A 47,194-nucleotide genomic window follows, 5' to 3' on the forward strand; every position below is an offset into this window, starting at 1 on the left:
TGCCGCCCGGCGCGTAGGAGGCGAAGATCGAGGACGGGCCGCCGCGCACGACCTCGACGCGGTTCACGGTCTCGTCCATCCGGAACGAGAAGTCGGTGTTGAGGAAGCCCAGGCCGCCGTCGTGCTGCACGGGCAGGCCGTCTTCCTGCAGGGCGATGGCCGCGAAGCCCTCGATCGGGATGCCGCGGGCGCGGATGTTGGCGCCGCCGACGCCGCCCGAGGCTTCCACCCACAGGCCGGGCACATTCTTCAGCACCTCGGCCACGCTGGGCGGGGACTGCATGCGGATCTTCTCTTCCGAGACGGTCGTGATGGCGTACGAGGCCTCGACCTTCTTCTGTCCCTCGGTCCCGGCCCGGCCGGTGACCACCAGCTCCTCGACCGTGGAGGGGGCGTCCGCATCCGCCGCGAAGGCGGGAAGGGCGCAGGCCAGGGCCGATACGGCGGCCGCAGCGAAGAGAACTGGCTTCATCGAGATCCCCCTGGGAGCATTCAAAGGAGCTCTCTTAGGCTCCCCTGTTATCGATTACATGACAGGATGATGGAATATGCAATCCATGCTGCGTGGAGAATGGAAATATTCAGCCATGCTAATTTTGATACGAGGATGCCAAATGAGGGGGCGGGGCCGGCCTCTCGCCTGGCATCCCTCCGCAGTCGACGACGCGTCAAGGCGCGAGGCGCGACCGTGGATTCGTCGGTCGCGCCCGCCCTTGTCAGGCGATCTACGTCGAAGCGGCCCTAGGGCGCGTCGTTCGAGAAGATGATGGTGCCGGAGGCCGCGAACATCCCGCCGACGCCGTGGCAGACGCTGATCTTCGCGCCGTCCACCTGGGCCGGTGCGATCCCGCGCATCTGCCGGACGCTCTCCTGCAGGGCGTACATGCCGTACATCCCGGAGTGCATGTAGCTGAGCCCGCCGCCGTTGGTGTTGAGCGGCAGCCTGCCGCCCCCTTTTCCATCCTTGGGGGGCGCGGTGTTGCGCTCGCGGATGAACCCGGCCGCCTCGCCCGGCTTGCAGAAGCCCAGGTCCTCCAGGCCGTACAGCGGCAGGTGGGCGAAGGCGTCGTAGATCATCAGGTGGTCGATGTCGGCGTGGCCGATACCCGCCGTCTCGAACGCCTTCTTCCCCGAAACCCGGAACGCCTTGGACGAGGTGAAGTCCTCCATCTGGCTGACCATCGGCGTCTCGACGCTCTCGCCCGTGCCCAGCACGTAGACCGGCTTCTGGGGGAAGTCCTTGGCCCGCTCGGCCGACGTCAGGATCAGCGCCCCGCCGCCGTCGGTGACCAGGCAGCACATCAGCTTGGTGAAGGGCCAGGCGATCATGTCGGCGTTCATGACGTCGTCGACGCTCAGCGGGTCCTTGAAGCTGGCGCGCGGGTTTTTCGCCGCCCACTCCCGTTGGATGGTCGCCACCGGCGCCATGTCCTCGGGCTTCAGGCCATAGGTCTTCAGGTAGCGGAGCACGGGGATCGTGAACATGGTCGGCGGCCCGGCCACGCCATAGGGCATCTCGAATTGCCCCATCAGGCTGGACGGCGCCCGGCCGAACCCGCTGGAGCCTACCCGCGACCGCCCGCTCTCGCCGTGGGTGATCAGGATGGTGGTGGCCAGTCCGGCGTTGATCGCCGCCGCCGCATGGCGGACGTGCAGCATGAACGAGCACCCGCCGACGCTGGTGCCGTCGGCGTAGGTCGGTGTGATTCCCAGGTAGTGCGCCAGCTCGACGGGGCTGATCCCGGCGGTGGCGACGCCGTCGATGTCCGACGGCTTCAGGCCCGCGTCGGCCATGGCGTTCAGGGCGGCGTCGGCGTGCAGGCCGATCACGGAGACATCCGGGATCTTGCCCATCTTCGTGGTCTCGGCGGCGCCGACCACGGCGACTGATTTCGGCTTCATGTGGCTCAAGCTCCCGCCGGCGCGAACAGGGGAAGCGTGATCTCGTCGCTCTGCTTGGCGAACGCGACCTTGAGCGGCATGTCCAATTGCAGCGCCTCGGGCGTCTGCGGACAGTCCACGATGTTGGTCATCATGGTCGGCCCCTCGGCCAGCTTCACCACCGCGATGGCGTAGGGCTCGGTTCCCATGTCGGGCCGTGGCCGCTGGTTGATGACGTAGGACCAGAGCACGCCCGTGCCCGACGCCTTGTAGACCTCCACGTCACGGCTCCCGCACTTCGGGCAGAAGGGGCGCGGCGGGAAGTAGCTCTCGGCGCAGGCGGTGCAGCGCTGCAGGCGAAGCTCGCCGTCCCTGCACCCGTCCCAGAAATGGCGCGTCTCCGGAGTCGGCTCCGGCAACATACGTGGAGGCATACTGAAATCCGTCCCTTCGAAATCTCGGTCTGTTTTGGCGTGCGAAATAGCAGGCGCGCGCCAGCAAAGACGAGACCGCGGCGCTTGTCACGCGCCGAACGGGATCCCGCAGCGTGACCCTAGAAGCGGCTGGTCGGCGTCTGCCCGAACGCCTCGACGTCGGCGGCGGTGACGGGCTCCTTGTAGTCGTTGCCGAAGTGCGTGCGCAGGTAGGTGAGGAGCGCCTGGGCCTGCGCCTTGCTCAGCGCATCCTTGAACCAGGGCATGCCGCCCTTGCCATTCGCCACGATGTAGGCGGCGTAGCCGGTTGTCCCCAGCCGGGGATTGCTGGCCAGGGCCGGGAAGGCGCCCGCGCCTACCGCGCCCTTGGCGTCGGCCATGTGGCAGGCCTGGCAATAGGTCCGATAGACCTCCTCGCCGGTCTTCGCCACCGGCGGCTTGGAGCCTCCGGGGCCGGGCTCGTCGGCGAAGGCCGGGGCGGCCGTGAGGGCCAGGGCGGCGAGGGCGCCCAGGAAGAAGCGGTGCGACGTCATGCTCAGGCCTCCAGCGCGCGTTTGTGCAGGCGGGTGATGGCGTCCAGGGCGGAGAGCAGCGAGCCCTCCATCCAGCAGCCGACGTAGGACGCGTGCTCGCCGGCCAGCACGATGCGATCCTCCAGCGCGACCAGCTCCTGGTAGTGCTCGCGCCGCGTGTCCTCGTTCCACCGCGCGCAGCAGCCCATCACCCAGGGGACGCGGTTCCAGGCCACCGAGGCCCCGTTCATGAACTCCTTGCGGTATTGCTGCGGGTGGAAGACCGAACCCTGCGCCAGGGCGACCTCGATCCGCTGCTCGGGCGTCATCCCGCCCAGCCGGTAGCCGCCCGGCCCCCCGGCGAACGCGCCCAGCAGCACCGCTGGCCCATCCTGGAAGAAGTTGTTGTTGGGATACGAGATCAGGCCGATCTCCTGGCTGGTGAAGGAGTGGCCGCCGAAGATGTCCTGGTCCTCCTCCCAGAACCGCCGGCGCATCTCCAGCCCGATCTTCACCGAGTTGGAGTACGGCACGGCGGCGATGGCGGCCTGCTTCTTCTCCGACAGGTTGCTCTCGATCTGGCTCAGCACCGTCAGCGGGATGGTGCAGACGCAGTAGTCGGCCTTGGCCGTGGTCGCCACGCCCTTCACCGTGTCGGTATAGGTCACCGACACCCCGCTCTTGTCCTGGAAGAGCTTGGTGACCTTGGCGTTGTAGGTGACCAGCCGCCCGACCTGGCGGGCGAAGCCCTCGCCGATCTTGCCCATCCCGCCCACCGGCTGGAACATCGTGGTCTGGAACTCGTCGTTCATGAAGAACGACATGTTCGCCGCGATGCCCGATCTCAGCACCTGGTCGAACGGCAACAGGTCCGAGGGTTTGGGCGCGCCGTTGACGCCGCCGCCGGGCGGCAGCTCGAAGCCACGATGGCTCGAAGACGCCATGCCCTTCACATAGCGCATGTCCTTGTCGAGCATGCCCCAGCCGCGCAACGCCTCCTTGAGGCGGTCGGTGTCCTCGGGCGTCAGCTTGGCGTCCAGCGCCTTCTGGTCGATGGCCTTGCCCAGCAGCTCGGCGATGTTGCCCTCGAAGTCCGCGGCCAGCGAGCGGAACCGCTGCGGTTGGCCCCCGAACGCGTCGACGTTGTGGACATAGGTGTTGTGGTTGAACTGGATGAAGGGTTCCAGCGCCACGCCGAACGCCTTGCAGTAGTGCAGCAGGGTCTTGTGGTGGTGCGGGATCCGCCACGGGCCGGGGTTCAGATAGTTGCCCTTCGCGAAGCCCACGTTCTGGGTCGCCCCGCCCATCTCCGTGATCTTGTCGCCGCCGTAGATCGACCAGTTCCGGCCGCCGGGGCGGTTCTGGTACTCCAGGATCTGCACCTTGTAGCCGGCCTTCTCCAGCTCGTAGGCCGCCAGCATCCCCGCCAGGCCGGCCCCCAGCACGATCACGGTGGAGCCCTTGCGCGCGCCCTCCAGCTTCGGCGGGCCGGGGAAGCGGGTCTCGGCCGCGTGCCCGAAGGTGGTCATCATCTGATAGACCGCCGCCGTCCCGCCCATCAGCCCGATGGCGTTCAGCAACTGCCGCCGCGTCGGCGTCCGCCGTCCCGAATCCATGTCTGCCCCTCAATTCCGCCGTCTTGTCGCCCCGGCCTACAAAGCCACGGCGCGAAGGGGAGGGGGCGTCCGCCGCCCGACCCCCAGAATTGCGCGGCCTGCGCAGAAATGGGCGGCGAGTGTCTAGCGCGTGGGCGCCGGAGCCCTTGCAAGCCGGCCGGACGGCAGGCCAGATGCCGCCAAATCAGAAACCACGGGGACGGACATGTCTGGATATCGCGCGGACGACCGCAGCGTGGCGCAGCGGGGGATCTCGCGCCGCGGCCTCCTGGGGGCGGCGACGGGGATGGCGGCCGGCGCGCTGGCCGGGCCCGCGTTCGGCGCGCGGAAGCTGGGTCCGAGCGACAGGGTCAATGTCGCGGTGATCGGGGCCGGCGGCCAGGGCGCCGCCAACATGGCCAAGCTCACCGGCCAGAACATCGTGGCCATGACCGACGTCGACTACGGCAAGGTCAACCGCTCGCTGCTGGACAGCCAGTTCAAGATGATCCCGGACCGCCAGCCGCTGAAGGAGGCCTACGACAAGGCCGCGAAGTTCGGCGACTACCGCAAGATGTTCGACGCGCAGAAGGACATCGACGCCGTCGTTATCGCCACGCCCGACCATCACCACGCCGTGGCCGCCCGCATGGCCATGGAGCGCGGCATCCACGTCTATGTGCAGAAGCCGCTGACCTACACGGTCCAAGAGGGCCGCCTCCTCCTGGACCTGGCGCGGAAGAACCCCGGCCTGATCACCCAGATGGGCAACCAGGGCCATTCCGGCGACGACGGTCGCCGCGTGGTGGAGTTGATCCGCGGCGGGCTGATCGGCAAGGTCGCGGAGGTCCATGTCTGGACCAACCGGCCGGTGTGGCCGCAGGGCGTGCCTCGGCCGCAGGCCGTCCCCGCGCCCACCGGACTCGACTGGCAGACCTGGCTGGGCCCGGCCGACGTCGATTGGGGCTATCACCCCGACTACGCGCACTTCAACTGGCGCGGCTGGGTCCCGTTCGGCACCGGCGCGCTGGGCGACATGGGCGCCCACCTGATCGACTTCCCGGTCTGGGCGCTGGAGCCCGGCCTGCCCACCCGGATCGAGACCCGCCACTCGCGCTGGCCGGGTGGCGCCAGCCTCTGGGACTCCAAGCGCCCGGCCGAGCTCACCGGCTATCCGCTCGCCAGCGTCACCCACTACGAGTTCGGCAAGGCCAAGGGTGGCCCCATCCACATGACCTGGTACGACGGCGGCATCCTGCCGCCCACGCCCAAGGGTTTCCCCGCCGACCTCAAGATGAGCCCGGACGGCGGCGTCCTCTTCGTCGGGTCCAAGGGCATGCTGATGCACGAGACCTACGGTCAGAAGCCGACGCTCATCGGCGAGGGGCTGTCCGAGAAGGCGGCTCGCATCCCGCAGACCTTGCCCCGCATCACGGGCGGCATGGGCGGCCACGAGATGAACTGGATCCGCGCCATCCGCGGCGAGGAGAAGATCTCCTCTCCGTTCGAATATGCGGTCCCGCTGAACGAGACCATGATCCTGGGCGTCGTCGCGCTGCGCGCCGACCAGGCCATCGAGTACGACGGGGCGGCCAGCCGCGTCACCAACGTCGCCGACGCCAACCAGTACCTCAGTCGCGTCTACCGCAAGGGCTGGGAGCTGTAATTATCCGAGGGGCCCGGCGCGCGCCGTGCGTAGAGTCCTCAGAAGCCCAGCCATGAAGGACACACCCATGAGCTCGTTCGCCAAATCGGCCATCTTCGCCCTCGCCCTGACCTTCGTCGGCGGCGCCGCCCTAGCCGCCGAAGAGTGCTGCTGCTGCAAGGACGGCGAGAAGAAGATGGAGTGCTGCGACAAGATGAAGGACAAGGCCGCGGCCCACAAACACGGCGAGGCGAAGCCGGGCGAGACCAAGCCCGCCCAGCCCGAACACCAGCACCAGCACTAGCCGCGCGGCGACACCGGCTCCTCAGCCCCCTGGCGCCACCCGTCCAGGCGGCGTCGCGTGGGAACGCTGGTTGAGAACATGGGCGACTTCAAATGTTCGCGCGACGCGGCCTTGAGGTCGGCCGGGCAGCTTGGCGTCGTCGTCGGCCGGTCAGGCGGGCGGCGCGCCAACCTTGCAGGAGATCCCCATGTCCCGTTCCGCCAGCACGCCCGACCGCTATGTCTTCACCTTCGCCGACGACGGCGTCGTGACCTCCGTCGCCGAGGTCGAACGCGACGGGCGGCTCGACCATGAGCGGATCGAGAAGGACGAGAGCTATCGCCTGACCGACGGCCTGGTGGTCAGGACCGAACTGGACGGCCGCGAGCAGGAGTGGACCGTCTATGGCGACGCCGACGGCGACGGCTACTGGACTGAGATCGCCGAGGGCGAGGGCGCCCTGGACCCAGGCGTGCTGGCCCGCCTGCGCGGCGAGCCCGCCGAGACCACGCCGCCGCTGACGACCGCGGCGGGCGCCGATCAGTACGTCTTCGTATTCGACGACCTGGGCCGGATCGTCTCGGTCAGCGAAGTCGAGCGCGACGGCCGCCTGGAGCGCGAGGAGATCGAGCCTGGCGAGAGCTACGCCCTGTCGAACGGCCTGGTGATCAAGACCGAGCTGGACGATGGCCGCTTCGAGCAGACCGTGTACGCCGATCCCGAAGGCGACGGCCTCTGGTCCGAAGTGGCCCAGCTCCAGCCCGGCGCCGGCTGGTCCTACAGCGAACTCTGGTAGCGCCAGGTCCATCCCACGCGCGGGGGACGCCGCCGCGCGTGGGATGCTAGGTTGCGCCCATGGACCTCCAGCGGTTCCTCGACGCCCAGGATGCGCCGGCGGGCGGGATCACCGTCTACGAGCGTGCGCTCGCCGAGCTCACCGCCGGCGCCAAGCGCACCCACTGGATGTGGTTCGTCTTCCCGCAGCTGGCGGGGCTGGGCTCCAGCGCGATGGCCCAGCGGTACGCGATCGCCGGCCTGGACGAGGCTGCGGCCTATCTGGAGCACCCGGTGCTGGGGCCGCGCCTGCGGGCCTGCGTTGATGCGGTCAACGCGGTTCGGGGCAGGACCGCGCACGAGATCATGGGCAGTCCCGACGACTTGAAGCTGGGCTCCTGCCTGACCCTCTTCGCCGAGGCCACGGCGGACAACGCTGAGTTCCTGGCGGCGTTGGACCGCTACTACGGCGGCGAGCCCGATCCGCGGACGATGGCGGCGCTGCGGCGCTAACCGTCGAAGGCCCAGCGCGCCGCAGGCGCTGCCTTGACCCGTTCGTGTGGTTCGTGTGGTTCGTGGTCGAATCCCCCGGCGCTGGCGCGCCGCGGCCTGATCGTTAAGCCGCCGCCTGTTCTACGCCGCCCACGGGGCCGAAGGTCTGTTCGAAGCTGTGCAGGCCCGGCGCGCTGAAGGCCACGACGCGCGTGCCGTCGAGGCGCCGCGCCCAGCCGAGGGCGTAGATGCGGGTGAGCAGGCCCGCGCCCATCACGCCGGCCAGGTGGTTGCGTCGCACGCTCCAGTCGAGGCAGGCCTTGCACAGCGGCCGCCGGCCGCTCTCGTCCAGCGTCACGCCGAAGTCGCGGGCGAAGGCGCGGCCAGCCTCGGTCAACACCAGCGAGCCGGCCGCGTCGGCGATGCGGCCCTGGGCGACCAGCGCGTCCAGCATGGCCACGCCCGCGTCGCCGGCGAGGTGGTCGTAGCAGACGCGGGCCCTGCGCAGGGCCGGGTCCCTGGGGCCGGGGCGCGTGCGCATGTGCCCTGCGCGGCCGGCCAGCAGGGCCAGCTGCTCCATCACCGCGGCGACCTCGTGCCCGGCCAGGACGAAGTAGTTGTGACGGCCCTGACGGCGCCGCGTCAGCAGGCCGCCGGCCTCCAGCTTGGCCAGGTGGGCGCTGGCGGTCTGCGGCGTCACCCCGCCTTCCCGGGCCAGTTCCCCGGCGGTCAGCGCCTGGCCGCCCATCAGCGCCGACAATATGTTGGCCCGCGCCGGGTCGCCCAGCAGGGCGGCGATACGGGTGATGTCGGGGCCCAGTTTCATGCCGCCAACATAGCGCGCCCAGGCCTGGCATGCTTCGGCCGCGATCGAAGCCTGGGCGGGGCGCGGACGGCTATCCGGTCGGGCCAGACCCCGGAGCCTCCCATGACCGTCACCTGCTGCATCCGCTACGTCATCGACCCCTTCCAGCGCGACGCCTTCGAGGCCTATGCACGGAACTGGCTGACCATCATCCCGGCCTGCGGCGGCGACCTGCTCGGCTATTTCATGCCCCACGAGGGGACCAACAACGTCGCCCTCGCCATGATCTCGTTCGAGAGCCTGGCGGCCTACGAGGCCTATCGCGCGCGGCTGAAGACCGATCCCGCCGGATCGGCCAATTTCGCCACGGCGAGTGCGAAGCGGTTCATCCTGTCGGAGGAGCGGACGTTCCTGACCCCGGTGGAGCCGGCGGCCTGAGCGGGCATGCCCCTTGGCCGTCCGGCGCGGCGGTCAGGAGCGCAGGGTGTTCTCGGCCTTCATGGCGTCATAGGCGCGGCGCAGCACGGCGGTGGCTTCGTCGATGACGTCCTGGAACAGGTCGAGCTGGCGCTCGTACTCGCCGTTCTCCAGCTTCTCGATCACCGGGTCGCGCTCAAGCGTCTTCAGTTTCGGAACCGCCATCACCCACCTCTTTCTTGTTGAGGCGAGTTTGCGCCCGGGAGGACTTCCCCCCGATTAACAGGGCTGGACGGGCGCGGCGCCCGGCCTGCGGCGGCCTGTCGCAGGCGCCTCCGCTAGACGGGCGCGGTGGACAGCCTCCGTCGCTCGGTGGAGGCCACGAGCTCGACCCAGATGGCCGCCTGGCGCGCCCCGTCGCCCGCCGCCTCGGCCGCGGCGTGGGCGTCGATGAGGGCGGCGCGCAGCCGGTCGTTCTCGGCCTTCAGGACCGACAGGTGCAGGTCGGGGTCCTCGCCCGCCTCGCCCAACAGGATGCGGAGGGCGCGATTCTCCTCCACCAGGACATGGGCCTGTCGGTCCCAGATCTCGCCCACGACCATCAGCAGCATGGCCGACAGCGACAGGTCGCTGGCGCGCTCCGGCTCGGGCACGCCCGGCATGGCGTTCTTCAGCAGCAGGCCGGCCAGTTCGGCCAGGACCGGGGGCACGGGCGGGTTCATAGGCGTCCCATCACCTGCAGCATGGCGCGGTCCTGGGCGTTGATCAGCCACCAGGCCGGATAGATCATGATCGGGGCGCGGTTGCCGCCCCGGTTGAAGGCCGCCGCCGAGCCCACCCAGATGCCCTGGCCCTTCACGCAGTTGAACAGGATCCACCAGTGCAGGGCGGCGGGGTCGGCCTTCAGGCCCGAGGCGCGCTCCCAGATGGCGACGGCCTCGTCCGGGCTGCACAGGCCGCCGGCCTGGCCGGCCCGGCCGAAGGTCCAGATCGGCTGCAGGCTCCAGCCCAGGTCCTCCAGCGGATCGCCCAGGTGGCTCATTTCCCAATCGAGGATCCCGTGGATATCCCCCGCCTCGTCGAACAGGAAATTGCCGGTCCGGTAGTCGCCGTGGACGACGCTCAGCTTCTGGGCTGGCGGGGGTGGGTTGGCGCGCAGCCAGCGGATGGCGGCGCGGGTGACGGGCAGGGGCTCGGCTTGGTCCTTGTCGATCAGGGCTTCCCAGTGGTCGAGCTCGCGCTTCCAGCAGGCGTCGAGCGGCGGCGGCTCCATCCATCGGGTCAGGTCCAGGGCGCCGGGATCGGCCTTGGCGATCTCGCCCAGGATCGCCCACTTGGCCTCGGCCACCCTGGGCAGGACCGCATCGAACGCGCCCGACAGCAGCATCTGCGGCGAGGCCTGATAGCCACAGAGCTCCTCGGCGACGAAGAACGGGTGGTCGAGGGCGTCGGCGGCCTCCTCCAGCCACAGCATCTCGGGCACCGGGACGGCCGAGTTGTGAAAGGCGCGATAGGCCTCGAACTCCACGCGCCGCTCGGTGTCGATCAGGCTGGCCGGCGGGTCGCGGCGCAGGATCAGCCGGCGCGTCCGTTCGGCGCCGGCCTCCGTCCAGCTCAGGGTGAACCGGTAGGTCTCGCGGCTGGCCCCGCCCGAGATCCGCTCCAGGGCTGAGACGGCGACATCGGCCGCCTCCGGCATCCGCCCGGCGATATAGGCCGCCAGCCGCGGCTCCAGCGCGTGGCCCATTCAGGCCATCTTGAAGCGGATCGGCAGGCGCTTGGGGCCGTTGACGAACACGGCCTGGCTGTTGGCCGGCGCGCCCGCCAGCTCGACGGATTCGAGCCTGGGGATCAGCTCCTCCCAGAGGATCCGCATCTCCATCTTCGCCAGGTGCTGGCCCAGGCACAGGTGGGCGCCGTAGCCGAACGCCAGGTGCCTGTTGGGCTTGCGGTCCACCCGGAACTCGTCGGGCGCCTCAAACACCTCCTCGTCGCGGTTGCCCGAGGCGTAGCAGAGCATCAGCCAGTCGTTCTGCTTCATCTGGCGGCCGGCGAATTCGGTGTCGGCGGTGACGGTGCGCATGAAGGTCTTCACCGGGGTGGTCCAGCGGATGGACTCGTCCACCAGCCCCGGGATCAGCGACGGGTCGGCCTTCAGCTTGCGGAACTCGCCCGGATTCTCGGCCAGGGCCCACATGGCGCCGCCCGTCGAGGACGAGGTCGTGTCGTGTCCCGCGGTGGCGACGATGATGTAGTAGCTCATCGCCTCCAGGTCGGAGATCGGGGCCCCGTCGATCTGGCTGTTGGCGATGACGCTGGCCAGGTCGTCGGTCGGATCCTTGCGCCGCGCCTCGGACAGCGCCCGGAAGTAGTTCGAGAAATCGACGATCACCTGGAAGTCGAAGTCGCGGTCCGGGGCATTGACGAAGGTCGCCGCCTCGCCGCCGCGGCCCAGCTCCGGATCCGCCGCGCCGAACAGCTCCTGGGTCAGCTTCAGCATCCGGGGCTCGTCCCCCTCCGGCACGCCCAGGATCTCCATGATCACATGCAGCGGGAAGTGCAGGGCGACCTCGTTGACGAAATCGCACTCGCCCCCCTTGGCGGCCATCTTGTCGACCGCCCCGCGGGCGATCACCCGGATCCGATCCTCCAGTTTCTTCAGGTTCTGCGGCATGAACCAGGCCTGGGTCAGGGCGCGGTACTTGTGGTGATCCGGCGCGTCCATGTGGATCAGGGTCCGCAGCAGGTGCGGACTGCCGCCCATCATCTCCCGGACCTTCCTGTCCACGGCGATGCTGGTCAGGGTCGGCGAGCGGTCGCCGTTGTGGAACAGGTCGTTCTGGCGGCTGATCTCCAGGATGTCGGCGTGCCGGGTCGCGACCCAGAACGGGTCGACGCCCTCGATCTTGGCGACCCCCATCGGCTCGTTCTCGCGCAGCCAGCGATAGGTCTCGTAGATCGTGCCGTCGGCATAGGCCGCGGGCGTGCCCAGGCTGTCGGCCAGGGGTTGCGGAATCCGGTGGTCGGTGGCGGTCATGACGCCCATCGCAAATTCATCGCCGGCCTGACGCGAGGTCACGCGGGACGACGCCTCCCGTTGTTCTTATCGTGGGCCGAGTTGATACCCCCACGCGACGGCCCGCAAGCATGACCGCGCGTCAACCGGAGGCGCCAGACCGATGCTGACCAAGGGCGATGACTACCCGATCCACCAGACTCCGGAGCCCATCGCCTATGCGGGGTCGGACCGGAATTTCTACGACCGCTATTTCTTCAACGCCTACTCGGCCGACGGCTCGGCCTTCGTGGCGGTGGCCTACGGGGTCTATCCGGCGCTGAACGTGGCCGACGCCCACATCGCCATCGTCAAGGACGGCAAGGAGCGCTGCCTGCACGCCTCGCGCGTGCTGGGCCTGGAGCGGATGGACCTTCAGGTCGGGCCGATCGGCATCGACATCCTGGAGCCGCTGCAGAAGCTGAAGGTGACGGTGGCCAGGACCGAGGGGATCGCCGGCGAGATCGTCTTCGAGGGCCGCGCCTTCCCGATCGAGGAGCCGCGCTTCGTCAAGCGCAACGGCCCACGCCTGTTCATGGACTACACCCGCCTGACCCAGAACGTGCGGGCCTCGGGCTGGCTGGAGGTGGACGGCGAGCGGATCGAAGTCTCGGGCTGGGTCGGCACCCGCGACCGGTCCTGGGGCATCCGGCCGGTGGGCGCGCCCGATCCGCAGCCGACGCCGGGCGCCGGGATCACCGGCTTCTTCTGGCAGTGGTCGCCGCTGAACTTCGCGGACCGCTCGGTCTATTTCCACATCAACGCCGATCCGGACGGCAAGCCCTGGAACACCCGCGCGGTGATCCTGGAGGACGGCGCGGGGCCGGAGGGCGGCTATCACACCGACGCGGCCACCATGGCCACCGAGCTCATCCCCGGCACCCGGCACGCCAGAGGCGGGGTGCTGACCATCCCGATGGAACAGGGCGCGGCGACGGTGAAGATCGAGCCGGTGGCGACGTTCCTGATGCGCGGCATCGGCTACGGCGGCGAGTGGCGGCACGGGGCGCTGAAGGGCGAGCTGGCCGTGGCGCGCGAGGACTTCGATTGCGAGACCTTCGACCCCAACGACCCGGGCAACCTGCACATCCAGGCGATCAGCCGGGCGACCCTGTCGGTTCCCGGCCAGGAGGACCAGCAGGGGGTGGGCGTGTTCGAACAGCTGATCCTGGGGCCCTATCGGCCGCTCGGCTTCTAGCTAGCCGTTGGCCATTATCCTCATCACGCGGACGATGGCCGGCAGCATCAGGGAGCCCAGCAGCGCCGGGAAGATGAAGAGGATCAGCGGGACGGTCAGCTTGGCCGAGAGGCCCAGCGCCTTTTCCTCGGCGCGCAGCATGCGCTTCACCCGCATGTCGGCGGAGAACACCGAGAGCGTCTCGCCCAGGCTGGTGCCCATGTCCTCGGCCTGGCGCAGCATGGTGGCCAGGGCGCGGGCGTCCTCGATCCCCAGCCGCTCGGCGAAGGCGGTCCAGGCGTCCTTCCGCGCGCGGCCGGCGCGCAGTTCCAGGACCAGGAAACGCAGGTGGACCGTGAGGTTCGGGTAGCGGCGCTCCAGCTCCTCGGTCACCCGCGTCACCGCGGCGTCCAGCGACAGGCCGGCCTCGACCGAGGCCACCAGCAGGTCGAGCAGGTCGGGGAAGCCCTCGGAATACTCGCGCTCGCGCGTGGTCTTTCGGCTGTCCAGCACCTTGTCGGGGCCATAGAGCGCGACCAGCGAGACGGCCACGGCCATGGCCAGGGCGCCCAGGTTCCCGCCCTTGTGGTTGATCATCATCGGCAGGACGAGGATCACGGCCACGGTCGCCAGCGCCAGCGCCACGGCCTTCACGCCCAGGAAGATCACCGGGGCTTCCCGGCTGTAGAAGCCCGCCTGCGTCAGCCGTGAGCGCAGCACCGAGACCTTCGCCGGGTCGCGGACCGCGCTCTGCTGGCCCAGCCGGCGTACGGTCGAGAGGACCTGGGCGACGACGACGCCGCCGGTCTTCTCCACCAGGGGCTCGGCGCGGGACCGGCCCCCCGAACCCGTCGCGGCGCCCGACAGGCGGCTGCGACGCAGCGAACGGACCCGAAGTTCGCCGGCGCCCACGATGGCCAGGCCGCCGAGCGCGCCCACGGTGAGCACCAGGCCCACCACATAGATGATGGTTTCGAGATTCATCGGGTCAGACCCGCATGTCGATCATGCGCCGCATGATCATGTTGCCCAGGAAGACCCAGAAGCCGAGGCCGGCGAGGCTCCATCGCACCACCGGCTCGTCGATCACGTCGCCATAGAACTTGGGCGAAATCACCAGAATCGCGCCCAGGGCCACGAACGGCGCCGCGGTCAGGATCATCGCCGAAGCGCGGCCTTCCGACGAGGCCGCCTTGATCTTCAGGCGCATCTTGTGGCGTTCGCGCACGGTGTTGGCGTTGAGCTTCAGCAGGCCGGTGAGGTTCCCGCCCGTCTTCTCCTGCAGCCGCACGGTGGCGGCGAAGAGGTCGATGTCCGCATGCTGGCACCGCTCGGACATCCGCTCGACGGCCTGCTCCAGGGTGGCGCCATAGGCGATCTCGTCGGCGGCCATGCCGAACTCGGTGCCGATGGGGTCGCTCATCTCGCGTCCCACGAGGGTGACCGCGGTGGGCACCGGGTGGCCCGCCTCGAGCGAGCGGACGATGATGTCCAGGGCCTGCGGAAGCTGGTGCCCCAGGGCGGTGTTGCGCTTCCCCGCCTTGATCTTCAGGAAGCCCAACGGAACGATGACGCCGCCCAGGAGCGCGCCGCCGGCCAGGCCGATCGGCGTCCGCGTCAGAAGACCCAGGCCCACGCCGCCGACGATCGTGGCGGCCGCCACGTACATCAGCCACTTCCGCTGGTCGTAGGGCAGGCCCGAGGCGACGATGAGGCTGGAGAGCCAACGCAGGCTCTGCGAGCGCGACCCCGAGGCGGTCAGGCCGCGCTGCTTGCGCAACTCCACCACCAGGGCCGAGACGCCTTCGACCTTCTCGCCCACCCTCAGACGCTGGTTCAGCTTGCGCTTCTGCGTGGCGACCGACAGCACGCCGGTCAGGCCCTGCACCAGTGCGAACACGGCGGCGCCGATCATCACCATCACGATGGTCTTGGCGTCGATCTCCATCGTTCAGAGCACCTTGTTGGGATCGAAATTGGCGGTGTCGTACGGGATGCCCCGGCGGATCATCTCGTCCAGGCAGCGGGGCCGCAGGCCCGTGGCCCGGTGCTCGCCATGGACCGTGCCGTCCGCGTCGGTGTGGGTGCGGTTGAACAGGAAGATGTCCTGCATCTGCACCACGTTGCCCTCCATGCCGACGATCTCGGTCACGTGGGTCACCTTGCGCTTGCCGTCCGATAGGCGGTTCACCTGGACCACCAGCCCCACGGCGGCGGCGATCTGGTAGCGCACGGCCTCCGGGCCGATGTTCATCCCGCCCATGGCCACCATCTGCTCCAGGCGGCTGATGGCTTCGCGCGGGTTGTTGGAGTGGATCGTGGCCATCGAGCCTTCGTGGCCGGTGTTCATGGCCTGCAGCATGTCGAAGGCTTCTTCCGAGCGGACCTCGCCCAGGATGACGCGGTCGGGACGCATCCGCAGGGCGTTCTTGACCAGCTCGCGCTGGCGGATCTCGCCCTTGCCTTCGATGTTCGGCGGACGGGTCTCCATGCGCACCACGTGCGGCTGCTGGAGCTGCAGCTCCGCGGCGTCCTCGATGGTGATCAGGCGCTCGCCCTCGCTGATCGCCGCCGAGAGGGCGTTGAGCAGTGTGGTCTTGCCCGAGCCGGTGCCGCCGGAGATCACGGTCGAGACCCGGGAGCGCGAAGCGCCCCACAGGAAGTCGGCCATCGACTGGGTCATGGCCCCGAACTCGACCAGCTTCTCGAGCGTCAGCGGCTTCTTGGAGAATTTCCGGATCGAGACCGAGCAGCCGTCGATGGCGACCGGCGGGATGGCGGCGTTCACCCGGCTGCCGTCGGGCAGGCGGGCGTCGACCATGGGCTGGCTTTCGTCGATCCGGCGGCCGACGCCGGCGACGATGCGCTGGACGATGCGCAGCAGGTGGTCGTTGTCGCGGAAGCGGATGGGGGTGAGCTCAAGCTCGCCGCGCCGCTCCACATAAACCTGGAAGGGACCGTTGATCAGGATGTCGTTGATCGACTCGTCCTTGAGCAGGGGCTCGATCGGCCCCAGCCCCATCATCTCGTCGTAGATCGAGGCGCCGAGCTCTTCGAGCTCCTTGCTGTTGAGCGCCATGCGCTCGTCGCGGGCGAACTGGATCACCTGGCCCAGCACCTGCCGGCGCAGTTCGCTCTCCTCCAGCTTGTCCAGCTTGGAGAGGTCCAATTCGTCGATCAGGCGCGAGTGCAGGCGCAGCCGCAGGTCGAGGCTCGCGTCGCGCGGGATCCCCTTGGCCTTCGGCTCGGCCTTGGGGGCGGTCCCGGGCTGCGCCTTGGCCTGGGGCTGCGGCGCGGCGGCCGGAGCCGGAGCGGGATTGTTGCGTGCGAGGCTGAAGCGACCCATCAGGCGGCCTTTGCGGAGGCGTCACGCCGCGGCGGCTGCGCGGCCAGTCGTTCGACGAGGGTCTGGACGTCCTTGACGATCTTCGATTTCGGCCGGTGCTGGGCGATGGGGCCGCCCAGGTTGGCGGAGGCCGCGGCGGCCTCCCAGTCGGAGCTGACGCCGGCCTCGGCCTTGCGCTGCAGCGCCTTCTCGGCCTCGGTCATGGAGGGCGCCGGGCCGAACATGCGGCTGGCCAGGCGGTTCAGCACGATGCGCGGGCGCAGCCCGGTCGACAGGCCGTCCTCGATCTCGTCGGAATAGGCGCGGGCCGCCAGCAGGGCCGGCACCGTCAGTTCGGAGATCACCAGCACCTCGTCGCAGCCCGACAGGGCGTCCAGGGTCCACGACCGGCGGTGACGCGGCAGGTCCAGGATCACGTACTCGTAGACCTCGCACGCCACCTCCAGCATCCGCAGCACCGCGTCGCGGCCCACGGCGTCGAAGGCCGTCGGGTCGCGGACGCCGGCCATCAGGTCGAGGCCCTTGGAGACCGGGGTCACGAACGCCTGCAGCATGGCCGCGTCGATCCGGTCGGCGGCGTGGCCGAAGTCGGCGAGGCGGGTGGTGGGCGCGCAGCCCAGATAGGCGGCGGCCGCGCCGTCCGCGAGGTTCAGGTCGACCAGGCAGACCGACTTGTCCTTGCCGCCCTGCACGGCGAGGGCGTGGGCGATCTCGATGGCGATGGTCGTGGCGCCGGCGCCGCCGACGGCGCCGGTGACGCCCCAGCAGCGCGACGCCGACTCGGAGGGCGCCGCCGCCACGGGCTGGGCTTCGGCCAGCAGGGCCAGGACGGCCGCCTTCAGATCCTCGGGCGTGTAGGGCGCTTCCAGGATGTCGGCCGACTCGAGCCTGAGCAGGTTGCGCACCAGGCCGGCGGGCAGGCTTTCGCCCAGCATCAGCACCGGGGGCGCGGCGCGCAGCGCCGAGAGCGCCTTGACGCAGGCGGCCAGCGCCGGCGCATCCCACGCGTCGGCGTCGATCAGCACCAGGTCGACGGCGCCGGGCGGCAGGTTCTCCAGGCTGGAGGCCGAGCCCATCTCGAACGCCGCCCCGGCCAAGGGTCCGTCGGCCAGCGCGCGCAGGCTGGCGCCGAGGGCCAGGATGCGGCGGCCCAGGATCAGGTCGGCGGAAACGGAGGCGGACTTCGAACGCAGCATTGGACTCTTCACTTGACCGGGGCGCCTTTGCCGTCGTCCCGCGGCAGGGACTTGTCGAGCGCGGCGCCGTTGAGGAACAGGTCCTTGGCGGACGGCTCCTTGCCCGGCAGGGAGTCCACCGCCTTGACCTGGCGGTCGGCGGGCGTGGAGAGCCGGGGCGTGACGAGGATCAGCAGCTCGCTCTCGGCGCGCTTCCAGCGGGCCGAGCGGAACAGCGCGCCCAGCACCGGCAGGTTGCCCAGGCCGGGCAGCTGCTGCACGCCGTTCTCGTAGTTGTGCTGGAACAGGCCGGCCATGGCGAAGGTGTCGCCGGGCCGCAGTTCCAGGGTGGTCGCCGCGCGGCGCACGGTGAGGGCGGGAATGACCAGGCCGTTGATGGTCAGCGAGTTGTTGAAGTCGAGCTGGCTGACCTCGGGTTCCACGTTCAGCCGGATCCACCCGTTGTCCTGAACATTCGGCGTGAAGTTGAGCTTGACGCCATAGGGGCGGAACTCGATCGCGACCTTGCCCAGGTCGGCGGGCACCGGGAACGGGAATTCGCCGCCGGCCAGGAAGCTGGCCTTCTGGCCCGAGATGGCCACCAGGTTCGGCCGCGCCAGGGTGCGCAGGGCGCCCTTCTCCTCCAGCGCGACGAGCTGGCCCTCGAGGTTCAGGCCGCCGATCGTGCCGCGGCCGGCGACGAGGCCATGGGGCGAGTTCGCTCCGACCAGGCCCTGGCCGGTGATCAGGGCGAAGTTGTCGCTGATGGCGCTGATGTTGATGCCCATGTCCTGCAGGGCGGAACGGCTGGCCTCGAGGATGCGCACCTCCAGGATCACCTGCTGGGAGTTCTGGATGGTGAGGCGCGAGATGACCGCCTCCGGGGCGTATTTCTCGGCGATCTTCTCGGCGCTGCCCTGGACTCCGGAGTTGGAGATCTCGCCGGTCAGCATCAGCACCTCGCCCAGGTTGCGCACCCGGATGGGTTCGCTCGGGAAGGCGGCCGTCAGGTCCTGTTGCAGGCCTTCGGCGTCGTAGCCGACGCGGATATCGATCACTTCCGAGAGCTGTCCGCGGCGGCTGTAGACCAGCATGTTGGTCGAGCCGAACTCGATGCCCTGGACGTAGAAGCTGGACTCCGACGTCGCCGTGACCTTGGCGATCTCGGGCTGGGCGATGACGATCCGCGACGCCGGGCCCGGCAGGCGGAACTGCAGGGACTTGTCGCGCGGCACGTGGATCGTGCGGCGCATCACCGGCTCGCTGGCCAGCGTCTGCGCAGCGGCCGGCGTCACGGTGACCCCGGCCGCGGCCAGGAACAGCCCCACCAGGGCGCTGAGGACGGTGCGGGAGATGCTCGACATGGCGGTCATGGTCTCAGCTCGTCGCGGTGGCGGCGGATTGCGCGGGCGCCGGCGGCGCTGCGGAGCGTTTCGAGGCCGGGCGGGAACGCTTGGCCGGCTCGCCTTCGATGATCAGGATGGCGGAGTAGGTCCGCGCAGGGCCGCGGGCGCCGCTCGCGGCCGGACGACCGCCTCCCAGGAAGTCGGCCGTGCGAAGCGGCGGCGCCTTGGCGATCTCGGCGGCGCCGTTGCGGCGCAGCGCCAGCGACAGTTCGCCCAGGCTGGAGGCGATCGACAGCTTCTGGGAGTCCTCGACCGAGACCTCGATGGTCGCGGTGTTGGGGCTCGCCGGCTTGTTGGAGGTGGGGTCGGCGTTGAGGTCTACCCCGAGGACGCGGACGTTCTGGACCACGACGTAGGAGATGTAGTTGCGCTGTTCGCCACCGGGCGTCAGGTCGCGCATCAGCACCACGTCGACGTGGTCGCCGGGCAGGGCGTGGCCGCCGACGCCCGAGGCGTCGTTCACCTTCAGGGTGTAGGCGCGCATGCCGTCGGTGATCTCGGCGGCGACCGACGGCCGCGCGCCGGGGCCGGACAGCTTGGCCGGCAGCAGCGCTTCGCGCGACGCGAGGGGGACCAGCACCACCGGGGCGCCGCCGCGGTCGGCCGCCAGGGCCTGGGCGACGGTCGTGAACGAGCCTTCGGGGATCGCGTTGGTCGGAACCTTGATCACCGTCAGCATGCCGGCGTCGAGTTTCTCGCCGTACTTGAGGGCGCGGGACGCCACCACCACGGGCTCGCCCTTGGCTTCGATGCGGAGCGGGGTCTTCGAGGCGGACGCGTTGGGCAACGCGATCTTGGCGACGAAGAGAGCTCCAAGCCCCAGGACCGCCGAAGCGGCGAGGCTGACGATGGTTACGACGCGCATGCGCTGGACCTGGCCCGTAAATCTCTAGTTATCTCGGCACGTTAACGACGTCCGCCTTGCGATATCCTCAACGCGTTAGGTGAATGGCGCGGTAGGGATTGTGGCGAAGCGACGCTATCCGCTGGCCTGCGGCCGCGGCGCGGGGCTAGGTTCCGCGCCGGAGAACGGACGGAGATGGCCGGATGAAGGTGCGCAGGCTCGGGAATTCGGGGCTCAAGGTCAGCGTGGTCGGCCTGGGCTGCAACAACTTCGGCATGCGCATCGACGCGGCCCAGACGCAGGCCGTGGTCGACGCGGCCATCGAGGCGGGGATCACCCTCTTCGACACCGCCGACGTCTACGGCGGGACCAAGTCGGAGGAGTTCCTGGGCAAGGCGTTGGGCAAGCGGCGGCGCGAGATCGTGCTCGCCACCAAGTTCGGGATGCCGGTCGGCGGCGACCCGAAGAAGCGCGGCGGCTCGCGCAAGTGGATCATGCAGGCGGTCGAGGACAGCCTGCAGCGTCTCGGGACGGACTACATCGACCTCTACCAGCACCACCAGCCCGACGCGGACACGCCGGTCGACGAGACGCTGCGGGCGCTGGACGACCTCGTGACCCAGGGCAAGGTCCGCTACCTGGGCAACTCCAACTACACGGGCTGGCAGATCGCGGACGCCGATTGGACGGCGGCGGGCGGCAGCCGGTTCGTCTCGGCGCAGAACCTCTATTCGCTGCTGGAGCGTGACGTGGAGCGCGAGGTGCTGCCGGCCTGCGAGCATTTCGGCCTGGGCTTCCTGCCGTTCTTCCCGCTGGCCTCGGGCCTGCTGTCGGGCAAGTACAGGCGCGGCGTGGCGCCGCCGGAAGGCACGCGCCTCCAGGCCTGGGGCGCCCGCGGCGAGGCGGCCCTGAACGACGCCAACTTCGACAGGGTCGAGGCGCTGGAGGCCTGGGCGAAGGAACGCGGCCACACGATCCTGGAACTGGCGTTCGCCTGGCTGCTGGGCCACCCGGTGGTGTCCTCGGTGATCGCCGGCGCCACCACGCCCGAACAGGTGCGGACCAACGCCGCCACCGCCGAATGGCGCCTGACGCCGGAAGAGGTCGAAGAGGTCGGCAAGCTGGTGGGCTGACTCAGATATCTTCATCCCCGCGCATGCGGGGACCCAGACTTGCCTTCCGCAGGGCGATGGGCGGCTAGAGACGCTGGCAAGAACAGCCTGGGTCCCCGCATGCGCAGGGATGAGCGGAGCTTTAAATGTACGACCTGCTGAAAGGCCTCCGCGTTGTGGAGGGCTCGGCCTTCGTGGCCGCGCCGACCTGCGGCCTCTACCTGGCCCAGATGGGCGCTGAGGTGATCCGGTTCGACAACATCGGCGGGGGGCCGGACTTCCGCCGCTGGCCGCTCGCCGAGAACGGGTCGAGCCTCTATTGGGAAGGCCTGAACAAGGGCAAGAAGTCGATCGCCATCGACCTTTCCAGCCCCGAGGGCCGGGAGATCGCCCAGCGGCTGGCGGCCGCGCCGGGCGACGACGGCGGGCTCTTCGTCACCAACTTCCCGGTGGACGGCTTCCTTTCGTACGAGAAGCTGCGGGCGTTGCGGGACGACCTGATCTGCGTCCGCGTCATGGGCTGGGCGGACGGGTCCCAGGGCATGGACTACACGATCAACTCGGCGCTGGGCCTGCCGCTGATGACGGGGCCGGTGGGCGACGAGCGGCCGGTGAACCATGTGCTGGCCGCCTGGGACCTGCTGACCGGCGCCTACTGCGCCTTCGCCCTGGTCTCGGCCCTGCTGGCGCGGACCCGGGGACAGGGCGGGCGCGAGATCCGTGCGCCCCTGTCGGATATCGGCGCGGCCACCATGGCCAACCTGGGCTTCACCGCCGAGACCTGGCTCAGCGGCCATCAGCGCCCGCGGATGGGCAACGACGTGTTCGGCGCCTTCGGCCGGGACTTCACGACCAGGGACGGCCAGAAGCTGATGCTGCTGGCGATCACGCCCAAGCAGTGGAGCAAGGCGCTGGAGGCCCTGGGCATTGGCGCCGAGGCCGCCGCCCTGGAGGCCGAGCTCGGCGTCTCGTTCGCCAGGGACGAGGGGTTGCGCTTCGCCCACCGCGAGCGGCTCTACCCGCTGTTCGAGCGGGCCTTCGCCGCCAAGACCGCCGCCGAATTGACCCCGGCGTTCGACGCGGGCGGGGTCACCTGGGGCAGCTACCAGACCCTGGAGGCGGCGCTGGACGACCCGCGGCTCTTCAAGGACAACCCGGTTTTCCAGGCGGTGACCCACCCCAGCGGCCTGACCTATCCCGCGCCCGGCGCCATGGGCACGATCCCGCAGGACGAGCGCCGGCCCGTCGCGCCGGCGCCGAAGCTGGGCCAGCACACCGACGAGGTGCTGGCCGAGGTGCTGGGCCTGGACGGCGGGGAGATCGCGCGCCTGCACGACCGCGGCGTGGTCGCGGGCGCCTAGCACCTTCGCATAGCTGGCGCGCCCGCCGGCGAAGGGCCATCTCTGCCATCTGCATTGACGGAGGCGCACATGGCGCGGGTGGCGGCGAAGGCCACGGAAGACGGCATCTGGCTCGCGGCCGGCAAGCGGACGCCGTTCGCCCGGGCCGGCGGCGTGCTGGCGGGCAAGGACGCGCTGGAGCTGTCAGTCCCGGTGGTCAAGGCGATGCTGGCCGAGGGCGCGAAGCCCGACCTGGCGATCTGGGGCGCGGTGATCCCCAACCTGGCCTGGAGCAACATCGCCCGCGAGGTCCTGCTGGACGCCGGCGCCGATCCCTCGATCCCGGCCTTCTCGACGGTGATGGCCTGTTCCACCAGCATGGCCGGCGCGTTCCAGGCCGCAGGGATGCTGGACGGCCGCGGCCGCGACCTGGCCCTGGTGGGCGGGGTCGAGAGCATGAGCCGGGTGCAGATCGGGCTGACCCAGAACCTCTCCGACGACCTGCGCAAGGTGATGGAGGCGAGGAGCTTCGGCGACCGCCTGACGGCGATCAGCCACACCCGCCTGTCCGACGTGCGCCTGCACGTGCCCAAGATCCAGAACCGGGTCACCGGCAAGAGCATGGGCGAGCACACCGAGGAGATGGCCAAGGGCTGGTCGATCGGCCGCGAGGAGCAGGACCGCATCGCGCTCGACAGCCACCGGAACGCGGCGGCCGCCTGGAAGGCTGGGTTCTTCGACGACCTCGTGATCCGCATGAGCGAAGCCGGCCACGACACCACGGTGCGCGCCGACACCAGCCTGGAGAAGCTTGCCAAGCTGAAGCCGTCCTTCGACCGCACCAGCGGCCAGGGCACGCTGACCGCCGGAAATTCCAGCCCGCTCACGGACGGCGCCGCCGCCGTGTGGGTCGCCACCGCCCAGGGGCTGGAGCGGCTTCCGGCCGCCACGCCGCGCGTGCGGCTGGTGGACTACGAGATCAACGCCATCGACCTGCACAGCGAGTACCTGCTGATGTCGCCGGCCTACGGCATCCCGAAGCTGCTGGCCCGCCACGGCCTCCGTTACGAGGACGTCGGGCTCTGGGAGATCCACGAGGCCTTCGCGGCGCAGGTGGCGACGCATATCAAGGCGCTGCAGGACCCGGCGTTCCTGCGCGACAAGGCCGGCGTCACGGTGGACTTCGGCCGCTTCCCCATCGAGCGGATGAACCCCAACGGCGGCTCCACCGCCCTGGGCCACCCGTTCGGCGCCACCGGCGCGCGGATCCTGTCCCAGGCGGTGAAGGAGCTGGCCGCCATGCCGGCCGGGACCTGGGGCCTGGTGTCGATCTGCGCCGACGGCGGCCAGGGGACCATGGCGCTGCTGCGCAACGGCTAAGCCGCGGTCAGCTTCGCCAGCACGGTCCCTTCGGCGACCTGGGCGCCCAATTCCGCACTCAGCTCTTCGACCACGCCATCGAAGGGGGCGCTGAGCGCGTGCTCCATCTTCATGGCCTCCAGGGTCAGCAGCGGCTGGCCTTTGGTCACTGTATCGCCGGCCTTGACCGAGAGCTGGGTGACCTTGCCCGGCATGGGTGCGCGGATCGATCCATCGCCGGCCGCGCCGTCGCCGTCGGCCACCGGCGGATGGTCGCGGAACACGAAGGCCTCGCCGCCTTCGAACACCACGATCTCCTCCTCGCTCTCCACGTGGACGAACCGCGAGGGTTCCAGCGGCATCTCGGCCTCGACGGCGGCGTCGGCGTAGAACAGGCGGGCGGTCTCGGCGGTCGGCGCGTTGAGGCGGAAGCCGCGCAGGCTGACCCAGGGGGTGGTCTGATGGTTGGCGGCGTGGCGCTCGATCGCCTCGCGGAACGCCCAGCCGGCGGTGGCGATGGCCTCGGGGCTGGGCTCGGCCGGGGCGGTCAGGGCCTCCAGCTCGCGGCCGATCAGGCCGGTGTCGACGCTGCCCACGATGAAGTCCGGGCTCTCCAGGCAGCGGACCAGGAAGCTGGCGTTGGTCTTCACCGGGAACACCTCGACCTCGCCGCAGGCCTCGGCCAGCTCGGCGATGGCCTGGTCGCGGTCCTCGCCGTGGGCGATCAGCTTGGCGATCATCGGGTCGTAGAACGGGCTGATCTGGTCGCCCTCGTCGACGCCGGTGTCGACGCGCACGCTGGTGGGCAGGCTGAAGCTGTCCAGCCGGCCGATCGACGGCAGGAAGCCGGTGGCGGGGTTCTCGGCGTAGAGGCGGGCCTCCACGGCGTGGCCGGTGAGGGTGATCTGGTCTTGGGCCAGCGGCAGCGGCTCGCCGGCGGCGACGCGGAATTGCCACTCGACCAGGTCCAGGCCGGTGACCATCTCGGTGACCGGATGCTCCACCTGCAGGCGGGTGTTCATCTCCATGAACCAGATGCGGTCGCCCTTCAGGCCGTGGCTGGCGTCGGCGATGAACTCCACCGTGCCCGCGCCCACATAGCCCACGGCCTTGGCGGCCTTGACGGCGGCCTCGGTGACGGCGGCGCGGGCCCCGTCGCTCATGCCGGGGGCCGGGGCCTCCTCGATCACCTTCTGGTGGCGGCGCTGCAGCGAGCAGTCGCGCTCGTAGAGGTGGACCACGTTGCCGTGGCTGTCGCCGAACACCTGCACCTCGATATGGCGTGGGCGGGTGACGTAGGTTTCCAGGAGGACCCGGCCGTCGCCGAAGCTGGCCTTGGCCTCGCGCTGGCAGGAGGCGAGCGCGGCGTCGAACTCGGCGGCGCTCTCGACCAGGCGCATGCCCTTGCCGCCGCCCCCGGCCACCGCCTTGATCAGCACCGGATAGCCGATCCCGGCCGCCTCCTTGGCCAGCGTCTTGGCCGACTGGTCCTCGCCCAGGTAGCCCGGCGTAACGGGCACCCCCGCCTTGGCCATCAGGCTCTTGGCCGCATCCTTCAGGCCCATGGCGCGGATGGCGCTGGGCGGCGGCCCGATCCAGATCAGGCCGGCGGCCATGACGGCTTCCGCGAACTCCGCGTTCTCCGACAGGAACCCGTAGCCCGGGTGGATCGCCTCCGCGCCCGACGCCTTGGCCGCGGCGATGACCCGATCGCCCTTGAGATAGCTGTCGCGCGCGGCGGCCGGGCCGATCAGCACCGCCTTGTCGGCGTCGCGCACGTGGGCCGCGTCGCGGTCGGCCTCGGAGAACACCGCGACGGTCTCGATGCCCATCTCACGGGCGGTGCGGAACACGCGGCGGGCGATCTCGCCGCGGTTGGCGACCAGGACGGACTTGAACATGCGGGTCACATCCTGAACACGCCGAAGCGTGTTTCCGGGACCGGGGCGTTGAGCGACGCCGAGATGGAGAGGCCCAGGACGTGGCGGGTCTGGGCGGGGTCGATGACGCCGTCGTCCCAGAGGCGGGCGGTGGCGAAGTAGGGGTTGCCCTCGTCCTCGTAGGTCTGGCGGACCGGGGCCTTGAAGGCCTCCTCCTGCTCGGGCGTCCACTTGTCCGCGTCGCGGTGCACGGTGGCCAGGACCGATGCCGCCTGCTCGCCGCCCATCACGCTGATGCGGCTGTTGGGCCAGGTCCACAGGAAGCGCGGCGAATAGGCCCGGCCGCACATGCCGTAGTTGCCGGCCCCGAACGAGCCGCCGATCAGGACGGTGAACTTGGGAACCTCGGCCGAGGCGACGGCGGTCACCAGCTTGGCCCCGTCCTTGGCGATGCCGCCGGCCTCGTAGCGGCCGCCGACCATGAAGCCCGAGATGTTCTGCAGGAACACCAGCGGGATCTTCCGCTTGCAGGCCAGCTCGATGAAGTGGGCGCCCTTCAGCGCGCTCTCCGAGAACAGCACCCCGTTGTTGGCCAGGATCGCCACCGGATAGCCCCAGATGCGGGCGAAGCCGCAGACCAGGGTCGTGCCGTACAGCGCCTTGAACTCGTCGAACTGCGAGGCGTCGACGATGCGCGCGATCACCTCGCGCACGTCGTAGGGCGCGCGCACGTCCTGCGGCACGATCCCGTACAGCTCCTCCGGGTCGTAGGCCGGAGGTTCTGGTTCTTCAAACGTCAGGTCGACGTGCTTGGTGGTGTTCAGGTTGGCGACGATGCGGCGGACGATGGTCAGCGCGTGCTCGTCGTTCTCGGCCACGTGGTCGACCACGCCGGAGCGACGTCCGTGGGTGTCGGCGCCGCCCAGCTCTTCCGCGCTGATGATCTCGCCGGTGGCCGCCTTCACCAGCGGGGGACCCCCTAAGAAGATCGTCCCCTGGCCGCGCACGATGATGGTCTCGTCCGACATCGCCGGCACATAGGCCCCGCCGGCGGTGCAGGAGCCCATCACGCAGGCGATCTGGGCGATGCCCTCGGCGCTCATCCGGGCCTGGTTGAAGAAGATCCGTCCGAAGTGGTCGCGGTCGGGGAACACCTCAGCCTGGTGCGGCAGGTTCGCGCCGCCCGAGTCCACCAGGTAGACGCAGGGCAGGCGGTTCTGCATGGCGATCTCCTGGGCGCGGAGATGCTTCTTCACCGTCAGCGGATAGTAGGCCCCGCCCTTCACCGTGGCGTCGTTGGCCACGATCATCACCTCGCGGCCCGACACCCGGCCGATGCCGGTGATCACGCCGGCCGCGGGAGCCTCGTCGTTGTAGACGCCATTGGCGACCAGCTGGCCCACCTCCAGGAACGGCGCGCCGGGATCCAGCAGCCGCATCACGCGATCTCTGGGCAGCAGCTTGCCGCGGGACGTGTGGCGCTGGCGCGAGGCCTCGGACCCGCCCAGGGCCGCCGTTTCCACCCGCTCGCGGAGCTCGGCCACCAGGCCGCGGTTGACCTCGGCGTTGGCGGCGAAGGCGGCGGAGCCCACGTCCACCGCGCTCTTCAGTTTCCTCATGCGTGCCCTAGGCCGTCTTTTCCAGCACGAGGTCAAGTTCCGCGATCATGGCTTCCCGCATGGCAAACTTCTGCACCTTCCCCGTCACGGTGGTGGGGAAGCCTTCCACGAATTTGATGTGCCGTGGAATCTTGTAGTGGGCGATCTGGCCGCGACAGAAATCCCTGACCGCGTCGTCCGAGAGCCGCTCGCCGGGCTTCAGCACGATCCAGGCGCACAGCTCCTCTCCGTACTTCGCGTCCGGCACGCCGATCACCTGCACGTCCTGGATGGCCGGGTGGCGATAGAGGAACTCCTCGATCTCGCGCGGATAGACGTTCTCGCCGCCGCGGATGACCATGTCCTTGATCCGGCCCACGATGTTGCAGCAGCCGTCGTCGTCCAGGGTGGCCAGGTCGCCGGTGTGCATCCAGCCGGCCACGTCCAGCGCCTCGGCGGTCCGCTCCGGATCGCCCCAGTAGCCCAGCATGACCGAATAGCCGCGCGTGCAGAGCTCGCCCGGCTCTCCGCGCGGGACGATCCGGCCCTCGGCGTCGACGATCTTCACCTCCAGGTGCGGCTGGATGCGGCCGACGGTGCCGACGCGGACCTCCAGGCTGTCGTCGCAGCCGGACTGGAAGCTGACGGGCGAGGTCTCGGTCATGCCATAGGCGATGGTCACCTCCGGCATGTGCATCCGGTCGATCACCTGGCGCATCACCTCGATCGGGCAGGGCGATCCCGCCATGATCCCGGTGCGCAGCGAGCTGAGGTCGAAGGCCGCGAAGTCCGGGTGGCCCAGCATGGCGATGAACATGGTCGGCACGCCATAGAGCGCCTGGCACTGTTCCGCCGCCACCGCCTCCAGCACCGCCAGCGGCTCGAAGGCCTCGGCCGGATAGACCATGGTCGCCGCATGGGTCACGCAGCCCAGGTTGCCCATCACCATGCCGAAGCAGTGGTAGAGCGGGACGGGGATGCAGAGCTTGTCGCCGGCCTGGAGCCAGATGGCCTCGGCGACGAAGAAGCCGTTGTTGAGGATGTTGTGGTGGCTGAGCGTGGCGCCCTTCGGGAAGCCGGTGGTGCCGCTGGTGAACTGGATGTTGATCGGGTCGTCGAACTGCAGCGTCGGGCCGATCTCCTCCAGCCGGGCGCGGTCGGCGCGGTCGGCGGTGTTCGACACGTGCGGGAAGCTCAGGCAGCCGCGGTGCGGGTCGTCGCCGATGGTGATGACGGTTTCCAGCAGGGGCAGGCGGCCGGCGTCGCGCAGCTCGCGGACCATGGCCAGATACTCGCTGGTCTTGTGGCGGACGGCGGTGACCAGGGCCCGGCAGCCCACCTTGTTCAGCGCATATTCCGCCTCGGACAGCCGATAGGCCGGATTGATGTTCACCAGCACCAGCCCCGCCCTGGCGGTGGCGAACTGGGTGATCGTCCACTCCGCGCAGTTGGGGGCCCACACGCCCACACGGTCGCCGGGATTGAGGCCCAGCGCGATGAGGCCGGCGGCGAAGGCGTCGACCCGGGCCTTCAGCTCCGCGTAGGTCCAGCGCACGTCCTGATGCCGGACGATCAGGGCCAGGCGGTCCGGATTGGCCGCGCAGGTCTCGTCGAACAGGGCGCCGATGGTCTTGCCGATCAGCGGCTTGCTGCTGGCCCCGTGAACATAGCTGAGCCCCGCCATCGTCCTCCTCCCGTGTTTTCTCCCATCGTGGCCGCCAGGGCCTGACGTGTCATCTCGGAAAGCGTGCGGCGGGTTGCTGCCGTAGGACAGATGTCCACGAACCACACGAACCACACGAACGGTCAGAGAACCAGGCGCTCGAGGCGCGCCTTGGGCGCGCAGCCGAGGTTCACAAGCAGACCGACACGCGTCCTCGCAGCCTTGAGGTAATTCAGAACCTGCGCCCGATGCTCGGGCGCGAGCGCGCCGAGAGCCTTCAGTTCAACCACGACAGTCCCGAAGCAGATGAAATCCGGCGCGTAGGTCTGTCGTAGGCGAGCGCCCTTGTAGTCGAGGACGAGCGTGGGTTGGGCGACGAAGGGGATGCCGCGCTCCGCGAACTCGAGAGTCAGTCACTCTTGATAGACAGCCTCAAGAAAGCCGGCGCCCATTACTCGGTTTACCTCAAAGATCGCGCCTTGGATGCGGAGGACCTCGTCGGCCTGCAAGAGCCGTTCGTGTGGTTCGTGTGGTTCGTGGACCATTTCTCTAGCGCCCTCGCCGCGTTTCAGCGGCAAGAACAATGCATGAACATTACGGCCGCGCTAGGCTCACGCTGCGTACCCGTGGCACAGAGGCGGCCGTGACCAACGAGACCTTCCCCGAGATCCGCGAGGCGGTGCGCAAGCTGTGCGCCCGCTTCCCCGGCGCCTACTGGCGCGAGCTGGACCGCGAGCGGGCCTACCCGACCGCCTTCGTCCAGGCGCTGACGGAAGCCGGCTTCCTGTCGGTGCTGATCCCGGAGGAATACGGCGGCTCGGGCCTGGGCCTCGCGGCCGCCACGGCGGTGCTGGAGGAGATCCATCGCAGCGGCTGCAACGGCGGCGCCTGCCACGCCCAGATGTACACCATGGGCACGGTGCTCCGGCACGGCACGCCGGCCCAGAAGGAAGCCTACCTGCCCAAGGTGGCCACCGGCGAGCTGCGCCTGCAGGCCTTCGGGGTCACCGAGCCGGACGCCGGCACCGACACCACCCGCATCACCACCTTCGCGAAGAAGGTCGGCGACAAGTATGTCGTCAACGGCCGCAAGCTGTGGATCAGTCGGGCCGAGCATTCCGACCTGATGGTCCTGCTCTGCCGCACCAGCCCGCGCGACGAGGCCAGGACCTCGGCCGGCATGAGCGTCCTGCTGGTCGACATGCGCACGGCGGTGGGGAACGGCCTGACCATCACCCCGGTCCGCACCATGCTGAACCACGCCACCACCGAGCTGCTGTTCGAAGACCTGGAAGTTCCGGTCGAGAACCTGGTCGGCGAGGAAGGCAAAGGCTTCAAATACATCCTGGACGGCATGAACGCCGAGCGGATCCTGATCGCCTCGGAGTGCATCGGCGACGCCCGCTTCTTCATCGACCGGGCCAGCCAGTACGCCAAGGACCGGGTCGTGTTCGGCCGCCCGATCGGCGAGAACCAGGGCGTCCAGTTCCCGCTGGCCCGGGCCTATGTCCAGATGACCTCCGCCAGCCTGATGGTCGACAAAGCCGCCGCGCTGTTCGAAGCCGGCGAGCCCTGCGGGACCGAGGCCAACATGGCCAAGCTGGTCGCCTCCGAGGCCTCCTGGTTCGCCGCCGACATGGCGCTGCAGACCCACGGCGGCTTCGGCTTCGCCGAGGAATACGACATCGAGCGCAAGTTCCGCGAGACGCGCCTCTACCAGGTGGCGCCGATCTCCACGAACCTGATCCTCAGCCACGTCGCCACCCACGTCCTGGGCCAGCCGAAGAGCTTTTGATGACTTACGAAACCATCAAGGTCCACGAGGCCGCTCCGGGCGTCACGGTCATCGCCTTCAACCGGCCGGACGCCGCCAACGCGCTCTCCACCCGGATGGGCCGCGAGTTGCTGGAGGTGTGGTCCAGGCTGCGCGCCGACGAGGCGCTGCGCTGCGTGATCCTGCGGGGCGAGGGCAAGCACTTCCAGGCCGGCGCCGATCTCAAGGAACGCAACGGCATGACCGACGACGCCTGGGCCGAGCAGCACCGCCTGTTCGAGGCGATGATCCGCGCCCAGCTCGCCTGCCCGGTCCCGGTGATCGCCGCGGTGCAGGGGGCGGCCATGGGCGGCGGCTGCGAGATGACGCTGGCCTGCGACTTCGCCTACGCGGCCGAGGGCGCGCGGTTCGGCCTGCCCGAGGCGGGCCTGGGGATCATCCCCGGGCTTGGCGGCACCCAGCTCCTGACCCGCGCCGTCGGGCCCCGCCGGGCGCTGGAGCTGCTGACCACCGCCGCGCCATTCACCGCCGCCCAGGCGCTGGAGTACGGCCTTGTGAGCGGCGTCGTGGCGCCCGACGCCCTGCTGGACACCGTCCTGGCGGTGGCCGCCCAGATCGCCAGCCGCGCGCCGCTCTCCGTCCGCGGCCTGAAGCGCGTCGTCCACGGCGGCCAGGACCTGGACCTTCCGCGCGCCATGGACCTGGAACTCACCATCTACAACCACCTCTTCACCACCCACGACCGCCGCGAAGGCGTGGCCAGCTTCAACGAGAAGCGGACGCCCAAGTTCGAAGGGAAGTAGCGTGCGTCGGATTTGTGCCGGCGCACGTCCCCCGGCCCACCTACAAGCGGACCCTGCGAGAGTCAGTGAGGGGTGGGCAGCGGCGGCCTCCTCTCCCCCCGCGAAGCGAGAGGGGAGAGGGTAGGGAGAGGGGCGACGCAGGCCTCGCCGCCGCCGCTCCGGGTTCAGCCAGGACCCGTGGACGGATGCTCGCCGCCGCACGCGTCGAGGATCGTGGCGCACACGCCGTCGCGGCTGGTCGGCGCCGCGGAGTTCCAGAAGCGGATCACCCGCAGGCCGAGATCTTCCAGATGGGCGGTGCGATGCGCGTCGTAGGCCATCTGGTCCGCATGCTGGCCTCCGTCGAGCTCGACCACCAGCCCGGCCTCGACGCAAAGGAAGTCGAGGATGAACGGCCCCCTGGGGACCTGACGCCGCCAGCGCCAGCCGCCAAGGCGCCGGGCCCGTAGCGCGTTCCACAGCCGCGCCTCGGCCTCAGTGTCCTCGCGGCGGAGCGCGCGGGCGCGATCTCGCGGCGTGTTGTCCCTGAGGGTCTTGAACGTGGCCATGGGACCGACGGTGGGTCATGGCTGGGCCGTCGTGCAAGCGGCAAGGCCTGCGTCGCCCCTCTCCCTACCCTCTCCCCACTCTTCGCTGCGCTCGGGGGGAGAGGAGGCGATGCGCTGGGTCCGCTCAGGGTGGGACCAGGTCATCGGCGCCGCGCCCCCAACCGGACCTTCAGCAACCTTCCCGAGAGCGGACGCCACGAAGCGCCGAGATGGGTCGGGAGCAGAAGGTCGCCCAAGGCAGGAAAGCGGCTGTTGCCTCTGCGTCCATCGACCCCATTTCTCGTATGATCGACTTCGCTTTTACGCTCAGGTTGGAACGCCGTGATTGTCTTCATCAATGTGTTCCACGTCGACCAGCCCAATCAACAGCGATTGGTCGATATATTGACCAAGGTCACCGGCGAAATCGTCAGCAAAGCGCCCGGGTTCGTTTCGTCGACCCTTCATCGCAGCACAGACGGCAGCAAGGTCACCATGTACGCTAAATGGGCTAGCCTCGCTGACTATGAGGCCATGCGCCAAGACCCAGCCCCACGCCCATATCTCGAAGAAGCCCTGTCATTCGCTACATTTGATCCCGGCATGTATGAGGTGGTTGGCGAGTTCCGTTCAAAAACGACGGATGGAAAATCCAAGTCCCCTCCGCTTTGAAGGTCCGCTGAGCGTCGGTTTCGCCAATTGGCGCCCGGGCTGATAGCTGACGTTCGCCGCTTCGGCGGGAGAGCGGACCTTCGCAACGTCAGGCCGGGGTGGAAAGGCGACCTTCCTCCTAGCTCATGATCCCGCCGGTGGCGGCCCAAGCTTCAAGTGACGGGTGTAACTCCGCGTGCGGCCAGAACGGGTCAGTCTCAGCGCTCCAGGTGAGGTGAACGTGCGCCACCTCGCGCTCCCCGACCCGAAAGAGAAAGTCGTCTCTGCGCTCGTGTCGCGCTAGCAGCCGAGCGGTTCGTCCGTAGAGCAAGTGCTTGGGCGGCATCTCCCGCACAAGCTCTAGCTCCAGTGAGCGTCGCTCTTGCGGGTCATCGACCCACAGCCAGCCGGTCGGCAATTCTGTTGAAACGACTTCCACAGCCACAGCCTAGCTCGCGGCTCAAAGTCCGCAATGGGTCGAAACCCGAAACTAGCTCCGCGCCATGGACCGGACACCCGCAGCCTGGCTGGTTAGGCTCCTGTCGATCTCACCTCGCGCAGAAGGGCGTCGCCCCCAGGGTGGCGGATGAGGGGTCGCGCTCCGCTATCCGGCTTGGCGCGCGCCGCAGCGCTGTCTTTTGAACCACGGAAAACCCGGAAAGCCCGGAAGAGGCCTCGCCTACTTGGCCTTCCGTGTGGTCCGTGGTTTGAATCTTACCAAGGCTGACGCGCCTACCGCGCCGCGCGCAACATCGGATAGAGCGGCGGATAGTCGTCCGGCTGGACCAGGCCGATGACCTCGAACCCGTGGCGTTCGTAGAGTGGGATGTTCCGCGGATTGCTGCTTTCGAGGTAGGCGGGCAGGCCTCGGGCGTCGCAGAGGCGCAAACCCTCCTTCACCATGGCCGAGCCCAAACCCTCTCCCTGGCGCGACGGGTCCACGCCCACCGCCGCCAGATACCAGTGCGGTCCCTCGGGATGATAGCTGCGGATCTGTTCGCCGACCTGGGCCAGAACGGCGCCCTTCTCGGGCGTGACCACCTCGCCCACCACGCCGAACATGGTCTCCAGGTCGGGCTCGACGCCCGGCGGCAGCCACAGCGACGCCGCCGCGCCGTCCTCGGTCACGAAGGCCGCGCCGTGGTCCAGACCGCGCCCGCCCATGGCCATCACGAACCGCGGCCATCCAGCCGTGAAGTCGCTGGGCTTGGCGAAGATGTAGCGGACGCAGGGGTCGGCGCTGAACGACAGCAGCAGCGCGTCGCTGATCGCCTGGCGGTCGGCCGGTCCGGCCGTGCGGATTTCGACGGGGCTCATGCCCCTTCATAGCGCTGGAGCGGACTCGCGTCTCCGCATACCGTCCCGCCCATGAAGATGCCCGCGCCAGACGCCGCCCTGATCGCCCGAAAGGGCGAGATCGTGCGGGCGCTGAAACGGATCGTGCCGGGCGAGGGCGTGGTGTCCGAGCCCGCCGGTCTGGTCCCGTTCGAGAGCGACGGCCTCTCCGCCTATCGCCAGACGCCGATCGCGGTGGTGCTGCCGGAGACGACGGCCCAGGTCTCCGAGATTCTGCGCTGGTGCCAGGCCAACGGCGTGAAGGTGGTGCCGCGCGGCGCCGGCACGTCGCTGTCGGGCGGGGCGCTGCCGCTGGCGGACGGCGTGGTGCTGGGGCTGTCGAAGTTCAACCGGGTGCTGGAGGTGGACTACGCCAACCGCTGCGCCGTGGTGCAGCCGGGGGTGACCAACCTGGGCGTCACGGCGGCCGTAGAGGCCCAGGGCTTCTATTACGCCCCCGACCCCTCCAGCCAGATCGCCTGCACCATCGGCGGCAATGTGGCGGAGAATTCGGGCGGGGTTCATTGCTTGAAGTACGGCCTGACCACCAACAACCTGCTGGGCTGCGAGCTGGTGCTGATGAACGGCGAGGTCGTGCGGCTGGGCGGCAAGGCCATGGATTCCGAGGGTTACGACCTGCTGGGCCTGGTGACGGGGTCGGAGGGGCTGCTCGGCGTGGTGACCGAGGTGACGGTGCGGATCCTGCCCAAGCCCGAGATCGCCAAGGCGCTGCTGCTGGGCTTCCCGACGGTGGAGAGCGCCGCCGCCACGGTGGGCGACATCATCGCCGCCGGCGTGATCCCGGCCGGGCTGGAGATGATGGACAATCCGGCGATCCGGGCGGCCGAGGCCTTCGTGGGCGCCGGCTATCCGGTGGACGCCGCCGCCCTGCTGATCGTCGAGCTGGACGGACCCGAGGCCGAATGCGCCGAGCTGGTGGGCCACGTCCGCATGCTGGCCGCCGAGCGCGGCGCGAACTTCGTGAAGACCTCGGAGAGCGAGGCCGAGCGGCTGGTGTTCTGGGCGGGGCGCAAGGCGGCGTTCCCCGCCGTGGGCCGGATCGCACCCGACTACTTCTGCATGGACGGGACCATCCCGCGGGGGCGGCTGCCGCAGGTCCTGACCCGGATCACCGAGCTCAGCGTGGAATACGGACTGGGCGTGGCCAACGTCTTCCACGCCGGCGACGGCAACCTCCACCCGTTGATCCTCTACGACGCGGACATTCCCGGCCAACTGGAGAAGGCCGAGGCGTTCGGGGCAGACATCCTCAAGCTCTGCGTCGCCGTGGGCGGGGTGCTGACCGGCGAGCATGGCGTGGGCGTCGAGAAGCGCGACCTGATGGGCGAGATGTTCGACGAGACCGACCTTGCCTGCCAGCAGCGGGTGAAATGCGCCTTCGACCCCGGCCTGCTGCTCAATCCGGGCAAGGTGTTCCCGGTGCTGCATCGCTGCGCCGAGCTGGGCCGGGTGCATGTGCATCGCGGCAAGCTCGCCTTCCCGGAGCTGCCGCGCTTCTGATGCTGGACACCGCGACCAAGATCCAGAAGCCCACGACCCCCGAGGAGGTCCGGGCCATCGTCGCCGAGGCCGGCGCCAAGGCGCGCCATATCGAGGTGATCGGCGGCGGCACGAAGCGGGCGATCGGCGCGATGGACCCCGTCGACCTGGTGGTCTCGACCCAGCGGCTGGACCGGATCGTCGACTATGCGCCGGACGAGCTGGTGCTGACGGCGCAGCCCGGCGTGCGGCTCTCCGACGTCGAGAAGCTGGTCGCGGCCCGCGGCCAGATGCTGGCCTTCGAGCCGCCGCGCTGGACGCGGCTGATCGGGTCGCGGGGCGAACCGACCCTGGGCGGCGTGCTGGCGGCCAACCTGTCGGGGCCGCGGCGCATCCGGGCCGGGGCGGCGCGGGACCACTTCCTGGGCTTCGAGGCGGTCTCGGGGCGCGGGGAGGTGTTCAAGGCGGGCGGCAAGGTGGTGAAGAACGTCACCGGCTACGACCTGATGAAGCTGATGGCCGGGTCGTGGGGGACCCTGGCGATCCTCACCGAGGTGACGATCAAGGTGTTGCCGGCGCCCCGGACCCAGACCACGCTCATGCTGTTCGGCCTGCCCGACGTCCGCGCCGCCGAGGCCATGGCCATCGCCATGAACGGCCCGTTCGAGGTCTCCGGCGCGGCGCACCTGCCGGGGTTCGCGGCCCACGCCCGGCCGCTGAAGGCGGAGATGGCGACCACGGCGTTGCGGCTCGAAGGGTTCGAGGCTTCGGTGGCGGCGCGGGCGGAGGCCCTGGCCGCGGCCCTGAAGGGCTATGGCCGCATCGAGGCCCTGGACAGCGACCTCAGCCGCGAGTTCTGGGGACAGATCCGCGAGGTCGAGGCGTTCGCGGGCGACCCGCGGCCGCTGTGGCGCCTGTCGCTGCCGCCCGCCACGGGCTGGCGCGGACCGCACGGCCTGCCGGGGGACGCGCTCTACGACTGGGCCGGCGGCCTGGCCTGGCTGCTCACCGACGAGCCCGCCGCGAAGGTGCGCGCGGTGACCCGCGGCCTGGGCGGCCACGCGCTCTGTCTGCGCGGCGCCCCGGCGTTCGGGCCGCGCGAGGGGGCGTTGGGCGCCCTGCAGGATCGGGTGAAGGCCGCGTTCGACCCGCTGGGCGTGCTGAACCCCGGCCGCATGGAGGGCGCGCCGTGAGGACCGACTTCACCCCCGAACAGCTCGCCGACCCGGAAACCGCCGCCAGCCAGGCGGCGATCCGCAAGTGCGTCCACTGCGGCTTCTGCACCGCCACCTGCCCCACCTACGTCCTGCTCGGCGACGAGCGCGACAGCCCGCGCGGCCGCATCGAGCTGATCCGCGAGATGTTGGAGGCCGGCGGCCCGCCGGCGCCCAGCACGGTGACCCATGTCGACCGTTGCCTGTCGTGCCTGGCCTGCACCACCACCTGCCCCTCCGGCGTCGACTACGCCCAGCTCATCGACCACGCCCGCGCCCACATCGAGGCCCATCACGTGCGGCCCTGGCCCGAGCGGCTGCTGAGGATGCTTCTCCCGGCGGTGCTCACCCGGCCCCGGCGGTTGAGCGCGGCGCTGGCCCTGGGCCGGCTGGCGCGGCCGCTGCAGCCGCTGCTTCTGCGGTTGAGGCTCGCCCCCCTGGCGGCGCTGCTGCGCCTGGTCCCGCCGCCGGCGCCTCGCGTCCAGGCGGCGCCGGCGCGGGTCCCGGGCGGCAAGCCCCGTGGGCGGGTGGTCCTGCTGCAGGGCTGCGTCGAGCCGGCCATGGCGCCCCAGGTCCGCTCGGCCGCCATCCGCCTGATGACCCGCGCAGGCTATGAGGTAATCCTGGCCGAGGGCGAGGGCTGCTGCGGCGCGCTCTCCGAACACCTGGGCCGCGCCGACGAGGCCAGGGCCATGGCGCGGACCAACCTCGCCGCCTGGGCGCGGGCCGGCAAGGTGGACGCCATCGTCACCACGGCGGCCGGCTGCGGCACGATGCTGAAGGCCTATGGCCGGCTGGTGGGCGAGGCCGTGCCCGCCCGCGACATCCTGGAGTTCATCGCCGAGGTCGGCCTGCCCGCGCCGGTGAGGACGCCGCCGCTCGCCGTCGCCTACCACGCCGCCTGCTCGCTGCAGCACGGCCAGCAGATCAAGGCCGCGCCGCCGCGCCTGCTGGCCGAGGCGGGCTTCGACGTGCGCCTCGTCGCCGAGGGCCACCTCTGCTGCGGCTCGGCCGGGGTCTACAACATCCTGCAACCGGAGCTGGCGACCCGGCTTCGGGACCGCAAGGCGGCCAACATCAACGCCACCGGCGCGGCGGTGGTGGCGGCCGGCAACGTCGGCTGCATGGCCCAGCTCGCGCCGGTGCTGGACGCCCCGGTCGTGCACCCCGTGGAACTGCTGGACTGGGCCACCGGCGGGCCCAAACCGGCGGCGCTTCAAAGGCCTAGGTAGTTCTACGGAGGTAGCGCTACGGAATTTCCAGACGGGCCGGCAAAGCTCAAACTCCTATCCAGAGTAGAGGAGTGAGGACATGGGCCCGCTGGAACTGAACGCCGAGGTGCTGCTGGCCGCGTTCGGCCTCTATGCCGCCATCGTCGTCGTGCTCACCCTCTGGAACGCCCGCCAGGACCGCCGCAACGGCTCAGGCCGCTTCGACGAAGCCGGGCCAGGTGGACATGTACTTCACGAACGCCGGTCCCAGGCCCTCGTTGGCCAGGTATTCGGCGGTGACCGGTAGCGCCGCCGGCTTGAACGCCGCGTCGCGGGCCCGCTTCGGGAAGTCGTGGTGCAGGATGGCCGCGCGGCCGATCAGGACGTAGTCGGCCCCATTGTCCAGCATCTGGGCCGCGATGGCCGGGGTGGTGACCTTGCCGGCGACGCCCAGCCGCACGTTCCCGCGATCCAGCTCGGTGAAATAGCTCATCAGGCTGCGGCCCTTGAACTCTTCCTCCGTCGGCTCCTTGAAGACGTCCCACAGCGACATGTCGAGGTAGTCGATCCGGCCGTCGGCCAGGACCGACTGCGCGACCTGGACGATCTCCACCAACTTCAGGTCGAACCGCTCCGGCGACAGGCGCAGGCCTAGCTGGAAGTCCTTGCCCGTGCGGGCGCGCACGCCGTCGATGATCTCGAAGATGATCCGGGCGCGGTTCTCCACCGAGCCGCCATAGCGGTCCTCGCGCCGGTTCAGCTTGGGCGAGAGGAACTGGGCCAGGATGTAGCCGTGGGCGCCGTGGATCTCGACGCCCTCGAAGCCGGCCTGTTCCGACCGCACCGCGGCGGCGACGAAGTCCTCGACCAGCTGCTCAACCTCGCCCAGCGACAGCCCGCGTGCGCCGGTCTCGGGATCGTCCGACGGGCAGACCGGCGTACCGACCAGGTCCTTTGGCGAGCGGTTGCCGGCATGGTGCATCTGCAGCGCCGAGAGGCTGCCGGCGGCCTTGATCGCCGTGGCCAGCCGCGTGAGCCCCTCCAGGTGCTGGTCGCCGAACACGCCGAGCTGGCCGGGGAAGCCCTGGCCGACCGCCTGGACGTGGGCCGCGCAGGTCATGGTCAGGCCGAAGCCGCCCTCCGCCCGCTTGGTCAGCCACCTGAATTCGTCGTCCGACAGCGTCCCGTCGGCATGGCTCTGCAGGTTGGTGAGCGGGGCCAGCATGAAGCGGTTCTTCATGGCCGGGCCGTGGGACAGGGTCATCGGGGCGAAGAGGTCGGCCAAGGCGTCGGGCTCCTGGAGCAGGTGTGGCGCGAGCGATACCGGCTTTCCCCAGGGTCGGGCAAACGAGCCTTTCTGAAACGGCCTTCAGGTCCTAGGCTCTCGGGCGGGGGCAGGAGGTCAGAATGACGAGACTGTCGATCGCGGGCCTGACGGCGGCCCTGATGCTGGCGGCCGGCGGCGCCCAGGCCCACCACGGTTGGGCGTCCTACAGCGACCGGGAATCCCAGGTCAGCGGCGTGGTGGAAGACGCCTCGCTGGGCCAGCCGCACGGCCTGATCCGGGTGAAGACCGCCCAGGGCGTCTGGAACGTCATGCTGGCCCCGCCGGCGGCGATCGAGCGCTCGGGCCTGACCCTGGCGGCGATCCCCAAGGGGACCCAGGTCACCGCCCGCGGCCACAAGCGCCTCGACGGCACGCTGGAGATCAAGACCGAACGCCTGGTCGTCGCCGGCAAGACCTTCGACCTCTACCCGCAGCGGGACTAACTCCCCGGGCGCCGCAGGCGCTGTCCTCTTGTCCACGAACCACACGAACCACACGAACGGTTCGACCGCAGCCCGCGCCTCGTGGCTTCGATGCCCTTGTTCGTGTGGTTCGTGTGGTTCGTGGACGAATCGTTCGGCGCTGCCGCGCCCTCGCGGCTGGAAGGTCCGCCCCTACCCCTCCGCCGCCAGGAAGATCGGGCCGCCGACCACGTCGAAGGCGCCGGTGTCCACGCGGCGGATGGCGGTGATCTGCATGACCGGCGGCGTCCCCTCGATCTTCCCCAGCCGGCTGCCCTGCGGGACCGACAGGCGGGGGCGGTGCTCGCCGGGCACGGCGCGCAGCGCACGCGCGATCTCCGGCCCGTGGGCGTGGAAGGGCAGCGGCTCGGGCAGGGTGGCCACGGGCCGCGCATAGAGGCCGACCATCCAGACCCGGTCGCGGCCGCGCACCACGCCATAGGCCGCGTGGGTGTGGCTGGCGCGCAGCAGGTTGCGCCAGTGGCCGGGGCTCTTCTTCCAGCGTTGCAGCAGCGCGGTCGAGGTCGCGGGCGGGCCGGCGGCGCGATGGTAGGCGATGTTCTCGGACGGCGAGCCGATGGTGGTGCGGCCCAGCAGCCAGAAGCGGTGGCTGGGGTCGAAGCCCTCGGGCGACAGGTGCTCCACATAGCCGCGCGCGGCCAGGTCCCCGGCATGGGCGCGGGCGGCGGCGGCCAGCTCCTCGTGCCACTCCACCGGCGGCGCGCCGGCCGTCCGGCGCACGGCGTTGGTGGCGTCGAGCGCGATGTGGGCCGAGGCGTCGTCGAACCGATGTCCGCCGGCGTCGGCCAACCGCTCGCGCAGGCGGGCCTCGTAGGCCGCCCAGGCCCTGGCGTCCGAGGCCGGCGGCGCGGCGTCGGTGGCCACGTCGGCGGCGGCCGGGCTCGCGAGCAGCAGGCCGCTCGCGCCGATCATCGACCCCCGCCGCGTCAGCCTCACGGCGCCTTCATTCCCGCGATGTACTGCCGGATCAGGGCCAGGCCCTCCTCGTGCGTCAGCGATCGTCCCAGCTCGGGCATCATGACGCCAGGTTCGGTCGAGGCCATGCGGTAGGCAAGGATCGAGGCGTCGGGATGGCCGGGATCGATGCCGACCCGCAGGCCCCCGGACCCGCGCCCCGCCGCCACCGGACCCTTGCCGACGCCGAGCGCGGCGGGCCGGGTCTCCTCGACGTTCAGGAACAGGCCCGAATTGGACGCCACCGCGCGCGGATTGTGGCAGTGGGCGCAATTGGCGTCGAGATAGGCCCGCGCGCGGGCCTCCAGCGGCTCGGCCGGATCGTCCCAGCGGGCAGTGCGGGGAGCCGCCTCCGGCTTCGGCGCGCCGCTCAGCAGGCCCAGGCGGCTCCAGTGGGCGAGCTGGTTCTCCGCCCCCGCCGCATAGGCGAACGTCCCATTGAGGTTCCGCGCCTTGGGGCCGATCGGCTGCAGCGTCTTGTCGAGCTGGTGGCACTCCTTGCACTGGTTCTGGTTCGGGACCGCGTAGTCCACCGTCCGCGCCTGGCCGTGGGCGTCCACGAAGCTCACGTCCAGCCGCGCCCCGGCCCGCTTCAGCACCGCCTCGGTCTGCTCTGCGTTCCAGACATAGGCCAGGGCGACCCAGCCCTCGCGCTTGTGGATCAGTAGCCGGGTCTCGAGGCGCCGGACCTTTTCGTCGGGCCGGCGCAGGTCGGCGGGATAGGCGAAGGTCTTCACCAGGGTCGCGCCCACCGGGAAGTCCAGCACCCCGTCGGCCCGGTAGCGCGCCGTGGTCCCCGGCGGCAGGTACAGGAACCGGAACTTCTCGGCATAGTCGCTGAATAGCGGCGTGTTCAGCGCATACGGCGTCAGGCCGTTGGGCTGCCGTCCGCCGGCGTCGCGGAACAGGCGATAGTCGCTGAGCTTCGGCGCGGGCGCCTCGGCCAGCAGGGTCTCCAGCGCCACCCCCGCCGGCGCCGGCGCCGCGCCCAGGCACAGGAGGGCGGCGAGGCTGGCGAGCCAGGCTCTCATTATGCGCCCAGATCGGCCTGGCGCTTGGGCAGGACCACCGCGGCGGGCTCGGCGATCGGCGTGTCGCCCAGGGTCTGGGCCAGCACCGGCTTGGCCTGCATCAGCGCGCCCGGCGCGGGAAGCTGCAGGTTCAGGATCGGCCCGTCGGTGATCCGCACGCGCACCACGTCGCTGTTGCCGGGGGCGGCGGTCACCCCGTCCCACATCACCGGCGGCAGCGTCCCGCCCATCATCTTGGCCAGGATCGTCCCGCCGTCGAACTTGGGGTCCCAGCCGTTGCGGCCGATCCGGTTGTCGCGCACGACGATGTCGCGGGGCAGGGGGTTGTAGGTCTTGTCGTCGAACTTCTCAGTGTAGCTCACCAGCATGATCGCGGCCGACTGGTTCTCCGCGATCTCGTTGTCGAAGACGTGGACGTTCTTGTTGGCCATGATCATCACCCCGGTGCCGGTGGGCACGTTGGCGACGATATTGCCCTTGGGCGCGAAGTTCGGCGTGTCGTTCTGGACCACCCTGTTGCGGAACAGCCGGGTGGAATGGCCGCCCATCTGCGGCAGGTTCGGCAGGTCGAACACCAGGATGCCGCCGGCGTTGTGCGTGGCGACGTTGTCGAACACGTCGGCGTTCATCGAGTTCTCGATCTCGATCCCGGCCACGTTGAACTCGGCGCGGCTGCGCTTGACCACGATGTTCTTGGACTGGCCCACATAGATTCCGGCGTCCGAGGCGCCCTTCACCACCACCTTGTCGATCAGCACGTTGGTCGAGCTGACCGGATAGACCCCATAGGCGCCGTTCTTCTCGTTCGGCCCGCCCATCCATTCGACGCGCAGGTTCACGAAGCTGATCTGGTCGGCGCCCTTGGATTTCACCCCGTCGCCCTTGGTGTCCTCGACGCCCAGGTCGCGCACCGTCACCCGGTCGGACGTCACCAGCAGGCCCTCGCCCGCGCCCTTCTGGCCCTTGAACGACAGCACCGTCGCGTCCGGCCCCGCGCCCTTCACCGTCACGTCGTCCACGTCCAGCGACAGCCCGTCCGACAGTTCGTAGCGCCCGGCCGCCAGCTCCACCACGTCGCCCGGCTTGGCGTCCAGCAGCGCGGTCTGGATCCGCTCCTGCGCGTCGGCCCCGGGCGCGACGGCCAGGGTCCTGGCCTGCGCCGCGCCCGCCAGGAAAGTGGCCGCCAGCAGCGCCGTCGTGAGCCTGATCATGTCCGTCCCTCTGTTGCTCGCCCGGCATCATGACGCGCCGTTCAACTTTGAAAGTGCCGCTGTTCACCGCACCCGCGCAACCCCTAAGCTCAGGCCCGGCCATGACGATCCGTGGGGGATTCGATGACCACCGACATCATCCGCTTCGGCCCCGCCGACGCCGCCCTGCTCGACAGGGTCGCCCTCGACGTCTTCGACGAAGACATCGACCCCGCCCGCCGCCTACCTGGCCCAGCCCGGCCACCTGATGGTGCTCGCCGTCACCGCCGGCCCCGCGGGCGACCGGCAGGTCGTCGGCCAGGCCCGCGGCATGGTCCACCGCCACCCCGACCAGCCCACCGAACTCTACATCGACAACCTCGGCGTCACCCCCGGCCGCCGCCGCGAACGCCTGGCGACGAAGATGCTGGACGAACTGGTCGCCTGGGGCGTCGAGCTGGGCTGCGAGGAGGCCTGGGTCGGGACGGAGCCGGACAACGAGGCGGCGAGGGGGCTCTATGCAAAGCGTGGCGCGGAGGCGGAGGCGTTCGTGATGTTCGCGTATGAGCTGTCGGGCTGAACGACCATGACGGCTGGAGGTTCTGCTAGTCTTCCATTCGGTCAGAATGTGGCTGGAACATCGGCTCGTAGGGCTCCAGCCCCTCCTTGTAGGCCCCGGGAACGATTGTCCCCTTGGCCAAGCCGCCGAGGAACTCCGCCATCCCACAGTCGAACTCCTCGAACGGCTGATCATACGGCCCGTGTCGCTGCCACATGACCACCTTCCAGTCGTCAGGCGCTCCCTCCGGCAGCCAATAGAGCTGGTCGCCGAAATCACTGCAACCGAACCGGATGAGGCCGCCCACGTGCGGCCAGAACGGGTAAGGCAGGTGCTCCTCCGGTGAAAACATCATGGGAGCCTCCCGCACCTGCGGCTCCAGCGTCAGGCGAGAATTCTCGATCGACGGCACATAGACGATGACGAAGTCCATGAAGAGACCGCTGCCGTAGAGTCGCGAGAAGTCCTTGTAGTCCTGTGGTAATTCCGTCCCCAGGTAGGCCTCGAGCGGCTCCCACGGACCGACGAACGGCCGGAACGGCTCCGCGGGCGGCGGAACGATCTCAGTGAGGGCCTCGATGCCCGGCCGGACGCGCGGGGCTCCCTTCACGCCGCGCCCGGCGGTTGACCCGGCGTGACGAGCCCGGCCTCGGAATGGCGTGAACAGGGGATCACCGCCAAACGTATCGCCTTCGAAGCCCTCCGGTCTGATCGCACCGGTCGCCAAACCAGCGAGGAAGCCGGTGAGGTCGCAGTCGAAGGTTTCCAAATTCTGGAACGCCCGATCCCACACGACGATACGCCACTCCGACGGATGCCCGCGTGGCAGCCAGAAGAGGCGATCGTTGAACGTCGTAAGGCCGAGGTTCAGCAGGCCCCCCGGATCGGGCCAGGCCGGGTAGCGAACCGACACGCCGAGATTGATCATCTCGCGCGCCATGTGGAGCTCGCCTTCCAGGCTGCCGCGCTGCCCGCGGTCGCCCGGCAGATTGACGGTGAGAAACTCCATGAACTGCCCGCGGCCGTACAGCCGCGCGAGGTCCTTGTAGTCCGGCGGCAGCTCGGTCCCGAGATAGGCCTCCACCGGCTCCCACGGCCCTGCGAACGTCTGGAAAGGCGCGGCGGGAGGCGCGACCGCACTCAAGAGGGCGTCAATGGTCATTTCTTCGGCCGACCCAACGGGTTCTCAATGATGACCGCCATGGGACCTTTGCGATCACCCCACGCCGCCATCGTAATGAACGAAGGGGCCTCCACGCCAGGAGTGTAATATGGAGTTACGGAGTAATCGATGAGCTCACCCGACGCCACTCGGCGCGCAATGCTATTTTCATAGCCGCGCATGATGGGGGAGTTCATCTTTCGTGTGGCCGCAAAGATCTTCTTGGGTTCGTCGGCGTGACCGCCGAGTTGCTTGCCGAGCAGATGTGCCCGATTGTGATAGTAGGGCTCCTTGCCACTGATGAAGCCGGGGGGCTTCACGCTCTGCCTTGTCCTCCCGCCTGTTCCCAGCATCGGCGCGCCCAGGGCCGCATTGACGCCCCGCGATTGCTTGGCGGCGTTCGCATCCCGGTAACGGATGCTGCCGTCCTGCGGCATACTCGTAGTAGTCTTGATCGGCGGCGTCGGGCGACGAACCTGCGCTCCCCGTGGCGTGGCGACCGATATTCCGGCGTCAGCCACCGCGCCCGCCATCATGGCCCGGTCGCGCGCTTGCGGGGACGTGCCCAGCAATGCGGCGACGCCATACGCGCCGCCGGCGAGCGGGCTTTGCGCCATGAACAGGCTGTCCACGACGGCCTTGCGCTGCTGCGCGACCAGCGCTGGTGGGCGCAGCGGATCGCTGACCGGGACCAAGACGCCCGCCCGCCCATTGTCGATTTCCCGGTAGGTCTGCCCGCCGATCACCACGGTCTGGCGGAGGTCAGCCCCTTGGTGGCGGAAGTCGAAATCGCGTCGGAATGGTGAAGAAAAGCCGCTCAGCGATGGGGACGGCGACCTCGTCGGCGGTGCGCCGGCTCCCCGTGCTGTCGGCTGTCCTTGCGCGGGACCCGGTCCGGAACGTGGCTTCCCCTGTGGCGTCTGCGCCATCGAGCACCCTCTACCTCTGCGTATGATCAGATCGGCGGCTGGCGAGCCGCTCTGCCCCGACCGCTGAGATCGTCGCACAAGCTTGGCTTTAAGTCAAGAACAAAGGAAGAACAAATGGGTTTGAAAGGCAGTGTGTTCGCCCCTTGGGTTGGGCGCCGGAGTCATGAACCTAGCTTTCGACTCGATCCGAATACGGCTGGAACACCGGGCCGTCGGGCTCCAGGTCTTCCCTCTCGTGTCCCCTCGGCAGGATGCTTCCATCGGCAAGCCCGGCGAGAAACTCCGCCATGCCGCAATCGAACTCCTCGAAGCACTCGTCTTCGCTCAGGCCGCGATCCCAGAAGACGACCTTCCACTGGTCGGGCGGGCCTATCGGTAGCCAGAAGAGATAGTCGCCATTCTCCGTCACGCCGAAGTTGATGAGGCCGCCGACGCGCGGCCACATCGCGTAGGGTTGGTCCGCATGTGAATTGAATGCGCGGCTCACCTCACGCACCTCGGCTTCAAGCGTCCCGTGAGGATCATCGTTGGACGGAACATGAATGATCATAACGCCCAGGAAGAGGCCGTACCCGTAGAGCCTCGCGAAGTCCTTGTAATCCTGCGGCAACTCCGTTCCGAGGTACGCCTCGACCCGTTTCCAGGGGCCGGTGAACGGGCGGTACGGTTCGGGCGGCGGCGGAACGACCTGTTCAAGCGCTTCGATCCCCCGCCTTGCGGTCCGGGCGCTCGCAACAGCACTTGGACCCGTGGGCCAGACCAGCCCTCGCAGCCCTTGAGACGGCTCGAACACCGGATCGGGAGCGAGCGTCCTGCCGGCGAACGCTTCCGGGAGGATCGTGCCCGCGGCCAGACCCGCGAGGAAATCCGTGAGGCTGCAGTCGAAGGTTTCCAGCCGCTGCAGAGCCCGATCCCAAACGACGATGGTCCAGTCGGAAGGATCGCCTCGCGGCAGCCAGAAAAGGCGATCGTTGAACTCCGTCAAACCGACGTTCAGCAGCCCGTCCGGATCCGGCCAGGCCGGGTAGCGAACCCCCATGCCCAGATTGATCATGTCGCGGGACATTTGCAGTTCGCCTTCGAGACTGCCGCGCCGACCTGGATCACCCGGCAGGTTGATGACGAGGAACTCCATGAAACGCCCACGGCCATATAGCCGGGCGAAGTCCTTGTAGTCCGGCGGCAGCTCGGTCCCGAGATAGGCTTCCACCGGCTCCCAGGGGCCGATGAAGGGTTGGAATGGCTTCGCAGGCGGTGGCGCCACCTGCATGAGGCGTTCAATGGTCATCGGCGTGAGCTTCGCCCAACCGGTAGCGTAGATCAAGAACATAGAGTGAACGATGGGGCGCGCGCTCGACGCCCGGACCTTGACCCCCAGGTCTTTTCCTTTCCCGCGGGACGCGGGAGAGGGAAACCGCCCGCCGACCCCGGCCTTGAGCCGGGGGAAGAGCGGGGGGTGGAGAGGGCGAGCCCCAGGCTCCGCGCCCGACGCCGCCCGGTCGTTCCGCCCCGCCGCCGCTCACCCTTCCCACCCCCCGCTCCTCGGCGGGCGATCCCCCTTGCCGCGCAGCAGGAAGGGAAGAACAACTTTGACTCCCACCCACGCTTCATGTTCTCGTTATGTTCATGTCACAGGCCGCGCACATCGCCGAACGGCGCCAGCAGATGCTGGCGCGGCTGGCCGAGCTGGATCTCGTGGCCGCCGAGGCCGCGCACGCCAGCTACCTGGCCGCCATCGACACGCCCGAGGAG

At 69.6% G+C, this 47,194-nt stretch carries 47 protein-coding genes (1 of these 47 only partly in view); 18 read left to right on the plus strand and 29 right to left on the minus strand.

Going from position 1 to position 47,194, the window contains the following annotated elements; translation table 11 throughout:
- The 5 genes from EPO51_RS27625 to EPO51_RS27645 form a co-directional block, all read right to left on the minus strand.
- On the minus strand, positions 1–472 hold the beginning of the coding sequence (locus EPO51_RS27625) for a TonB-dependent receptor (RefSeq protein ID WP_293357431.1). Its footprint begins 2,042 nt before the window's first position; 472 of the gene's 2,514 nt are visible here — the first part of the coding sequence; its start codon is at positions 470–472; its stop codon lies off the left edge, out of view.
- Positions 473–741: 269 nt separating this feature from the next.
- Positions 742–1,902 carry a thiolase C-terminal domain-containing protein gene (locus tag EPO51_RS27630; protein WP_293357433.1) on the minus strand — a complete coding sequence of 387 codons (1,161 nt, stop codon included), beginning with the start codon at positions 1,900–1,902 and terminating at the stop codon, positions 742–744.
- 5 nt (positions 1,903–1,907) lie between these two features.
- Complete coding sequence (locus EPO51_RS27635; protein WP_293357435.1) at positions 1,908–2,315, minus strand: Zn-ribbon domain-containing OB-fold protein; 408 nt, start codon at positions 2,313–2,315, stop codon at positions 1,908–1,910.
- A gap of 119 nt (positions 2,316–2,434) precedes the next feature.
- Positions 2,435–2,848: a c-type cytochrome gene (locus tag EPO51_RS27640; RefSeq protein ID WP_293357436.1), complete on the minus strand. Its 414-nt coding sequence runs from the start codon at positions 2,846–2,848 to the stop codon at positions 2,435–2,437.
- A 2-nt stretch (positions 2,849–2,850) separates the two neighbouring features.
- The gene (locus tag EPO51_RS27645; protein ID WP_293357437.1) at positions 2,851–4,443 is read right to left on the minus strand and encodes a flavin monoamine oxidase family protein; all 1,593 of its coding nucleotides are present in this window, start codon (positions 4,441–4,443) and stop codon (positions 2,851–2,853) included.
- Between the two features lie 205 nt (positions 4,444–4,648).
- On the opposite strand from EPO51_RS27645, the gene EPO51_RS27650 reads away from it, so the two are divergent.
- The 4 genes from EPO51_RS27650 to EPO51_RS27665 all read left to right on the plus strand — a co-directional run bounded on the left by EPO51_RS27650 (position 4,649) and on the right by EPO51_RS27665 (position 7,637).
- Complete coding sequence (locus tag EPO51_RS27650; protein WP_293357438.1) at positions 4,649–6,088, plus strand: Gfo/Idh/MocA family protein; 1,440 nt, start codon at positions 4,649–4,651, stop codon at positions 6,086–6,088.
- Between the two features lie 67 nt (positions 6,089–6,155).
- Complete coding sequence (locus EPO51_RS27655) at positions 6,156–6,371, plus strand: hypothetical protein (protein WP_293357439.1); 216 nt, start codon at positions 6,156–6,158, stop codon at positions 6,369–6,371.
- A 187-nt stretch (positions 6,372–6,558) separates the two neighbouring features.
- Positions 6,559–7,146: a hypothetical protein gene (locus tag EPO51_RS27660; protein ID WP_293357440.1), complete on the plus strand. Its 588-nt coding sequence runs from the start codon at positions 6,559–6,561 to the stop codon at positions 7,144–7,146.
- 59 nt (positions 7,147–7,205) lie between these two features.
- Positions 7,206–7,637, plus strand: a complete 432-nt coding sequence (locus EPO51_RS27665; RefSeq protein ID WP_293357441.1) for a DUF1810 domain-containing protein — start codon at positions 7,206–7,208, stop codon at positions 7,635–7,637.
- Between the two features lie 103 nt (positions 7,638–7,740).
- On the opposite strand, the gene EPO51_RS27670 is transcribed toward EPO51_RS27665, so the two are convergent.
- Entirely contained in the window at positions 7,741–8,442 is a 702-nt protein-coding gene (locus EPO51_RS27670; protein ID WP_293357442.1) for an ArsR/SmtB family transcription factor, read from the minus strand.
- Between the two features lie 102 nt (positions 8,443–8,544).
- On the opposite strand from EPO51_RS27670, the gene EPO51_RS27675 reads away from it, so the two are divergent.
- Entirely contained in the window at positions 8,545–8,859 is a 315-nt protein-coding gene (locus tag EPO51_RS27675) for an NIPSNAP family protein (RefSeq protein WP_293357443.1), read from the plus strand.
- 33 nt (positions 8,860–8,892) lie between these two features.
- On the opposite strand, the gene EPO51_RS27680 is transcribed toward EPO51_RS27675, so the two are convergent.
- The 4 genes from EPO51_RS27680 to EPO51_RS27695 all read right to left on the minus strand — a co-directional run bounded on the left by EPO51_RS27680 (position 8,893) and on the right by EPO51_RS27695 (position 11,917).
- Positions 8,893–9,063, minus strand: a complete 171-nt coding sequence (locus EPO51_RS27680) for a hypothetical protein (protein WP_293357444.1) — start codon at positions 9,061–9,063, stop codon at positions 8,893–8,895.
- A 113-nt stretch (positions 9,064–9,176) separates the two neighbouring features.
- Entirely contained in the window at positions 9,177–9,560 is a 384-nt protein-coding gene (locus EPO51_RS27685) for a hypothetical protein (protein ID WP_293357445.1), read from the minus strand.
- Positions 9,557–10,585 carry a phosphotransferase family protein gene (locus EPO51_RS27690; protein ID WP_293357446.1) on the minus strand — a complete coding sequence of 343 codons (1,029 nt, stop codon included), beginning with the start codon at positions 10,583–10,585 and terminating at the stop codon, positions 9,557–9,559. The genes EPO51_RS27685 and EPO51_RS27690 overlap by 4 nt, the downstream gene beginning before the upstream one ends.
- The gene (locus EPO51_RS27695) at positions 10,586–11,917 is read right to left on the minus strand and encodes a cytochrome P450 (protein ID WP_293357447.1); all 1,332 of its coding nucleotides are present in this window, start codon (positions 11,915–11,917) and stop codon (positions 10,586–10,588) included. It abuts the gene before it with no gap.
- Positions 11,918–12,017: 100 nt separating this feature from the next.
- Here EPO51_RS27695 and EPO51_RS27700 point away from each other — a divergent pair, with 100 nt between their 5' ends.
- Complete coding sequence (locus EPO51_RS27700) at positions 12,018–13,091, plus strand: Rv3169 family protein (protein ID WP_293357448.1); 1,074 nt, start codon at positions 12,018–12,020, stop codon at positions 13,089–13,091.
- Here EPO51_RS27700 and EPO51_RS27705 read toward each other — a convergent pair whose 3' ends face one another.
- The 6 genes from EPO51_RS27705 to cpaB are packed head-to-tail and all read right to left on the minus strand — an operon-like array spanning position 13,092 to position 19,862.
- Positions 13,092–14,054 (minus strand): type II secretion system F family protein, encoded by a 963-nt coding sequence (locus EPO51_RS27705; RefSeq protein WP_293357449.1) that lies wholly within the window; start codon positions 14,052–14,054, stop codon positions 13,092–13,094.
- A 4-nt stretch (positions 14,055–14,058) separates the two neighbouring features.
- The gene (locus tag EPO51_RS27710; protein ID WP_293357450.1) at positions 14,059–15,018 is read right to left on the minus strand and encodes a type II secretion system F family protein; all 960 of its coding nucleotides are present in this window, start codon (positions 15,016–15,018) and stop codon (positions 14,059–14,061) included.
- A gap of 3 nt (positions 15,019–15,021) precedes the next feature.
- On the minus strand, positions 15,022–16,416 hold the full coding sequence (locus EPO51_RS27715; RefSeq protein WP_293357451.1) for a CpaF family protein: 1,395 nt from the start codon (positions 16,414–16,416) through the stop codon (positions 15,022–15,024).
- A complete protein-coding gene (locus tag EPO51_RS27720) occupies positions 16,416–17,612 on the minus strand; it encodes an AAA family ATPase (protein ID WP_293357452.1) in 1,197 nt (398 codons plus the stop codon). Before EPO51_RS27720 ends, EPO51_RS27715 begins: the two co-directional genes overlap by 1 nt.
- A gap of 8 nt (positions 17,613–17,620) precedes the next feature.
- Positions 17,621–18,964, minus strand: a complete 1,344-nt coding sequence (locus EPO51_RS27725; RefSeq protein WP_293357453.1) for a type II and III secretion system protein family protein — start codon at positions 18,962–18,964, stop codon at positions 17,621–17,623.
- Between the two features lie 4 nt (positions 18,965–18,968).
- A complete protein-coding gene (cpaB, locus tag EPO51_RS27730) occupies positions 18,969–19,862 on the minus strand; it encodes a Flp pilus assembly protein CpaB (RefSeq protein WP_293357454.1) in 894 nt (297 codons plus the stop codon).
- Between the two features lie 182 nt (positions 19,863–20,044).
- On the opposite strand from cpaB, the gene EPO51_RS27735 reads away from it, so the two are divergent.
- The 3 genes from EPO51_RS27735 (at position 20,045) to EPO51_RS27745 (ending at position 23,673) form a co-directional block, all read left to right on the plus strand.
- Complete coding sequence (locus EPO51_RS27735; protein ID WP_293357455.1) at positions 20,045–20,974, plus strand: aldo/keto reductase; 930 nt, start codon at positions 20,045–20,047, stop codon at positions 20,972–20,974.
- A gap of 125 nt (positions 20,975–21,099) precedes the next feature.
- Entirely contained in the window at positions 21,100–22,314 is a 1,215-nt protein-coding gene (locus tag EPO51_RS27740; protein WP_293357456.1) for a CoA transferase, read from the plus strand.
- A gap of 69 nt (positions 22,315–22,383) precedes the next feature.
- Positions 22,384–23,673: a thiolase family protein gene (locus tag EPO51_RS27745; RefSeq protein ID WP_293357457.1), complete on the plus strand. Its 1,290-nt coding sequence runs from the start codon at positions 22,384–22,386 to the stop codon at positions 23,671–23,673.
- Here the strand turns inward: EPO51_RS27745 and EPO51_RS27750 are convergent.
- The 4 genes from EPO51_RS27750 to EPO51_RS27765 all read right to left on the minus strand — a co-directional run bounded on the left by EPO51_RS27750 (position 23,670) and on the right by EPO51_RS27765 (position 29,206).
- Positions 23,670–25,553 carry an acetyl/propionyl/methylcrotonyl-CoA carboxylase subunit alpha gene (locus EPO51_RS27750; protein ID WP_293357459.1) on the minus strand — a complete coding sequence of 628 codons (1,884 nt, stop codon included), beginning with the start codon at positions 25,551–25,553 and terminating at the stop codon, positions 23,670–23,672. The genes EPO51_RS27745 and EPO51_RS27750 overlap by 4 nt on opposite strands.
- 5 nt (positions 25,554–25,558) lie before the next feature.
- Positions 25,559–27,151: a carboxyl transferase domain-containing protein gene (locus EPO51_RS27755; protein ID WP_293357461.1), complete on the minus strand. Its 1,593-nt coding sequence runs from the start codon at positions 27,149–27,151 to the stop codon at positions 25,559–25,561.
- A gap of 7 nt (positions 27,152–27,158) precedes the next feature.
- Positions 27,159–28,814 (minus strand): AMP-binding protein, encoded by a 1,656-nt coding sequence (locus tag EPO51_RS27760; RefSeq protein WP_293357463.1) that lies wholly within the window; start codon positions 28,812–28,814, stop codon positions 27,159–27,161.
- Positions 28,815–28,936: 122 nt separating this feature from the next.
- On the minus strand, positions 28,937–29,206 hold the full coding sequence (locus EPO51_RS27765; RefSeq protein ID WP_363201568.1) for a GxxExxY protein: 270 nt from the start codon (positions 29,204–29,206) through the stop codon (positions 28,937–28,939).
- Here EPO51_RS27765 and EPO51_RS27770 point away from each other — a divergent pair.
- Genes EPO51_RS27770 through EPO51_RS27780 form a run of 3 tightly spaced genes read left to right on the plus strand, consistent with a single transcriptional unit; the run spans position 29,162 to position 31,370 of the window.
- Positions 29,162–29,440: a hypothetical protein gene (locus EPO51_RS27770; protein ID WP_293357465.1), complete on the plus strand. Its 279-nt coding sequence runs from the start codon at positions 29,162–29,164 to the stop codon at positions 29,438–29,440. The genes EPO51_RS27765 and EPO51_RS27770 overlap by 45 nt on opposite strands.
- Positions 29,437–30,588: an acyl-CoA dehydrogenase family protein gene (locus EPO51_RS27775; RefSeq protein ID WP_293357467.1), complete on the plus strand. Its 1,152-nt coding sequence runs from the start codon at positions 29,437–29,439 to the stop codon at positions 30,586–30,588. The genes EPO51_RS27770 and EPO51_RS27775 overlap by 4 nt, the downstream gene beginning before the upstream one ends.
- Entirely contained in the window at positions 30,588–31,370 is a 783-nt protein-coding gene (locus tag EPO51_RS27780) for an enoyl-CoA hydratase/isomerase family protein (protein WP_293357469.1), read from the plus strand. The genes EPO51_RS27775 and EPO51_RS27780 overlap by 1 nt, the downstream gene beginning before the upstream one ends.
- A 164-nt stretch (positions 31,371–31,534) precedes the next feature.
- Here EPO51_RS27780 and EPO51_RS27785 read toward each other — a convergent pair whose 3' ends face one another.
- On the minus strand, positions 31,535–31,918 hold the full coding sequence (locus EPO51_RS27785) for an endonuclease domain-containing protein (RefSeq protein WP_293357471.1): 384 nt from the start codon (positions 31,916–31,918) through the stop codon (positions 31,535–31,537).
- 321 nt (positions 31,919–32,239) lie between these two features.
- Between EPO51_RS27785 and EPO51_RS27790 the strand changes: the two genes are divergently transcribed.
- Entirely contained in the window at positions 32,240–32,569 is a 330-nt protein-coding gene (locus tag EPO51_RS27790; protein ID WP_293357473.1) for an antibiotic biosynthesis monooxygenase family protein, read from the plus strand.
- A 711-nt stretch (positions 32,570–33,280) separates the two neighbouring features.
- Here EPO51_RS27790 and EPO51_RS27795 read toward each other — a convergent pair.
- Complete coding sequence (locus EPO51_RS27795; RefSeq protein ID WP_293357475.1) at positions 33,281–33,865, minus strand: GNAT family N-acetyltransferase; 585 nt, start codon at positions 33,863–33,865, stop codon at positions 33,281–33,283.
- Positions 33,866–33,916: 51 nt separating this feature from the next.
- On the opposite strand from EPO51_RS27795, the gene EPO51_RS27800 reads away from it, so the two are divergent.
- Genes EPO51_RS27800 through glcF form a run of 3 tightly spaced genes read left to right on the plus strand, consistent with a single transcriptional unit; the run spans position 33,917 to position 37,829 of the window.
- Positions 33,917–35,404: an FAD-linked oxidase C-terminal domain-containing protein gene (locus EPO51_RS27800; protein WP_293357477.1), complete on the plus strand. Its 1,488-nt coding sequence runs from the start codon at positions 33,917–33,919 to the stop codon at positions 35,402–35,404.
- Positions 35,404–36,576, plus strand: coding sequence for a glycolate oxidase subunit GlcE (gene glcE / locus EPO51_RS27805; protein ID WP_293357479.1), 1,173 nt, complete (start codon positions 35,404–35,406; stop codon positions 36,574–36,576). Before EPO51_RS27800 ends, glcE begins: the two co-directional genes overlap by 1 nt.
- Positions 36,573–37,829 (plus strand): glycolate oxidase subunit GlcF, encoded by a 1,257-nt coding sequence (glcF, locus tag EPO51_RS27810; protein ID WP_293357481.1) that lies wholly within the window; start codon positions 36,573–36,575, stop codon positions 37,827–37,829. Before glcE ends, glcF begins: the two co-directional genes overlap by 4 nt.
- A gap of 190 nt (positions 37,830–38,019) precedes the next feature.
- On the opposite strand, the gene EPO51_RS27815 is transcribed toward glcF, so the two are convergent.
- Complete coding sequence (locus EPO51_RS27815; protein WP_293357483.1) at positions 38,020–39,093, minus strand: NADH:flavin oxidoreductase; 1,074 nt, start codon at positions 39,091–39,093, stop codon at positions 38,020–38,022.
- Positions 39,094–39,215: 122 nt separating this feature from the next.
- Here EPO51_RS27815 and EPO51_RS27820 point away from each other — a divergent pair, with 122 nt between their 5' ends.
- Positions 39,216–39,578, plus strand: a complete 363-nt coding sequence (locus tag EPO51_RS27820) for a DUF6152 family protein (RefSeq protein ID WP_293357485.1) — start codon at positions 39,216–39,218, stop codon at positions 39,576–39,578.
- Positions 39,579–39,749: 171 nt separating this feature from the next.
- On the opposite strand, the gene EPO51_RS27825 is transcribed toward EPO51_RS27820, so the two are convergent.
- Genes EPO51_RS27825 through EPO51_RS27835 form a run of 3 tightly spaced genes read right to left on the minus strand, consistent with a single transcriptional unit; the run spans position 39,750 to position 42,813 of the window.
- A complete protein-coding gene (locus EPO51_RS27825) occupies positions 39,750–40,553 on the minus strand; it encodes a CAP domain-containing protein (protein WP_293357487.1) in 804 nt (267 codons plus the stop codon).
- Positions 40,550–41,602, minus strand: a complete 1,053-nt coding sequence (locus tag EPO51_RS27830; protein WP_293357489.1) for an SO2930 family diheme c-type cytochrome — start codon at positions 41,600–41,602, stop codon at positions 40,550–40,552. The genes EPO51_RS27825 and EPO51_RS27830 overlap by 4 nt, the downstream gene beginning before the upstream one ends.
- Positions 41,602–42,813, minus strand: a complete 1,212-nt coding sequence (locus tag EPO51_RS27835; RefSeq protein ID WP_293357491.1) for a parallel beta-helix domain-containing protein — start codon at positions 42,811–42,813, stop codon at positions 41,602–41,604. The genes EPO51_RS27830 and EPO51_RS27835 overlap by 1 nt, the downstream gene beginning before the upstream one ends.
- A gap of 247 nt (positions 42,814–43,060) precedes the next feature.
- Here EPO51_RS27835 and EPO51_RS27840 point away from each other — a divergent pair, with 247 nt between their 5' ends.
- Positions 43,061–43,372, plus strand: coding sequence for a GNAT family N-acetyltransferase (locus EPO51_RS27840; RefSeq protein WP_293357493.1), 312 nt, complete (start codon positions 43,061–43,063; stop codon positions 43,370–43,372).
- 25 nt (positions 43,373–43,397) lie between these two features.
- Here EPO51_RS27840 and EPO51_RS27845 read toward each other — a convergent pair whose 3' ends face one another.
- The 3 genes from EPO51_RS27845 to EPO51_RS27855 all read right to left on the minus strand — a co-directional run bounded on the left by EPO51_RS27845 (position 43,398) and on the right by EPO51_RS27855 (position 46,772).
- Positions 43,398–44,513: an SMI1/KNR4 family protein gene (locus EPO51_RS27845; RefSeq protein ID WP_293357495.1), complete on the minus strand. Its 1,116-nt coding sequence runs from the start codon at positions 44,511–44,513 to the stop codon at positions 43,398–43,400.
- A complete protein-coding gene (locus EPO51_RS27850) occupies positions 44,510–45,259 on the minus strand; it encodes a DNA/RNA non-specific endonuclease (protein ID WP_293357497.1) in 750 nt (249 codons plus the stop codon). Before EPO51_RS27850 ends, EPO51_RS27845 begins: the two co-directional genes overlap by 4 nt.
- 352 nt (positions 45,260–45,611) lie before the next feature.
- Complete coding sequence (locus EPO51_RS27855; RefSeq protein ID WP_293357499.1) at positions 45,612–46,772, minus strand: SMI1/KNR4 family protein; 1,161 nt, start codon at positions 46,770–46,772, stop codon at positions 45,612–45,614.
- Positions 46,773–47,194 lie beyond the last annotated feature (422 nt).

Source organism: Phenylobacterium sp. (assembly GCF_004297125.1).
Classification (GTDB): domain Bacteria; phylum Pseudomonadota; class Alphaproteobacteria; order Caulobacterales; family Caulobacteraceae; genus Phenylobacterium.

Excerpts from the sequence above, each read along its gene's own strand:
- EPO51_RS27630 (WP_293357433.1), bottom strand. The coding sequence starts at position 1,902 with ATGAAGCCGAAATCAGTCGCCGTGGTCGGCGCCGCCGAGACCACGAAG.
- EPO51_RS27635 (WP_293357435.1), bottom strand. The coding sequence starts at position 2,315 with ATGCCTCCACGTATGTTGCCGGAGCCGACTCCGGAGACGCGCCATTTC.
- EPO51_RS27640 (WP_293357436.1), bottom strand. The coding sequence starts at position 2,848 with ATGACGTCGCACCGCTTCTTCCTGGGCGCCCTCGCCGCCCTGGCCCTC.
- EPO51_RS27645 (WP_293357437.1), bottom strand. The coding sequence starts at position 4,443 with ATGGATTCGGGACGGCGGACGCCGACGCGGCGGCAGTTGCTGAACGCC.
- EPO51_RS27650 (WP_293357438.1), top strand. The coding sequence starts at position 4,649 with ATGTCTGGATATCGCGCGGACGACCGCAGCGTGGCGCAGCGGGGGATC.
- EPO51_RS27655 (WP_293357439.1), top strand. The coding sequence starts at position 6,156 with ATGAGCTCGTTCGCCAAATCGGCCATCTTCGCCCTCGCCCTGACCTTC.
- EPO51_RS27660 (WP_293357440.1), top strand. The coding sequence starts at position 6,559 with ATGTCCCGTTCCGCCAGCACGCCCGACCGCTATGTCTTCACCTTCGCC.
- EPO51_RS27665 (WP_293357441.1), top strand. The coding sequence starts at position 7,206 with ATGGACCTCCAGCGGTTCCTCGACGCCCAGGATGCGCCGGCGGGCGGG.
- EPO51_RS27670 (WP_293357442.1), bottom strand. The coding sequence starts at position 8,442 with ATGAAACTGGGCCCCGACATCACCCGTATCGCCGCCCTGCTGGGCGAC.
- EPO51_RS27675 (WP_293357443.1), top strand. The coding sequence starts at position 8,545 with ATGACCGTCACCTGCTGCATCCGCTACGTCATCGACCCCTTCCAGCGC.
- EPO51_RS27680 (WP_293357444.1), bottom strand. The coding sequence starts at position 9,063 with ATGGCGGTTCCGAAACTGAAGACGCTTGAGCGCGACCCGGTGATCGAG.
- EPO51_RS27685 (WP_293357445.1), bottom strand. The coding sequence starts at position 9,560 with ATGAACCCGCCCGTGCCCCCGGTCCTGGCCGAACTGGCCGGCCTGCTG.
- EPO51_RS27690 (WP_293357446.1), bottom strand. The coding sequence starts at position 10,585 with ATGGGCCACGCGCTGGAGCCGCGGCTGGCGGCCTATATCGCCGGGCGG.
- EPO51_RS27700 (WP_293357448.1), top strand. The coding sequence starts at position 12,018 with ATGCTGACCAAGGGCGATGACTACCCGATCCACCAGACTCCGGAGCCC.
- EPO51_RS27705 (WP_293357449.1), bottom strand. The coding sequence starts at position 14,054 with ATGAATCTCGAAACCATCATCTATGTGGTGGGCCTGGTGCTCACCGTG.
- EPO51_RS27710 (WP_293357450.1), bottom strand. The coding sequence starts at position 15,018 with ATGGAGATCGACGCCAAGACCATCGTGATGGTGATGATCGGCGCCGCC.
- EPO51_RS27715 (WP_293357451.1), bottom strand. The coding sequence starts at position 16,416 with ATGGGTCGCTTCAGCCTCGCACGCAACAATCCCGCTCCGGCTCCGGCC.
- EPO51_RS27720 (WP_293357452.1), bottom strand. The coding sequence starts at position 17,612 with ATGCTGCGTTCGAAGTCCGCCTCCGTTTCCGCCGACCTGATCCTGGGC.
- EPO51_RS27725 (WP_293357453.1), bottom strand. The coding sequence starts at position 18,964 with ATGACCGCCATGTCGAGCATCTCCCGCACCGTCCTCAGCGCCCTGGTG.
- cpaB (WP_293357454.1), bottom strand. The coding sequence starts at position 19,862 with ATGCGCGTCGTAACCATCGTCAGCCTCGCCGCTTCGGCGGTCCTGGGG.
- EPO51_RS27735 (WP_293357455.1), top strand. The coding sequence starts at position 20,045 with ATGAAGGTGCGCAGGCTCGGGAATTCGGGGCTCAAGGTCAGCGTGGTC.
- EPO51_RS27740 (WP_293357456.1), top strand. The coding sequence starts at position 21,100 with ATGTACGACCTGCTGAAAGGCCTCCGCGTTGTGGAGGGCTCGGCCTTC.
- EPO51_RS27745 (WP_293357457.1), top strand. The coding sequence starts at position 22,384 with ATGGCGCGGGTGGCGGCGAAGGCCACGGAAGACGGCATCTGGCTCGCG.
- EPO51_RS27750 (WP_293357459.1), bottom strand. The coding sequence starts at position 25,553 with ATGTTCAAGTCCGTCCTGGTCGCCAACCGCGGCGAGATCGCCCGCCGC.
- EPO51_RS27755 (WP_293357461.1), bottom strand. The coding sequence starts at position 27,151 with ATGAGGAAACTGAAGAGCGCGGTGGACGTGGGCTCCGCCGCCTTCGCC.
- EPO51_RS27760 (WP_293357463.1), bottom strand. The coding sequence starts at position 28,814 with ATGGCGGGGCTCAGCTATGTTCACGGGGCCAGCAGCAAGCCGCTGATC.
- EPO51_RS27780 (WP_293357469.1), top strand. The coding sequence starts at position 30,588 with ATGACTTACGAAACCATCAAGGTCCACGAGGCCGCTCCGGGCGTCACG.
- EPO51_RS27785 (WP_293357471.1), bottom strand. The coding sequence starts at position 31,918 with ATGGCCACGTTCAAGACCCTCAGGGACAACACGCCGCGAGATCGCGCC.
- EPO51_RS27795 (WP_293357475.1), bottom strand. The coding sequence starts at position 33,865 with ATGAGCCCCGTCGAAATCCGCACGGCCGGACCGGCCGACCGCCAGGCG.
- EPO51_RS27800 (WP_293357477.1), top strand. The coding sequence starts at position 33,917 with ATGAAGATGCCCGCGCCAGACGCCGCCCTGATCGCCCGAAAGGGCGAG.
- glcE (WP_293357479.1), top strand. The coding sequence starts at position 35,404 with ATGCTGGACACCGCGACCAAGATCCAGAAGCCCACGACCCCCGAGGAG.
- EPO51_RS27820 (WP_293357485.1), top strand. The coding sequence starts at position 39,216 with ATGACGAGACTGTCGATCGCGGGCCTGACGGCGGCCCTGATGCTGGCG.
- EPO51_RS27830 (WP_293357489.1), bottom strand. The coding sequence starts at position 41,602 with ATGAGAGCCTGGCTCGCCAGCCTCGCCGCCCTCCTGTGCCTGGGCGCG.
- EPO51_RS27835 (WP_293357491.1), bottom strand. The coding sequence starts at position 42,813 with ATGATCAGGCTCACGACGGCGCTGCTGGCGGCCACTTTCCTGGCGGGC.
- EPO51_RS27840 (WP_293357493.1), top strand. The coding sequence starts at position 43,061 with ATGGTGCTCGCCGTCACCGCCGGCCCCGCGGGCGACCGGCAGGTCGTC.
- EPO51_RS27845 (WP_293357495.1), bottom strand. The coding sequence starts at position 44,513 with ATGACCATTGACGCCCTCTTGAGTGCGGTCGCGCCTCCCGCCGCGCCT.
- EPO51_RS27855 (WP_293357499.1), bottom strand. The coding sequence starts at position 46,772 with ATGTTCTTGATCTACGCTACCGGTTGGGCGAAGCTCACGCCGATGACC.